56 protein-coding genes (2 of these 56 cut by a window edge) are annotated in these 56,562 nt (G+C 54.6%); 30 read left to right on the top strand and 26 right to left on the bottom strand.

What is annotated here, in order from left to right:
- From ftsN to rraA, 5 genes are all read left to right on the top strand, one after another.
- Nucleotides 1-887: the 3' portion of a cell division protein FtsN gene (gene ftsN / locus M8Q36_RS06495; protein ID WP_249880382.1), read on the top strand. 130 nt of this gene lie to the left of the window's left edge; the window shows 887 of its 1,017 coding nt (coding positions 131-1,017); the start codon falls outside the window, past its left edge; it ends in the stop codon at nt 885-887.
- Between the two features lie 92 nt (nt 888-979).
- Nucleotides 980-1,510: an ATP-dependent protease subunit HslV gene (hslV, locus tag M8Q36_RS06490; RefSeq protein ID WP_020455959.1), complete on the top strand. Its 531-nt coding sequence runs from the start codon at nt 980-982 to the stop codon at nt 1,508-1,510.
- A 9-nt stretch (nt 1,511-1,519) separates the two neighbouring features.
- The gene (hslU, locus tag M8Q36_RS06485; RefSeq protein ID WP_020455958.1) at nt 1,520-2,851 is read left to right on the top strand and encodes an ATP-dependent protease ATPase subunit HslU; all 1,332 of its coding nucleotides are present in this window, start codon (nt 1,520-1,522) and stop codon (nt 2,849-2,851) included.
- A gap of 66 nt (nt 2,852-2,917) precedes the next feature.
- Entirely contained in the window at nt 2,918-3,847 is a 930-nt protein-coding gene (menA, locus tag M8Q36_RS06480) for a 1,4-dihydroxy-2-naphthoate polyprenyltransferase (RefSeq protein WP_020455957.1), read from the top strand.
- 92 nt (nt 3,848-3,939) lie between these two features.
- Nucleotides 3,940-4,425, top strand: a complete 486-nt coding sequence (gene rraA, locus M8Q36_RS06475; RefSeq protein ID WP_020455956.1) for a ribonuclease E activity regulator RraA — start codon at nt 3,940-3,942, stop codon at nt 4,423-4,425.
- 172 nt (nt 4,426-4,597) lie between these two features.
- Here rraA and zapB read toward each other — a convergent pair whose 3' ends face one another.
- A complete protein-coding gene (gene zapB / locus M8Q36_RS06470; protein ID WP_086873298.1) occupies nt 4,598-4,843 on the bottom strand; it encodes a septal ring assembly protein ZapB in 246 nt (81 codons plus the stop codon).
- Nucleotides 4,844-5,338: 495 nt separating this feature from the next.
- Between zapB and M8Q36_RS06465 the strand changes: the two genes are divergently transcribed.
- From M8Q36_RS06465 to fpr, 4 genes are all read left to right on the top strand, one after another.
- Nucleotides 5,339-6,187 (top strand): MIP/aquaporin family protein, encoded by an 849-nt coding sequence (locus tag M8Q36_RS06465; RefSeq protein WP_097407363.1) that lies wholly within the window; start codon nt 5,339-5,341, stop codon nt 6,185-6,187.
- Between the two features lie 21 nt (nt 6,188-6,208).
- Complete coding sequence (glpK, locus tag M8Q36_RS06460; RefSeq protein ID WP_020455954.1) at nt 6,209-7,717, top strand: glycerol kinase GlpK; 1,509 nt, start codon at nt 6,209-6,211, stop codon at nt 7,715-7,717.
- Nucleotides 7,718-7,823: 106 nt separating this feature from the next.
- Nucleotides 7,824-8,834 carry a class II fructose-bisphosphatase gene (gene glpX, locus M8Q36_RS06455; RefSeq protein WP_249880381.1) on the top strand — a complete coding sequence of 337 codons (1,011 nt, stop codon included), beginning with the start codon at nt 7,824-7,826 and terminating at the stop codon, nt 8,832-8,834.
- 96 nt (nt 8,835-8,930) lie between these two features.
- Nucleotides 8,931-9,677 carry a ferredoxin--NADP(+) reductase gene (fpr, locus tag M8Q36_RS06450; RefSeq protein WP_249880380.1) on the top strand — a complete coding sequence of 249 codons (747 nt, stop codon included), beginning with the start codon at nt 8,931-8,933 and terminating at the stop codon, nt 9,675-9,677.
- Here fpr and M8Q36_RS06445 read toward each other — a convergent pair whose 3' ends face one another.
- The gene (locus M8Q36_RS06445; protein WP_249880379.1) at nt 9,678-10,097 is read right to left on the bottom strand and encodes a DUF805 domain-containing protein; all 420 of its coding nucleotides are present in this window, start codon (nt 10,095-10,097) and stop codon (nt 9,678-9,680) included.
- Between the two features lie 113 nt (nt 10,098-10,210).
- Here M8Q36_RS06445 and M8Q36_RS06440 point away from each other — a divergent pair, with 113 nt between their 5' ends.
- Together M8Q36_RS06440 and tpiA are read left to right on the top strand one after the other, a co-directional pair.
- Nucleotides 10,211-10,810: a YiiQ family protein gene (locus M8Q36_RS06440; protein ID WP_020455951.1), complete on the top strand. Its 600-nt coding sequence runs from the start codon at nt 10,211-10,213 to the stop codon at nt 10,808-10,810.
- Nucleotides 10,811-10,917: 107 nt separating this feature from the next.
- A complete protein-coding gene (gene tpiA / locus M8Q36_RS06435) occupies nt 10,918-11,685 on the top strand; it encodes a triose-phosphate isomerase (protein WP_017459647.1) in 768 nt (255 codons plus the stop codon).
- 39 nt (nt 11,686-11,724) lie between these two features.
- On the opposite strand, the gene M8Q36_RS06430 is transcribed toward tpiA, so the two are convergent.
- From M8Q36_RS06430 to cpxP, 6 genes are all read right to left on the bottom strand, one after another.
- Complete coding sequence (locus tag M8Q36_RS06430) at nt 11,725-13,029, bottom strand: SLC13 family permease (protein ID WP_249880378.1); 1,305 nt, start codon at nt 13,027-13,029, stop codon at nt 11,725-11,727.
- A 73-nt stretch (nt 13,030-13,102) separates the two neighbouring features.
- Complete coding sequence (locus M8Q36_RS06425) at nt 13,103-13,861, bottom strand: CDP-diacylglycerol diphosphatase (protein WP_249880377.1); 759 nt, start codon at nt 13,859-13,861, stop codon at nt 13,103-13,105.
- Nucleotides 13,862-13,982: 121 nt separating this feature from the next.
- On the bottom strand, nt 13,983-14,972 hold the full coding sequence (locus tag M8Q36_RS06420) for a sulfate ABC transporter substrate-binding protein (protein ID WP_020455947.1): 990 nt from the start codon (nt 14,970-14,972) through the stop codon (nt 13,983-13,985).
- 147 nt (nt 14,973-15,119) lie between these two features.
- The gene (pfkA, locus tag M8Q36_RS06415; RefSeq protein ID WP_017459651.1) at nt 15,120-16,082 is read right to left on the bottom strand and encodes a 6-phosphofructokinase; all 963 of its coding nucleotides are present in this window, start codon (nt 16,080-16,082) and stop codon (nt 15,120-15,122) included.
- A gap of 202 nt (nt 16,083-16,284) precedes the next feature.
- Nucleotides 16,285-17,169, bottom strand: coding sequence for a CDF family cation-efflux transporter FieF (fieF, locus tag M8Q36_RS06410; protein ID WP_249880376.1), 885 nt, complete (start codon nt 17,167-17,169; stop codon nt 16,285-16,287).
- A gap of 150 nt (nt 17,170-17,319) precedes the next feature.
- Nucleotides 17,320-17,823: a cell-envelope stress modulator CpxP gene (cpxP, locus tag M8Q36_RS06405; RefSeq protein ID WP_017459653.1), complete on the bottom strand. Its 504-nt coding sequence runs from the start codon at nt 17,821-17,823 to the stop codon at nt 17,320-17,322.
- Between the two features lie 151 nt (nt 17,824-17,974).
- Here cpxP and cpxR point away from each other — a divergent pair, with 151 nt between their 5' ends.
- Together cpxR and cpxA are read left to right on the top strand one after the other, a co-directional pair.
- Nucleotides 17,975-18,673, top strand: a complete 699-nt coding sequence (gene cpxR, locus M8Q36_RS06400) for an envelope stress response regulator transcription factor CpxR (protein WP_044489537.1) — start codon at nt 17,975-17,977, stop codon at nt 18,671-18,673.
- The gene (gene cpxA, locus M8Q36_RS06395; protein ID WP_249880375.1) at nt 18,670-20,043 is read left to right on the top strand and encodes an envelope stress sensor histidine kinase CpxA; all 1,374 of its coding nucleotides are present in this window, start codon (nt 18,670-18,672) and stop codon (nt 20,041-20,043) included. Before cpxR ends, cpxA begins: the two co-directional genes overlap by 4 nt.
- 34 nt (nt 20,044-20,077) lie before the next feature.
- Here cpxA and yiiM read toward each other — a convergent pair whose 3' ends face one another.
- Nucleotides 20,078-20,752, bottom strand: coding sequence for a 6-hydroxyaminopurine reductase (yiiM, locus tag M8Q36_RS06390; protein WP_249880374.1), 675 nt, complete (start codon nt 20,750-20,752; stop codon nt 20,078-20,080).
- Between the two features lie 161 nt (nt 20,753-20,913).
- Between yiiM and M8Q36_RS06385 the strand changes: the two genes are divergently transcribed.
- Nucleotides 20,914-21,807 (top strand): dihydrodipicolinate synthase family protein, encoded by an 894-nt coding sequence (locus M8Q36_RS06385; RefSeq protein ID WP_349654600.1) that lies wholly within the window; start codon nt 20,914-20,916, stop codon nt 21,805-21,807.
- Between the two features lie 36 nt (nt 21,808-21,843).
- Here M8Q36_RS06385 and kdgT read toward each other — a convergent pair whose 3' ends face one another.
- Nucleotides 21,844-22,827: a 2-keto-3-deoxygluconate transporter gene (kdgT, locus tag M8Q36_RS06380; protein WP_020455924.1), complete on the bottom strand. Its 984-nt coding sequence runs from the start codon at nt 22,825-22,827 to the stop codon at nt 21,844-21,846.
- Between the two features lie 256 nt (nt 22,828-23,083).
- On the bottom strand, nt 23,084-23,704 hold the full coding sequence (gene sodA / locus M8Q36_RS06375; RefSeq protein ID WP_249880373.1) for a superoxide dismutase [Mn]: 621 nt from the start codon (nt 23,702-23,704) through the stop codon (nt 23,084-23,086).
- Nucleotides 23,705-23,993: 289 nt separating this feature from the next.
- Here sodA and rhaT point away from each other — a divergent pair, with 289 nt between their 5' ends.
- Nucleotides 23,994-25,028 (top strand): L-rhamnose/proton symporter RhaT, encoded by a 1,035-nt coding sequence (gene rhaT, locus M8Q36_RS06370; RefSeq protein WP_200553179.1) that lies wholly within the window; start codon nt 23,994-23,996, stop codon nt 25,026-25,028.
- Here rhaT and rhaR read toward each other — a convergent pair whose 3' ends face one another.
- Both rhaR and rhaS (M8Q36_RS06360) read right to left on the bottom strand, forming a co-directional pair.
- Nucleotides 25,029-25,877: an HTH-type transcriptional activator RhaR gene (gene rhaR / locus M8Q36_RS06365; protein ID WP_249880372.1), complete on the bottom strand. Its 849-nt coding sequence runs from the start codon at nt 25,875-25,877 to the stop codon at nt 25,029-25,031.
- Between the two features lie 73 nt (nt 25,878-25,950).
- Nucleotides 25,951-26,787 (bottom strand): HTH-type transcriptional activator RhaS, encoded by an 837-nt coding sequence (rhaS, locus tag M8Q36_RS06360; RefSeq protein ID WP_020455920.1) that lies wholly within the window; start codon nt 26,785-26,787, stop codon nt 25,951-25,953.
- A gap of 299 nt (nt 26,788-27,086) precedes the next feature.
- On the opposite strand from rhaS (M8Q36_RS06360), the gene rhaB reads away from it, so the two are divergent.
- From rhaB to rhaM, 9 genes are all read left to right on the top strand, one after another.
- Nucleotides 27,087-28,556 carry a rhamnulokinase gene (gene rhaB / locus M8Q36_RS06355; RefSeq protein WP_249880371.1) on the top strand — a complete coding sequence of 490 codons (1,470 nt, stop codon included), beginning with the start codon at nt 27,087-27,089 and terminating at the stop codon, nt 28,554-28,556.
- Nucleotides 28,553-29,812, top strand: a complete 1,260-nt coding sequence (gene rhaA / locus M8Q36_RS06350; RefSeq protein WP_249880370.1) for an L-rhamnose isomerase — start codon at nt 28,553-28,555, stop codon at nt 29,810-29,812. Before rhaB ends, rhaA begins: the two co-directional genes overlap by 4 nt.
- Before the next feature lie 65 nt (nt 29,813-29,877).
- Nucleotides 29,878-30,708: a rhamnulose-1-phosphate aldolase gene (gene rhaD / locus M8Q36_RS06345; protein ID WP_249880369.1), complete on the top strand. Its 831-nt coding sequence runs from the start codon at nt 29,878-29,880 to the stop codon at nt 30,706-30,708.
- 82 nt (nt 30,709-30,790) lie between these two features.
- The gene (rhaS, locus tag M8Q36_RS06340) at nt 30,791-31,777 is read left to right on the top strand and encodes a rhamnose ABC transporter substrate-binding protein (RefSeq protein WP_249880368.1); all 987 of its coding nucleotides are present in this window, start codon (nt 30,791-30,793) and stop codon (nt 31,775-31,777) included.
- Between the two features lie 49 nt (nt 31,778-31,826).
- A complete protein-coding gene (locus M8Q36_RS06335; RefSeq protein WP_045512373.1) occupies nt 31,827-33,338 on the top strand; it encodes a sugar ABC transporter ATP-binding protein in 1,512 nt (503 codons plus the stop codon).
- Nucleotides 33,338-34,342, top strand: coding sequence for an ABC transporter permease (locus tag M8Q36_RS06330; RefSeq protein WP_249880367.1), 1,005 nt, complete (start codon nt 33,338-33,340; stop codon nt 34,340-34,342). Before M8Q36_RS06335 ends, M8Q36_RS06330 begins: the two co-directional genes overlap by 1 nt.
- Nucleotides 34,339-35,343 (top strand): ABC transporter permease, encoded by a 1,005-nt coding sequence (locus tag M8Q36_RS06325; RefSeq protein WP_249880366.1) that lies wholly within the window; start codon nt 34,339-34,341, stop codon nt 35,341-35,343. The genes M8Q36_RS06330 and M8Q36_RS06325 overlap by 4 nt, the downstream gene beginning before the upstream one ends.
- 62 nt (nt 35,344-35,405) lie before the next feature.
- Nucleotides 35,406-36,554, top strand: a complete 1,149-nt coding sequence (gene fucO / locus M8Q36_RS06320; RefSeq protein ID WP_249880365.1) for a lactaldehyde reductase — start codon at nt 35,406-35,408, stop codon at nt 36,552-36,554.
- The gene (gene rhaM, locus M8Q36_RS06315; protein WP_020455911.1) at nt 36,551-36,865 is read left to right on the top strand and encodes an L-rhamnose mutarotase; all 315 of its coding nucleotides are present in this window, start codon (nt 36,551-36,553) and stop codon (nt 36,863-36,865) included. The genes fucO and rhaM overlap by 4 nt, the downstream gene beginning before the upstream one ends.
- Before the next feature lie 31 nt (nt 36,866-36,896).
- Here rhaM and M8Q36_RS06310 read toward each other — a convergent pair whose 3' ends face one another.
- The 6 genes from M8Q36_RS06310 to M8Q36_RS06285 form a co-directional block, all read right to left on the bottom strand.
- Nucleotides 36,897-37,640, bottom strand: a complete 744-nt coding sequence (locus M8Q36_RS06310; protein ID WP_249880364.1) for a fimbrial biogenesis chaperone — start codon at nt 37,638-37,640, stop codon at nt 36,897-36,899.
- Nucleotides 37,637-38,956, bottom strand: a complete 1,320-nt coding sequence (locus M8Q36_RS06305) for a fimbrial protein (RefSeq protein WP_249880363.1) — start codon at nt 38,954-38,956, stop codon at nt 37,637-37,639. The genes M8Q36_RS06310 and M8Q36_RS06305 overlap by 4 nt, the downstream gene beginning before the upstream one ends.
- A gap of 14 nt (nt 38,957-38,970) precedes the next feature.
- Nucleotides 38,971-41,508 carry a fimbria/pilus outer membrane usher protein gene (locus M8Q36_RS06300; RefSeq protein WP_249880362.1) on the bottom strand — a complete coding sequence of 846 codons (2,538 nt, stop codon included), beginning with the start codon at nt 41,506-41,508 and terminating at the stop codon, nt 38,971-38,973.
- Between the two features lie 47 nt (nt 41,509-41,555).
- Nucleotides 41,556-42,260 carry a fimbrial biogenesis chaperone gene (locus M8Q36_RS06295; protein ID WP_249880361.1) on the bottom strand — a complete coding sequence of 235 codons (705 nt, stop codon included), beginning with the start codon at nt 42,258-42,260 and terminating at the stop codon, nt 41,556-41,558.
- Between the two features lie 51 nt (nt 42,261-42,311).
- Nucleotides 42,312-42,848 carry a fimbrial protein gene (locus tag M8Q36_RS06290; RefSeq protein WP_249880360.1) on the bottom strand — a complete coding sequence of 179 codons (537 nt, stop codon included), beginning with the start codon at nt 42,846-42,848 and terminating at the stop codon, nt 42,312-42,314.
- A 415-nt stretch (nt 42,849-43,263) separates the two neighbouring features.
- Nucleotides 43,264-43,812, bottom strand: a complete 549-nt coding sequence (locus tag M8Q36_RS06285; protein WP_200553194.1) for a helix-turn-helix domain-containing protein — start codon at nt 43,810-43,812, stop codon at nt 43,264-43,266.
- A gap of 101 nt (nt 43,813-43,913) precedes the next feature.
- On the opposite strand from M8Q36_RS06285, the gene M8Q36_RS06280 reads away from it, so the two are divergent.
- Nucleotides 43,914-44,576: an AzlC family ABC transporter permease gene (locus M8Q36_RS06280; protein ID WP_020455904.1), complete on the top strand. Its 663-nt coding sequence runs from the start codon at nt 43,914-43,916 to the stop codon at nt 44,574-44,576.
- Complete coding sequence (locus tag M8Q36_RS06275) at nt 44,576-44,899, top strand: AzlD domain-containing protein (protein ID WP_249880359.1); 324 nt, start codon at nt 44,576-44,578, stop codon at nt 44,897-44,899. The genes M8Q36_RS06280 and M8Q36_RS06275 overlap by 1 nt, the downstream gene beginning before the upstream one ends.
- A gap of 12 nt (nt 44,900-44,911) precedes the next feature.
- Here the strand turns inward: M8Q36_RS06275 and M8Q36_RS06270 are convergent, their stop codons facing one another.
- From M8Q36_RS06270 to M8Q36_RS06255, 4 genes are read right to left on the bottom strand one after another with little or no spacing between them, the layout of a single operon-like run.
- Nucleotides 44,912-46,213: an efflux RND transporter periplasmic adaptor subunit gene (locus M8Q36_RS06270; RefSeq protein WP_249880358.1), complete on the bottom strand. Its 1,302-nt coding sequence runs from the start codon at nt 46,211-46,213 to the stop codon at nt 44,912-44,914.
- The gene (locus tag M8Q36_RS06265; RefSeq protein ID WP_249880357.1) at nt 46,206-47,672 is read right to left on the bottom strand and encodes a TolC family protein; all 1,467 of its coding nucleotides are present in this window, start codon (nt 47,670-47,672) and stop codon (nt 46,206-46,208) included. The genes M8Q36_RS06270 and M8Q36_RS06265 overlap by 8 nt, the downstream gene beginning before the upstream one ends.
- Nucleotides 47,665-48,915: an ABC transporter permease gene (locus M8Q36_RS06260; protein ID WP_249880356.1), complete on the bottom strand. Its 1,251-nt coding sequence runs from the start codon at nt 48,913-48,915 to the stop codon at nt 47,665-47,667. The genes M8Q36_RS06265 and M8Q36_RS06260 overlap by 8 nt, the downstream gene beginning before the upstream one ends.
- A complete protein-coding gene (locus M8Q36_RS06255; RefSeq protein WP_249882722.1) occupies nt 48,908-49,645 on the bottom strand; it encodes an ABC transporter ATP-binding protein in 738 nt (245 codons plus the stop codon). The genes M8Q36_RS06260 and M8Q36_RS06255 overlap by 8 nt, the downstream gene beginning before the upstream one ends.
- A 403-nt stretch (nt 49,646-50,048) precedes the next feature.
- Between M8Q36_RS06255 and M8Q36_RS06250 the strand changes: the two genes are divergently transcribed.
- Nucleotides 50,049-50,474, top strand: coding sequence for a flagellar protein FlhE (locus tag M8Q36_RS06250; protein WP_249880355.1), 426 nt, complete (start codon nt 50,049-50,051; stop codon nt 50,472-50,474).
- Between the two features lie 250 nt (nt 50,475-50,724).
- On the opposite strand, the gene M8Q36_RS06245 is transcribed toward M8Q36_RS06250, so the two are convergent.
- Nucleotides 50,725-50,937 (bottom strand): YdgH/BhsA/McbA-like domain containing protein, encoded by a 213-nt coding sequence (locus tag M8Q36_RS06245; protein WP_249880354.1) that lies wholly within the window; start codon nt 50,935-50,937, stop codon nt 50,725-50,727.
- Between the two features lie 136 nt (nt 50,938-51,073).
- Here M8Q36_RS06245 and M8Q36_RS06240 point away from each other — a divergent pair, with 136 nt between their 5' ends.
- Together M8Q36_RS06240 and M8Q36_RS06235 are read left to right on the top strand one after the other, a co-directional pair.
- Nucleotides 51,074-51,595, top strand: a complete 522-nt coding sequence (locus M8Q36_RS06240; RefSeq protein ID WP_249880353.1) for a Crp/Fnr family transcriptional regulator — start codon at nt 51,074-51,076, stop codon at nt 51,593-51,595.
- A 54-nt stretch (nt 51,596-51,649) separates the two neighbouring features.
- On the top strand, nt 51,650-52,147 hold the full coding sequence (locus M8Q36_RS06235) for a YgjV family protein (protein ID WP_249880352.1): 498 nt from the start codon (nt 51,650-51,652) through the stop codon (nt 52,145-52,147).
- 49 nt (nt 52,148-52,196) lie between these two features.
- On the opposite strand, the gene M8Q36_RS06230 is transcribed toward M8Q36_RS06235, so the two are convergent.
- Together M8Q36_RS06230 and fdhD are read right to left on the bottom strand one after the other, a co-directional pair.
- Nucleotides 52,197-52,409, bottom strand: coding sequence for a YdgH/BhsA/McbA-like domain containing protein (locus M8Q36_RS06230; protein ID WP_249880351.1), 213 nt, complete (start codon nt 52,407-52,409; stop codon nt 52,197-52,199).
- 126 nt (nt 52,410-52,535) lie between these two features.
- Nucleotides 52,536-53,372: a formate dehydrogenase accessory sulfurtransferase FdhD gene (gene fdhD / locus M8Q36_RS06225; protein ID WP_249880350.1), complete on the bottom strand. Its 837-nt coding sequence runs from the start codon at nt 53,370-53,372 to the stop codon at nt 52,536-52,538.
- 242 nt (nt 53,373-53,614) lie between these two features.
- Between fdhD and fdnG the strand changes: the two genes are divergently transcribed.
- Nucleotides 53,615-56,562, top strand: partial view of a formate dehydrogenase-N subunit alpha gene (gene fdnG / locus M8Q36_RS06220; RefSeq protein ID WP_249880349.1) — the 5' portion only. 103 nt of this gene lie beyond the right edge of the window; only the first 2,948 of its 3,051 coding nucleotides appear in the window; its start codon is at nt 53,615-53,617; its stop codon lies beyond the right edge, outside the window.

The following is a 56,562-nucleotide window of genomic DNA, read 5'->3' as shown; positions in this document are numbered from 1 at the left end:
TGGTCGCCTTTATCGGTGGTTTGTACTTTATTACGCACCACAAAAAAGAAGAATCCGAGTCACTGCAAAACCAGAAAATGACCGGCAACGGCCTGCCGCCGAAACCGGAAGAGCGCTGGCGCTATATTAAAGAGCTGGAAAGCCGCCAGCCTGGCGTACGCGCGCCAACCGAGCCGACGGCCGGTGGTGAAGTGCAAAAACCGGAGCAATTGACCGACGAACAGCGTCAGCTTTTAGCGCAGATGCAGGCCGACATGCGCCAGCAGCCGACGCAGCTCAACGAAGTGCCGTGGAACGAGCAGACGCCGGAACAGCGCCAGCAAACACTGCAACGCCAGCGCCAGGCACAACAACAAGTGCAGATGCAACAACAGCAGCAGCAGTGGACGCAGACACAGCCGGTACAAGCACAGCAGCCGCGCACGCAACCGCGCGTAACGGAGCAGCAGCAGACGCGGACTACGCAAACCACGCCACCGCCGCGCCAGACTCAAAGCACAACGCAGCAAAAACCGGCAGCCACCTCGCAACCGTATCAGGATCTGCTGCAAACGCCGCCGCATACCGCTGCGTCACAGCCGAAAACGCAACCAGCCGCGCCGGTAACGCGTGAAGTGGAAACGCCGAAGGCGCAACCGCAAACGGCTGAGAAGAAAGACGATCGCCGCTGGCTTATCCAATGCGGTTCGTTTAAAGGCCAGGATCAGGCAGAAACGGTACGTGCACAGCTGGCATTTGAAGGTTTCGACTCGCGTATTACCAGCAACAACGGCTGGAATCGCGTGGTGATGGGTCCGGTAAAAGGTAAAGAAAGCGCCGATGCTACCATCAGCCGCCTGAAAATGGCCGGCCACGCAAACTGCATCCGTCTCGCCGCCGGGGGTTGAAACCCCTAAAACACCCCCCATTTATAATTGCATTCTGCCCCGTACACCGTGCGGGGCGCTGTATTGTGCATTTGTAACCAAGGGGTCTGCTCGTGACAACAATCGTAAGCGTACGCCGTAACGGCCATGTCGTTATCGCCGGTGATGGCCAGGCCACACTGGGCAACACCGTAATGAAAGGCAACGTGAAAAAAGTTCGCCGCCTGTATAACGACAAAGTCATTGCGGGCTTTGCTGGCGGCACGGCCGATGCCTTCACTCTGTTTGAATTATTCGAACGCAAACTGGAAATGCACCAGGGTCATCTGGTGAAAGCGGCTGTCGAGCTGGCAAAGGACTGGCGCACCGATCGCATGCTGCGCAAGCTGGAAGCACTGTTGGCGGTTGCCGACGAAACCGCGTCGCTGATCATCACCGGTAACGGCGATGTGATCCAGCCGGAAAATGACCTGATCGCCATCGGTTCCGGCGGGCCATACGCCCAGGCCGCTGCCCGCGCGTTGCTGGAAAACACCGAGCTTGGCGCACGCGAAATTGCTGAGAAGGCGTTGGGGATTGCAGGCGATATCTGCATCTACACCAACCACTTCCACACCATCGAAGAATTAGCCTATAAAGCGTAAGGATCTCCCATGTCTGAAATGACCCCACGCGAAATTGTCAGCGAACTGGACAAACACATTATCGGCCAGGACGCGGCGAAGCGTTCTGTGGCAATTGCCCTGCGTAACCGCTGGCGCCGCATGCAGCTTGATGAAGAGCTGCGCCATGAAGTCACGCCGAAAAACATTCTGATGATCGGCCCAACCGGCGTCGGTAAAACCGAAATCGCCCGCCGCCTGGCAAAACTGGCCAACGCGCCGTTTATCAAAGTTGAAGCGACCAAGTTCACCGAAGTCGGCTACGTTGGGAAAGAAGTGGATTCTATCATCCGCGATCTGACCGATGCTGCAGTGAAAATGGTGCGTAGTCAGTCGATCGAGAAAAACCGCTATCGCGCGGAAGAGATGGCCGAAGAGCGCATTCTCGACGTGCTGATCCCACCAGCGAAAAACAACTGGGGCCAGCCGGAACAAGCCGCTGAACCATCCGCTGCGCGCCAGTCTTTCCGCAAAAAACTGCGCGAAGGCCAGCTCGACGACAAAGAGATTGAAATCGATCTCGCTGCCGCGCCGATGGGCGTAGAAATTATGGCGCCTCCGGGCATGGAGGAGATGACCAATCAGCTCCAGTCCATGTTCCAGAACCTGGGCGGCCAGAAGCAGAAACCGCGTAAGCTGAAAATCAAAGACGCGATGAAGCTGCTGATTGAAGAAGAAGCGGCGAAGCTGGTGAACCCTGAAGAGCTGAAACAGGACGCTATCGAAGCCGTTGAGCAGCACGGGATCGTGTTTATCGATGAGATCGACAAAATCTGTAAACGCGGTAACACGTCGGGCCCGGATGTTTCCCGCGAAGGTGTGCAGCGCGATCTGCTGCCGCTGGTGGAAGGCTGCACCGTATCGACCAAACACGGGATGGTGAAAACCGACCATATTCTGTTTATTGCCTCTGGCGCGTTCCAGATTGCCAGCCCGTCGGATCTGATCCCGGAACTGCAAGGCCGTTTGCCAATCCGCGTTGAGCTGAAAGCGTTAACCACGGAAGATTTCGAACGCATCCTGACCGAGCCAAACGCGTCTGTCACCGTACAGTACAAAGCGCTGATGGCGACCGAAGGCGTAAACATTGATTTCACCGAAGACGGCATCAAACGTATTGCTCAGGCCGCATGGCAGGTGAACGAAACCACCGAAAACATCGGTGCGCGTCGTTTGCATACGGTGCTGGAACGTCTGATGGAAGATATCTCCTATGACGCCAGCGATCTGGGCGGCGAGACGATCACCATTGATGCAGACTATGTGAGTAAGCACCTTGATGCTTTAGTGGCAGATGAAGATCTGAGCCGTTTTATCTTATAATCCCGGCCACAACGTTTTCATCACACTCGATGGGGGCTTTTGCCCCCATTTTTGTTGGCTGACCTTATGAACGAAACGCAATCTCTTAGCCTCACCCAGGCCTGGCTGGAAAGCCTGCGACCGAAAACATTACCGCTGGCTTTCGCCGCGATTGTCGTTGGCACAGTGCTGGCCTGGTGGCAGGGCTATTTTGATCCGCTGGTGGCGGTGCTCGCACTTATCACCGCCGGATTGCTGCAAATCCTCTCCAACCTCGCCAATGATTACGGCGATGCGGTCAAAGGCAGCGATAAACCGGATCGCATTGGTCCGTTGCGCGGCATGCAAAAAGGCGCCATTTCCCTTGCGCAGATGAAGCGCGCGCTGATGATTGTCATCGTGCTGAGTTGTATCTCGGGGCTGCTGCTGGTAACCGCGGCGACACAAACGATGGCGGATTTCATCGGTTTCCTTGCGCTCGGTGTGCTGTCGATTATTGCCGCCATTACCTACACCGTCGGTAAGCGTCCATACGGTTATCTTGGCCTTGGCGATATCTCCGTGCTGCTTTTCTTCGGCTGGATAAGCGTAATGGGTAGCTGGTATTTGCAGACGCATATGCTGATCCCGGCCGTTATTCTGCCCGCAACCGCCTGTGGTCTGCTGGCGACGGCGGTATTGAATATCAACAATCTGCGCGATATCGAAAGCGATCGCGAAAACGGCAAAAATACGCTGGTCGTGCGATTAGGGCCGATTAATGCACGCCGTTACCACGCCGGTCTGCTGGTTGGCGCGCTGTTATGCCTTGCGCTGTTTAACCTGTTTTCGCTGCAAAGCCTGTGGGGCTGGCTGTTTGTGCTGGCTGCGCCGCTGCTTATCAAACAGGCGCGCTTTGTACTGCGCGAGCTTGACCCGCGCGCCATGCCGCCGATGCTGGAACGCACGGTAAAAGGTGCATTGTTAACTAATCTCTTGTTTGTATTAGGAATAATCCTCAGTCAAACGCATCTTTAACTGATAAATGTCAACGAACAATTGATGATTTTGCCAACAGCGCGTGATGCGCGATATACTGACGGTTCTCGCAGCAACTGAACGCTAATCCTATGAAATACGATACTTCTGAGCTTTGTGATATTTACCAGGAAGAGATCAACGTCGTGGAACCGCTGTTCTCCAATTTTGGCGGACGGTCGTCGTTTGGCGGACAAATCATCACGGTGAAATGTTTCGAGGATAACGGGTTGCTGTACGATCTGCTCGAACAAAACGGCCGTGGTCGCGTCCTGCTGGTCGACGGCGGTGGTTCAATGCGTCGTGCGTTAATCGACGCGGATCTCGCCCGCACTGCGGTGCAAAACGAGTGGGAAGGAATTGTAGTCTATGGCTCAGTACGCCAGGTAGACGATCTTGAAGAGCTGGATATTGGGATTCAGGCAATTGCCGCCATTCCGGTTGGTGCAGCGGGTGAAGGTATCGGCGAAAGCGACGTACGTGTCAATTTCGGCGGCGTGACCTTCTTCTCCGGCGACCATCTTTATGCCGATAGCACTGGCATTATCCTTTCCGAAGATCCCCTCGATATCGAGTAAAAAAAGGGCACCTGACGGTGCCCTTTTTCTTTTTGCCGGATGGCGCTTCACTTATCCGACATCGCCGTACTTTCCCTGCCAATTTCGCGCTGTAGCTAAGCCCGTTTCTCCGGCAACGCCGTTACCGGGGTAAATACGCGCAGCCAGTGCCGCGACAGCACGAAAAGCGTAATCAGACTTCTTCCATACGCCCCAGCAGCGCCTGCAAGCGCTCCTGCCAGCCGTGCTGCTGCTCTCTCAGCTGGTGGTTTTCACGCTCCAGCTCTTCACGGCTCTGCTGAGCAGACTGTACGTCCTGCGCCAGGCTATTGTTTTTCTCTTTCAGCTCTTCGATTTCCATCTGCAGCAGCGTGATGGTATCAATCGCCTGCTGCACCTTCGCTTCCAGTTTTTCAAACACTTCTAATGACATTGTCATACCTCTCCTGAGTTGCAAGGCGCTGATGGATATACACTTAATATCTTCGCGTTGCAGGTGCGTCGCCGCTTTCCTGCAACCCGAATGATGCGTGTCTTTAAAAATCCCCGTCCCGAAAATCGGCGACGCCTTATGATATTGAGCGGATCTCGCTTGTCCCCGATTGTATGAAGCCCACCAGCCCCTGTCCAGCGCAGAGCCGCGCTGTTTGCGCTTTGCAACACTTTTCGTCCTCATCCTGGTGCAACGCGCACGCCTACCACTAAATTGTTAAGGCCTGGGTTACAAAAATGATTCAGCTCACATTTCGCTATGGTGCAAAAACGCGCTTCAGCGCTCGAAAACGCTCATTTTATTGACGCAGTACACACATTTTAATTTCGATATTTCTCGTTTTTGCTCGTTAACGATAAATTAACACTATGTCTACACGACATCATGGGGGAGCGATCGCCCGTGCTAACAATAACCATTACTCTTTTGCAGGATCCGATTATGAGTCAGACATCAACCTTAAAAGGCCAGTGCATCGCCGAGTTTCTCGGTACCGGGTTGTTGATTTTCTTCGGTGTCGGCTGTGTCGCGGCGTTGAAAGTGGCTGGCGCCACCTTCGGCCAATGGGAAATCAGTATCATCTGGGGTTTGGGTGTGGCGATGGCCATCTACCTGACCGCAGGGGTTTCCGGCGCACATCTGAACCCGGCTGTGACTATTGCATTATGGCTCTTCGCTAGTTTTGATGGGCGCAAAGTTGTTCCCTTCATCATTTCTCAGTTTGCCGGCGCGTTTTGCGCGGCTGCACTTGTTTACGGGCTTTACTACAATCTTTTCCTCGATTTCGAACACACGCACAATATGGTGCGCGGCAGTGTTGAAAGTCTTGATCTGGCTGGTATTTTCTCTACCTACCCGAACCCGCACATCAACTTTGCACAGGCCTTCGCCGTTGAAATGGTGATTACCGCTGTGCTGATGGGCGTCATCATGGCGTTGGGTGATGACGGTAATGGTATTCCGCGCGGCCCGCTGGCACCCTTGCTCATCGGCCTGCTGATTGCCGTCATTGGCGCCTCAATGGGCCCACTGACCGGATTCGCCATGAACCCGGCGCGTGACCTTGGACCGAAAACGTTCGCCTGGCTTGCTGGCTGGGGCAATGTTGCCTTTACCGGCGGCAAAGATATTCCCTACTTCCTCGTCCCGCTGTTCGGGCCGATCGTAGGCGCGGCGCTCGGCGCATTCGGTTATCGTAAACTGATTGGTCGCCATCTGCCGTCTGGAACCAGTGAGGCGGCAGAAGAAAAAGGCACCGCCTCCACGACTCAACAAAAAGCTTCGCTGTAATGTGACTACGGGAACATAACCATGACTGACAAAAAATATATCGTTGCGCTCGACCAGGGCACTACCAGCTCCCGCGCCGTCGTGATGGATCATGACGCCAACATCATCAGCGTCTCACAGCGCGAGTTTGAACAAATTTATCCGAAGCCAGGCTGGGTCGAGCACGACCCGATGGAGATCTGGGCATCGCAGAGCTCAACGCTGGTCGAAGTGTTAGCGAAAGCGGATATCAATTCCGACGAGATCGCCGCTATCGGTATCACTAACCAGCGTGAAACCGCGATCGTCTGGGAACGTGAAACCGGCAAGCCGATTTACAACGCGATTGTCTGGCAGTGCCGCCGCACCGCCGATATTTGCGAAAAACTGAAGCGCGACGGCATGGAAGAGTATGTGCGCAACGCCACGGGTCTGGTGGTTGACCCGTATTTTTCTGGCACCAAAGTGAAATGGATCCTCGACCACGTTGAAGGCTCTCGCGAACGTGCGAAACGCGGCGAATTGCTGTTCGGTACTGTTGATACCTGGCTTATCTGGAAAATGACCCAGGGCCGCGTTCACGTGACGGATTACACCAACGCCTCACGTACCATGCTGTTCAACATCCACGAGCTGGACTGGGATGACAAAATGCTGGAGGCGCTGGATATTCCACGCGCCATGCTGCCGGAAGTACGTAAATCGTCTGAAGTTTACGGCCAGACCAACATTGGTGGTAAAGGCGGTACACGTATTCCTATCGCCGGGATCGCGGGCGACCAGCAGGCGGCGCTGTTTGGCCAGCTGTGCGTGAAAGAAGGGATGGCGAAAAACACCTATGGTACCGGCTGCTTTATGCTGATGAACACCGGCGAAAAAGCGGTGAAATCTGAGCATGGACTGCTGACCACCATCGGCTGCGGCCCGAAAGGTGAAGTGAACTACGCGCTGGAAGGTGCGGTGTTTATGGCGGGCGCATCCATTCAGTGGCTGCGCGACGAGATGAAACTTATCAGCGATGCCTTCGACTCTGAATACTTCGCTACCAAAGTGAAAGACACCAATGGTGTGTACGTGGTGCCGGCCTTTACCGGTCTGGGCGCACCGTACTGGGACCCGTATGCGCGCGGTGCTATTTTCGGTCTGACCCGTGGCGTCAACGCGAACCACATCATCCGCGCTACGCTTGAGTCTATCGCCTTCCAGACACGCGATGTACTGGAAGCGATGCAGGCGGATTCCGGCATTCGTTTACACGCGCTGCGCGTGGATGGTGGCGCAGTTGCCAACAACTTCCTGATGCAGTTCCAGTCTGACATTCTCGGCACACGCGTAGAACGTCCGGAAGTACGTGAAGTTACGGCGCTGGGTGCGGCGTACCTTGCGGGTCTTGCGGTTGGTTTCTGGCAGAATCTGGATGAGCTGCAGGAAAAAGCGGTTATCGAACGTGAATTCCGTCCGGGTATCGAAACCACCGAGCGTAACTTCCGCTACGACGGCTGGAAAAAAGCCGTCAAACGCGCGATGGCGTGGGAAGAGCGTGACGAGTAATTAACCTCAACCTTGCCCTCTCTCCCCGGAGAGAGGGCTGCTCTACCAACCCTCCTCTTCTCGCTGTGATAAACTTCGCTCAATTTCTTTCACTATAGAGTTTGTTATGAGACGAGAACTTGCCATCGAATTCTCCCGCGTGACCGAAGCCGCAGCGCTGGCTGGCTACAAATGGCTGGGGCGTGGCGATAAAAACATCGCAGATGGCGCGGCGGTTAACGCTATGCGCATCATGCTCAACAATGTCGACATTGACGGCACCATCGTGATTGGCGAAGGCGAGATCGACGAAGCGCCGATGCTGTTTATTGGTGAAAAAGTCGGCACTGGTAAAGGCGATGCGGTCGATATTGCCGTTGACCCGATCGAAGGGACGCGCATGACGGCGATGGGCCAGGCCAACGCGCTGGCGGTGCTGGCGGTCGGCGATAAAGGCTGTTTCCTGAATGCGCCGGACATGTACATGGAGAAACTGATTGTTGGTCCTGGTGCGAAAGGCGCTATCGATCTCAATCTGCCATTGGCTGATAACCTGCGCAATGTCGCTGCTGCGCTCGGCAAACCGCTGAGTGAACTGACGGTCACTATTCTGGCTAAACCGCGCCACGACGCGACTATTGCCGAGATGCAGGCGCTGGGCGTACGTGTTTTCGCGATTCCCGATGGCGACGTTGCCGCGTCGATCCTCACTTGCATGCCGGATAGCGAAGTGGATGTTCTGTATGGCATTGGCGGCGCGCCGGAAGGCGTGGTTTCCGCAGCGGTCATCCGCGCGCTTGATGGCGATATGCAGGGCCGTCTACTGGCGCGTCATCAGGTGAAAGGCGACAACGAAGAGAATCGTCACATTGGCGAATACGAATTAAAACGCTGCCGCGGCATGGGCATTGAAGCGGGCAATGTGCTGCGTCTGGATGAAATGGCGCGCAGCGACAATGTTATTTTCGCCGCTACCGGCATTACCAAAGGCGACCTGCTGGACGGCATCACCCGTAAAGGCAATATTGCCACCACCGAAACGCTGCTGATCCGCGGCAAGTCGCGCACCATTCGCCGTATTAAGTCTATTCACTACCTGGATCGCAAAGACCCGGAAGTGCAACGTCATATACTGTAAGGGTATTTGTTCAATTGAGCTTTCCGGCCTTCGCGGGCTGGAAATCTCACCCGACAGACATGAAGATAAGGCAACGCTACAGAACAGGAGAAAACCATGGCGGACTGGGTAACAGGAAAAGTCACAAAGGTGCAGTTCTGGACCGATGCGCTATTCAGCCTCACCGTTCATGCCCCCGTTCACCCCTTCACTGCCGGACAATTCGCCAAGCTCGGGCTGGAAATTGACGGCGAGCGCGTCCAGCGCGCCTACTCCTACGTGAACGCCCCGAGTAACCCCGATCTGGAGTTCTATCTCGTTACCGTGCCGGAAGGGAAACTTAGCCCGCGCCTGGCCGCACTCCAGCCGGGAGACGAGGTGTTACTGGTGAGCGAAGCGGCGGGCTTCTTCGTGCTGGAAGAAGTGCCGGACTGCGACACCTTGTGGATGCTGGCAACCGGCACCGCGATTGGGCCGTACTTGTCGATGTTGCAGGAAGGCAAAGATCTGGAGCGTTTCAAAAACCTGGTGCTGGTACATGCGGTGCGTTACGCGGCGGATTTAAGTTATTTGCCGCTGATGCTGGAGCTGCAAAAGCGCTACGAAGGGAAGCTTAAGATCCAGACGGTGGTTAGCCGGGAGACACTTTCCGGTTCGCTGACCGGGCGCGTTCCGGCGCTGATTGAAAGCGGTGCGCTGGAAGAGGCAGTCGGGCTGCCGATGACAGCGGAGACCAGCCATGTGATGCTGTGCGGCAACCCGCAGATGGTGCGCGATACCACACAGTTACTGAAAGATACCCGACAGATGGCGAAACATCTGCGCCGCCGCCCCGGGCATATCACCGCCGAACACTACTGGTGATCAGCGGTACTTCACATCCAGCGTCTCTTTGCCGTACTTATTTTCCCCCTGGGTGCCCACAAATGCGCCCAGGTCGATAACCATCATGACGATAATCACCACCGGGATCAGACGTCCCACCGTCCACTCCAGCGTACCGCCCAGCACTTGCCAGTTACCCGAAAGCAGCATCCACGCCAGCACCATCAGCAAGCCCCACGCCCCGTGACGCCCCCGGTCATGCAGACGTTTTACCATCACGCAGGTTGTCGGCCAGATCAGACACACAAGGATAAATGCCGCCATCTGAAAATCGAGCATGCCGCCGTTGGCGAGCGTGAACAGCACCGTCATACTCAACACCCACAGGATCACCCAGACCCAAAAATCGCGACGCCCAATGCGCCCTTTAAAAGAGAACAACCACTGCTGTATACCCATGTAAGGTTCCTTATTATCGTAGTGCCGCGTAGTTTACCCTGGCGGCGGGAGTTTTTGACAAGCCAGCCCGATATCGTTTTAATCGTGAGCAAACTCAACAGAGGGCGATGTGAATGAAAGCATGGCGTTATCCCATTTGGCTGCTCTTTTCCGCGCTGGTTTTCAGCATACCGGCTCATGCAGAAGAGCCGTCGACCGCCACCACTGCGCCCTATTTATTGCCGGGCGCGCCGACATTTGATCAGTCGATTAGTCAGTTTCGTGAGAAATTCAACACCGATAACCCGACGCTGGCGCTCAGTGAATTTCGCGCGGTAGATAGCCGGGGCGATCAGGCGAACCTGACGCGCGCAGCCACGAAAATCAATGATTACCTCTACGCCTCGACGGCGCTGGAGCGCGGTACGCTGAAAATCAAATCGATGCAGATAACCTGGTTGCCGGTGCAAGGTCCGGAGCAAAAAGCGGCGAAAGCAAAAGCTCAGGAGTATATGGCGGCGTTTATCCGCGCCTTTTCACCTACGTTAACTGCCGCACAAAGTACGCAAAAGCTGCAAAAGTTGCTGACTAACGGCAAAAACAAACCTTACTACGCCGAAACGGAAGGCGCGATTCGCTATGTGGTAGCTGACAACGGTGAAAAAGGGCTGACCTTCGCTGTTGAACCGATTAAGCTGACGCTATCTGATTCGCTGGAAGAGAACAATAAATGACAAAAAGCAAAGCCTTTCAGGGGATGAATCTCTATACTGTTTCACAGACCATGCTGCCCTGAGGGGCGGCCATATTCCTTAATTCGCCAAGCGCGTGGAGAGTAAAAATGCGACATCCTTTAGTGATGGGTAACTGGAAACTGAACGGCAGCCGCCACATGGTAAACGAACTGGTTGCAAACCTGCGTACCGAGCTGGCTGGCGTAACGGGTTGTGCTGTCTCAATCGCTCCGCCGGAAATGTACCTCGATCTGGCCAAACACGCCGCTGACGGCAGCCACATTGTACTGGGCGCGCAAAACGTTGACGTTAACCTGTCTGGCGCATTCACCGGCGAAACCTCTGCCGAAATGCTGAAAGATATTGGCGCGAAATACATCATCATCGGCCACTCTGAGCGCCGTACTTACCACAAAGAATCCGACGAGTTGATCGCGAAGAAATTCGCAGTGCTGAAAGCGCAGGGTCTGACGCCGGTTCTGTGCATCGGTGAAACCGAAGCAGAAAACGAAGCCGGTAAAACCGAAGAAGTATGCGCACGTCAGATCGACGCCGTGCTGAAAACGCAGGGTGCTGCGGCATTCGAAGGCGCGGTAATTGCCTACGAACCAGTTTGGGCTATCGGTACCGGCAAATCCGCGACCCCGGCACAGGCGCAGGCTGTTCACAAATTTATCCGTGACCACATTGCTAAAGCCGACGCGAAAGTGGCTGAACAAGTGATCATTCAGTACGGCGGTTCCGTTAACGCAGGCAACGCAGCTGAACTGTTCACCCAGCCGGATATCGACGGCGCACTGGTTGGCGGCGCATCCCTGAAAGCTGACGCTTTTGCGGTGATCGTTAAAGCGGCAGAAGCTGCAAAACAGGCGTAATTCTGTTTACCCTCTCCCGGCCAGGGAGAGGGTTTTACCTCACAATTTCCCCAGCACGCTAAACCACGCGTAATCCAGCGGTAACAACACCAGATATGTCACCACCGCCAGCGCCAGACAGAGCAGCATCCCCGATCTCGCCGGGACTTTGCCGAGCGCCATCGCCACCACAATTGGCGACGCCTGATACGGCAACAGCGGCGTGGAATATCCCAGCACCTGAATCATGATCACTGACAGCAACGGGAAACCGGTGGCGTCGGCAAAACTTTGTGCAAGCGTAGTAAACAGCGCCGGTACGCCGTTAGCGGTCATAATAAAATTCAGGGCGGTGGTAATGCAGGTCAGCGCCAGGAAACTGGTGAACGGCCGCGCCGGATCGAGCGGCATCACATGCAGCAGCGCATCACCGACGGCGCTACCGATCCCGGTTTGCGTCACCGTAATCGCCAGGCCAAGAATTCCCGCCACATAGATACAGGTGCGAATATTCACGCCGCTGGAAAATTCATCACCCGTGATAAACCCCACGCGCGGAAGCAGCGTCACGCAGGCGGCAGCTAGCCCCGTCCACGCAGGCCCGATGCCGTGCCAGCTTTCGGTAACCCACAACGTCAGCACTACTGCCAACATCCACGCCAGCCGTTTTTCATCCCGGCTCATCGGTTCAGAAGGGGCTTGCTCGCGGGGCGCACGTGGCTGACCGGGAAAAAGCCAGCAAATCAGGCCAATCAAGATCAGCCCTTTTAAAATGCCAAGCACCGGCGTATGCAGCAGCAGATAAGGCACATAGTTAAGATGAATGCCGTAAGAACCTTCTGCCGCGCCGCTCATCACCAGGTTTGGTACGTTAGCGGGCAAAATGGTTGCCGATAACTGGAAAGTGCCAAAACCGACCGCCAGCGCCAGCCCGTACCACGAACGAGTGCCTTCGTGAATACCCGCGCGCGCCGCCATTGCCGCGACGATCGGCATCAACAGCGCAATGCGCCCCATGTTCGAAGGCATCACCAACGCCAGTGCGTAACTGAGCAGTACGACGCTTGCGACCATTTGCAGCCATGAGTCGGTCAGCTTTGCCGATAACGCTCTCGCCGCCCGATCCGCCAGCCCGGTTTTGCGTATTGCCACACCGAGCACAAAACCGCTGAACACCAGCCAGAAGGCCGATGAAGCGAAACCGCCAAAAATGACCTCCGGCGGAGCAATTTTCGCCACCATCGCCGCCGTAAAAAACAGCAGCGCGGTGATAAATTCCGGCAATAACGAGGTGGCCCACAGCACGATAGTGATACCGACAATGACAGAGGGAAGGAACAGAGGGTGAGAAAGCCAGAGCGACATGCCTGTCTCCTGTAGTTTTTTTCAGCAAGTCTACGGTGACAGGCAGGCGGAGTAAACGTGAATTATGGTGGGGTTATTTCAGGATATCGCATTGATGATCCTGAATTTCCTCTGCCGATGCACGGTTAAGCGCTAACAAGTTACGCTCGGTTGCCAGCAAGACAAACGAGCCATCAGCCTGCTGCGCCAATGCCAGCGCGAAGCGGCCCATATGCGCTTTTGCTTCCGGCACTTCTTCAGCCAGCATCAAAAACGGGCTGCGTTGCACCAACTCCGTTTCCGTCACGCGGCGCGCTAAATATTGATGACCGAGCAGGCCGCCCGGAAATGCCAGCCACTGGCTGCTGATACGTGCGGCATTGTCATTCAGTTGCGTGCGCACATCAGGGCGCAGGCAGGAGATATGAATATGAAAATGATTCTGTGTGCGCCCGGAGCGTGAATTAATGGTTAAGGATATGGCGTTGTCCGGCACCGTGCTGCCACGCAGTTTGCTCATCACATCGCGGGATTGCCACGCCTGCCAGAAGAAGTTGGGCGTTGTCGGTTGCAGCAGCAACGGGCTTTCCGTGCCGTTGATGCGGTACGTTGGCATCAGCAAAAACTGCAGCGGCCCATTGCGATCTTTCATCAGCACATAGCCGCCTTTCAGGTTCACCTGGGCGCAGGGTTTTGGCGAGTTATGCTCACGCAGGTTCGGTAAACATTGTTCGGTGACAATATGGCGCAGCGCATCCGGGTTACCGCTGTTTTTAAACCACAACCACGCTCCCGCCGCTGCCAGTAAGGCCAGCACCAACAGAACAATGACGACGCGACGCACTGTTTTCATTTTTTCCGCTTCCTTTGCTGAAAGAACCGGAATGATAGCGCAAATTGCCCGGCAAGTTGAAAATCCTGGATTTTACGCAGACAGAAAAGAAGACGCCCTCTTATGAGGGCGTTTGGGAAGATTAACGTTTACTGATTTGGTCGAACGTACCGCCGTTGGAGAAGTGCTCTTTTTGCGCCTTAGTCCAGCCACCGAACACATCATCAATGGTGAAGAGTTTCAGTTTCGGGAACGCGCTGGCGTATTTCGCCGCCACCTGCGCATCACGCGGGCGATAGAAGTTCTTCGCGGCGATTTCCTGACCTTCCGGCGAGTAGAGATATTTCAGGTAGGCTTCCGCTACTTTCTCAGTGCCTTTCTTCTCTGCCACTTTGTCGACAACGGAGACGGTCGGCTCTGCGAGAATAGATTCGCTCGGGGTGACAATTTCAAATTTGTCTTTGCCCAGTTCGTTGGTTGCCAGCAGCGCTTCGTTTTCCCACGCAATCAGTACATCACCGATACCGCGCTCAACGAAAGTATTGGTCGCACCGCGCGCACCGGAATCCAGCACTTCTACATTTTTAAACAGCGCTTTGACGAACTCCTGCGCTTTTGCCTGATCGCCGCCGTTCTGATGCAGTGCATAACCCCAGGCCGCGAGATAGTTCCAGCGCGCACCACCGGAGCTTTTCGGGTTCGGCGTGATCACCGAAACGCCCGGTTTAATCAGGTCGTTCCAGTCATGAATCTGTTTCGGATTGCCTTTACGCACCAGGAAAACGATGGTCGAGGTGTACGGAGCGGAGTTGTCCGGCAGGCGTTTGATCCAGTTTTTATCGATACGGCCACGTTCTGCAATAGCGTCAACATCGTAGGCCAGCGCCAGGGTTACCACATCGGCGTCGATACCGTTGATAACCGATGTTGCCTGTTTGCCAGAACCGCCATGGGACTGACGAATCACAACGTTGTCGCCAGTCTCTTGTTTCCAGTGCGCGCTAAAAGCTTTGTTGTATTGCTCATACAGCTCGCGCGTTGGATCGTAAGAGACGTTTAATAACTGGATATCCTTTGCCAGAACGCTGGTGGAAGCCAGCAGTAATGTAATCCCCAAGCCCCATTTATTCATCGCCCGCTCTCTTAAAGTTATCGATTTTGATGTCGTCAGACTGCCAGAAAGGCATCCAATGATTAAAGAATAAAAAAAGATTGGCTATAACTTTGGGGAATAAATAGAGATAAAAAAACGCCCTCGCTATTGAGGGCGTTTTTGCACTTAGTAGAGTTTTTTCGCGCAGTCGAGCCAGTCGCCTTTGAACGGGCGTTTCATGTTCTCGATAGCGTCGATGATGTCGTGATGCACCATTTTTTCGTTCTGAATACCGACACAGCGACCGCCGTAGCCCTGCAACAGCAGCTCGATCGCATAAGAACCCATACGGGAAGCCAGAATGCGGTCGTAAGGTACCGGAGAGCCGCCGCGCTGAATATGGCCAAGAACGGTAGCGCGAGTTTCACGCTGGGTTTCGCTTTCGATGTACTTCGCCAGCTCGTCGATATCGCAGATATGCTCGGTAATCGCCACGATGGCGTGTTTTTTACCTTTGGCGATACCCGCTTTGATCTCTGCTACCAGGTCTTCACGGTTGAATTCCACTTCCGGCAGTACGATAAACTCGCAACCGCCCGCAATCGCCGCTGCCAGCGTCAGGTCGCCGCAGTAGCGCCCCATCACTTCAACGATGGAGATACGCTGGTGGGAAGAAGAGGTGTCACGCAGGCGGTCGATGGCTTCAACCACGGTTTGCAGCGCGGTGAAGTAACCGATGGTGTAGTCAGTACCGGCAACGTCGTTATCGATGGTGCCCGGCAGGCCGATGCACGGGAAACCCATTTCAGTCAGGCGTTTAGCACCCATGTAGGAACCGTCGCCGCCGATAACAACCAGCGCGTCGATACCGCGTTTTTTCATGTTCTCAATAGCCACGGCGCGGATATGCTCTTCGCGGAATTCCGGGAAGCGGGCGGAGCCGAGGAATGTACCGCCGCGGTTGATCATGTCGGACACGCTGTAGCGGTCAAGTTGGATCATGCGGTCTTCGTACAGGCCGAGGTAACCGTCATAGATACCTGCTACTTCCAGACCTTCTGTCAATGCTGCGCGGACGACACCGCGGATCGCGGCATTCATGCCTGGCGCATCACCGCCACTTGTCAACACACCGATTTTTTTAATCATGACTACCTCTGAACTTAGGAATGCAAAATAAAATTCTGTGGCCCGAAGCGACTCCCCTGTGGGAGCGAACAACTATGCTGCAAATAGTATATCAATCCCAGCTTGCTGAATTGATTCAGGTCAGACCAAATGGCGGTAATTTATACACAAAAAGTTGGTCTGGCTCACTTTTTTACAACGAAATACGAAAGCCTCTACGTGCTTATCGTCCTTGAGGTACTACCGAACAAGGATCCTGATGGATTATCACATCAGAACCCGGGAAACGTTGCAGAATCGCCTGTTCTACCTGCTCAGCAATAAGATGCGCCTGAACGAGCGGCAGGTTATCTTCCATTTCCAGATGTATTTGAATAAAGCGGGTCGGCCCTGACTGCCGCGTGCGAAGATCGTGAGCGCCGCTGACACCCGGCCAGGAGGTGACAATGGTGAAAATTTCCTGTCGCTCTTCGTCGGGTAAGGCTCTGTCCAGCAATGCCTGTACTGCGTCATACCCCATGTGTAACGCGCTATACAAAATATAGCTGCCAATACCCAACGCAAACAATGCATCTGCACGATGCCATCCATACCAGGAGAGCCCCAGCGCGATCAGAATTGCGCCGTTCATCATAACATCAGACTGATAATGAAGCATATCCGCCCGCACCGCCTGGCTGTGGTTTTTCCGCACTACCCAGCGCTGAAAAGTGACAAGGATCACAGTGCTAAACAGCGCGATCAACGTGACCGTAATACCAATGCCAGCATCACGCAGCGGTTCAGGCTTAGCAAGGTGCTGAATACCGGTCAAAAACAGGAACAACGCCGAACCAGAAATAAACATACTTTGTGCCAGCGCCGCCAGCGATTCCGCCTTTCCGTGACCGAATGTGTGCTCTTCGTCAGCAGGTTGCAGCGAATAGCGTACAACCAGCAAGTTGGTTAGCGACGCGGCGATATCCACCAGCGAATCAACCAGCGCAGCCAAAATACTGACCGAACCGGTGAACCACCACGCGAAGATTTTAATTATCAGCAGTGACGATGCCATGACGGTCGCCGCAACCGCTGCCCGGGTGACCAGACGCCCATAGGATTGATTCATAAACGCTCCTGCTTGGATCCTGCAGGGATTATAACGAAAGCCAGGCAACAGCAATGGGGAAATTAAGCAGTGGAATTGCGGGCAAAAAAAACCCCTCCATCATGGAGGGGAAGACAGGGATGGTGTCTATGGCAAGGAAAACAGGGTTTGTTACTGGTAATGCCGGGTACTACTGCTACTTAAAACTGTCGACGGAGAACTTTGTTGCATCTGTGCGACTTCGCGCAGTTGCGTCATCCGTTGCTGGTGTTTCTGGTTTAAAACCGCTTGCTGCTCCGGCGTAAGCAGGTTGTACATCTGGTTGCGGACTTTCGCCATTTCAACCTGACGAGCGACTTGCTCCTGCGCCATTTTTTCTGCCTGAGCGCGCACAGCGTTTTCATCAAAATTTTCTGCGGTGACAAGGCGATGCATTGTCTCCATTTCGCTAACATTAACAGGAGGCTGGTCGTGCCGCGCCTGTCTCATTAAATCCCGCATCTGCTGACGCTGATGTTCGGTTAAATTAATACCGTCGAACATATGGCTCTGAACACTGCGCTGTGCAAACCCATCAATCGGGTGCCAGTTATCGCCTGTTACGACGCCAGCAGCCTGGCTAACGGTGCTAAACGCCAGCGTTGAGGCCATGACGGCAGCGGTAACGATGCGCATCACTTACTCCAGTAACCTTTTCGTCTCACGATTCAACGATAATCAGTCTACGATTCAGGCTGCAAACATGCGTCAGGGGGTGTAAAACAACGTAAAGTCATGGATTAGCAAGTCTCGATGACGTAATTTCTGCCTCGGAGGTATTTAAACAATGAATAAAATCCTTTTAGTAGATGATGACCGAGAGCTTACTTCCTTGTTAAAGGAGCTACTCGACATGGAAGGTTTCAATGTGCTCGTTGCCCATGACGGGGAGCAGGCGCTCGACCTCCTCGACGACAGCATCGACCTGCTTTTGCTTGATGTCATGATGCCGAAGAAAAACGGTATCGACACACTTAAAGAGCTACGCCAGACACACCAGACACCGGTCATTATGCTGACCGCACGCGGCAGCGAACTCGATCGCGTTCTCGGCCTTGAGCTGGGCGCGGATGACTATCTGCCAAAACCGTTTAACGATCGTGAATTAGTCGCGCGTATTCGCGCAATCTTGCGCCGCTCGCACTGGAGCGAACAGCAGCAAAGCACCGATAACGGCTCGCCTACCCTTGAAGTGGACGCGCTGAGTCTTAATCCGGGTCGTCAGGAAGCCAGCTTTGAAGGCCAGGCGCTGGAACTGACCGGCACCGAATTCACTCTGCTGTACTTGCTGGCTCAACATTTAGGTCAGGTAGTATCGCGTGAACATCTGAGCCAGGAAGTGCTGGGTAAACGTTTAACGCCGTTCGACCGCGCTATCGATATGCACATTTCCAATCTGCGCCGCAAACTGCCGGAGCGTAAAGATGGGCATCCGTGGTTTAAAACCCTGCGCGGCCGCGGTTATCTGATGGTATCCGCTTCATGATAGGAAGTTTGACCGCCCGCATCTTTGCCATTTTCTGGTTAACGCTGGCGCTGGTATTGATGCTGGTTTTGATGGTGCCAAAGCTGGACTCCCGTCAGATGACGGAGTTGCTGGACAGCGAGCAGCGTCAGGGCGTGATGATTGAACAGCATGTTGAAGCGGAACTGTCGAACGACCCGCCGAACGATCTGATGTGGTGGCGCAGGCTTTTCCGCGCCATCGACAAATGGGCGCCGCCGGGTCAACGTCTGCTGCTGGTGACCAGCGAAGGGCGCGTCATTGGCGCCGAACGCAACGAGATGCAGATCATTCGTAACTTCATCGGCCAAGCGGACAACTCCGACCATCCGCAGAAGAAGAAATATGGCCGGGTCGAAATGGTAGGGCCCTTCTCCGTGCGTGACGGGGAAGACAACTACCAGCTCTATCTGATTCGTCCCGCCAGCAGTTCGCAATCTGACTTTATAAACCTGTTGTTTGACCGCCCGTTATTGCTGCTGATTGTCACCATGCTGATCAGCTCGCCGCTGCTGTTGTGGCTGGCGTGGAGCCTGGCGAAACCGGCTAGGAAACTGAAAAATGCGGCGGATGAAGTGGCGCAAGGCAACTTGCGGCAGCATCCGGAACTGGAATCCGGGCCGCAGGAGTTTCTGGCCGCCGGAGCGAGTTTCAACCAGATGGTGACGGCGCTCGAACGCATGATGACCGCGCAGCAGCGCCTGCTTTCCGACATCTCGCACGAACTGCGTACACCGCTCACGCGCTTACAGCTCGGCACAGCCCTGCTGCGTCGCCGCAGCGGCGATAGCAAAGAGCTGGAGCGCATTGAAACCGAAGCGCAGCGGCTGGACAGCATGATCAACGATCTGCTGGTTATGTCGCGCAATCAGCAGAAAAACGCACTGGTCAGCGAAACGGTGAAAGCCAATCAGATGTGGAATGAGGTGCTGGATAACGCGGCGTTTGAAGCGGAGCAGATGGGCAAATCCCTGACCGTCAATTTCCCGCCGGGCCCGTGGCCGCTGTACGGTAACCCGAGCGCGCTGGAAAGTGCGGTCGAAAACATCGTGCGCAATGCGCTGCGCTACTCACACAGCAAAATCGAAGTCAGTTTCGCGGTGGATAAAGACGGCATCACCATTAACGTGGACGATGACGGCCCCGGCGTCAGCGCGGAAGACAGGGAACAGATTTTCCGCCCGTTCTACCGTACCGACGAAGCGCGCGATCGCGAATCCGGCGGCACAGGCCTTGGCCTGGCGATTGTCGAAACCGCTATCCAGCAGCATCGCGGTTGGGTAAAAGCAGACGACAGCCCGCTCGGCGGGTTACGCCTGACGATATGGCTGCCGTTATATAAACGCGCTTGATAACTCGCCCTTTCCGCTCACCGGAGGGGGCGTTTTATTTTCCCAACAACCTGCGCGAATTATCTTCAATCTTGCCGCTCAAACGCCGCTTTTGCATCGTACGTGTCCAGCTCGCCGACAACCCGGCGGCCGATAGCAAGCGATGGTATTGCTCATCATCAAACGGCTGAAACCAGGCAATCGCCGCCGCGTCATAGACGCTGACATCGCTCACGCGTGAAACCAGCTCCAGTGGCGCTTCTGCCGATACCTTGCCGCCCGCAATCACCCGATAAAGCCAACCAGTGCGGCCGCTGGACTGCATCTGCGTTGACATGTCGCTGATGCCAAAGTGGAAATTGAGTTTGAAACAGGGCGAACGCGGTTGCGTCACCTGGATCAGCGCGTCGCCCCAGCGAAAGATATCGCCGATAAACACATTTTTCTCTGTCAGACCGCTGGTGGAAAGATTTTCGCCAAATGCGGGCGCGCAAAATAAGGCCGCCTGCTGCGGAAATATCTGCGCCCAGTGCGCATAGTGTTCTCGCGGGTAGTGGCACAACGCGCGATCTGTCCCGCCGTGGTAACTTTTCTCCGCCTGCTCGTCCCCGGCGATACCGGTTTCGGTTAGCGTGAGTTCGCCTTCAACCTGCAATTTTGCGATGGCGCTCGGTCGGCTGCCCTGATAATCCCTTATTTTTCCTACAAATACTTCAACCGGATGTTGCATATTCCCTCCAACAGGCTTCGTTCATCACGGTATTACACCACAATTAAGCTCAGACCAAACCTGCAAAAATGAGACATTCATGCACATGCGCGCCGCTGTGCCGTGCTATCACTTACCTTGCGCTTTTGAAACATGATTTCATTAATCGAGGAGGCAGTGACGTGACGCAACCAATCCCCTTTTCCGGCGTCTGGTGTCCTTCCATCACGCCGATGGACAGTGAAGGCAACATCGATCTCAATGCATTAAAACAGCATCTTACCCGCCTGACGGCGGCGAAAATCGACGTGGTATTGCTGATGGGCAGTATCGGCGAGTTCGCCTCTTTCACACTGGATGAACGAATAATGTTGATCCGTGAAGCGCGCGGAATGTCGCCCATTTCGATGGTGGCTAACGTCTCTTCCACCTGTTTTAACGACATCCTGTGGATGGCTGATGAAGCTTACCGCACTGGCTATGAAGCCGTGATGGTGCTGCCGCCTTATTACTATGGGCAAACCAGCAACCAGCTTTTAAGCTACTTTCGCGCGCTGGGCAAAGCGATCAGTGGTAAATGGTTTGCCTATAACTTCCCGGCGCGCACCGGCTGTGATTTAACACCCGAGCTGGTCGCGGCGCTGGCCGCCGAATTCCCCGATTTTGCCGGCATTAAAGACACCGTTGATTGCCAGTCGCACACCCGCAATATGATTCTGGCAACGAAGAACGTGCGTGATGATTTCGCAGTGCTGTGCGGTTACGACGAATACTTCATTCCCACTCTGCTGGCGGGCGGCGCTGGCGTGATTTCAGGCTTAAACAACGTGATGCCGGAGCTGTTCGTTAACGCGCGGGAAGCGTGGCGGCAAGGTGATTTGGCAACGCTGCATCAGGTGCAGCAAGAGATCGGCAAATTTATGGCCATCTACAGCATCGGCGACGATTTTGTTACCACCATCAAAACCGTGGTAGCGCGCAAGTTTGGTTACTGCACCCCCGTCGCCCGTAACTTCGGCGGCACCCTCACTGAAGATCAGTGCAATATTATCGACACCGTTTTTGCTATCCGCTAATGCAAAAGCCGACCTGTAAAGGTCGGCTTCATTTCGTTATTTCACGGTGTTGCGTAGCGACATGTCCGCTTCCGCCCCTTTCACTTTTCGTGACCAGACAGACGTTAAAATCGGCACCAGGATCGAGGTAACGATCACCGAAGTCGCCACCAGCGCGGTCGCCGCTGGCGCCATTGCTTTGAAGTCCGGCACCATTTCAGCAATCAGCACCGGCGTTGCCACCGCAGCGCCAGCCGAACTGGAAGCCGCCAGACCCGCAGTTCCGTCACCGCCGCCAATCAGTTTGTCGGCAATAATCAGCGGGATCCCGGTGATCACAATCACCGCGACGCCCAGCAAAATCCCCAGCAGCCCGGTTTGCGCAATCACGCTTAAATCGATGGTGTTGCCCAGCGCGAAGGCGAAGAACGGAATCAGCGTTTGCACCGCCTTACTAAAGAATTCGCGCAGTTCCGGGTCGAGATTACCCAGCGCAAACCCCACGAGGAATGGCAGCACCGCACCGACAAACACATGCGGTTCAAAAGAGGCGATGCCGGCCGTGCCGAGAATAATCATCGTCATCAACGGGCCGGATTCCAGCGACATCAGCACAAATGCCCCGGCCTCCTCTTTGGTGCCATACTGCTGCATGATGGAGGCGTACAACCCGCCGTTGGTCATATCCATCGATGCCACCAACGCCAGCGTCGATAAACCGGCAAAAAAACCCGCTTCCACGCCATGTTCGGGAATCAACCGCGACGCGATAGCCGCCACCACCCAGGCGATCACGATTTTCGTCACCACCAGCGTGCCGGATTTACGCAGCACCGTACCGGTCGCGCTCAGTTTGATCGACGCGCCCATGCAAAAAAACCACACTGCCAGAATAGGCACCGTGCCGGTAATCATGCCGTTAGTGAACGAACCGAAGTATTTCCCTGCGCCGGGCGCAAAAGTGTGGCACAGAGCACCGATGAACAATGGAACCAGCATCATCCCGCCAGGGATTTTCTCTATTGCACGCTTGATTTGCATATCTTCACCTGTAAAAACCGTTCGATTTTTATGGCGCAGGCACTCCTGTTGAAGGGAACAACAGCCGCGCGGATGAAGAGAGGGTAGACCCGGATTTGGGCGAGAAAAGTGATCAAACATCCATAACAAAACATTATTTCATTATTTTAGGATCATTGTTCCTTTTGATTTTTGGCAGCCAAAAAGGAATAAAAAAGCCCCGCCGGCAATGCCTGGCGGGGCTTCGAATCACGCTCTACTGCGTGACGAAAGCGGCTTATTTTTTCGCAGCGAAACGCGCAGCAGCTTCGTCCCAGTTCACCACGTTCCAGAACTCTTTAATGTAGTCCGGGCGGCGGTTCTGGAATTTCAGGTAGTAAGCGTGTTCCCACACATCCAGGCCCAGAATCGGGAAACCGGACGCGCCAGAGATCGCTTCACCCATCAGCGGGGAATCCTGGTTAGCGGTAGAAACCACAGCCAGTTTGTCGCCTTTCAGCACCAGCCATGCCCAGCCGGAACCAAAGCGCGTTGCCGCTGCTTTTTCGAATTCAGCTTTGAAATTGTCCACGGAACCGAAATCACGCTCGATAGCGGCTTTCAGATCGCCCTGCAGGGTGGTGCCTTTTTTCAGGCCTTTCCAGAACAGGCTGTGGTTAGCGTGGCCGCCTGCGTTGTTACGCAGTACGGTTTTTTTGTCGGCTGGCAGCTGGTCCAGTTTGGTGATCAGCTCTTCAACCGGCAGGCTCGCGAAATCCGGCAGGCTTTCCAGCGCGGCGTTTGCGTTGTTCACGTAAGTCTGGTGATGTTTAGTGTGATGGATTTCCATCGTCTGCTTGTCGAAATGCGGTTCGAGGGCATCGTATGCATACGGCAGAGCGGGCAGTGTATAGCTCATATTCATCTCCATTAAGGGTAAGCGGCTATTGTGTTAACGCCGCGTAAGCAGTTGGTTCATTATAGTTAATTAAATGATATTGAAAATGTTTATCAATGCCGTAGTTTTAATAAGGTTATAACTTTTGGTTATGTTATTGAAATTGTGAAGCCGCTCACCCTCATCACGTGCTCATTGCCAGCCTGCAACGCAACGCGGCAAACGCCTCAAGGTTAATCTTCTGACCGATTTTTACACTCATCAGGTCGGCTGCTCGTATCCCGGCGATAAAAACAAAGAGGATTGTGAAATGAGTAACGCGATTACGATGGGTATTTTTTGGCATTTGATAGGTGCAGCCAGTGCAGCCTGTTTCTATGCCCCGTTTAAAAAGGTAAAAAATTGGTCCTGGGAAACCATGTGGTCAATCGGCGGTATCGTCTCCTGGTTGATCCTTCCCTGGACTATCAGTGCGCTGTTATTGCCTGATTTTTGGGCTTATTTCAGTTCGTTTAGCGCCTCCACGCTGCTGCCGGTGTTTCTTTTCGGCGCAATGTGGGGCATCGGTAACATCAACTATGGCCTGACCATGCGCTACTTAGGCATGTCGATGGGTATTGGCATCGCCATTGGTATTACGCTGATTGTCGGAACATTGATGACGCCGATCCTCAACGGTCACTTCGACGTGCTGATCAACACCGAAGGCGGGCGGATGACGCTGCTGGGCGTGCTGGTAGCGTTGATTGGCGTTGGCATTGTCACCCGCGCCGGTCAGTTGAAAGAGCGCAAAATGGGCATCAAAGCCGAAGAGTTCAACCTGAGAAAAGGGTTAGCGCTGGCGGTGATGTGCGGCGTGTTCTCTGCCGGGATGTCCTTTGCGATGAACGCCGCCAAACCAATGCACGAAGCCGCTGCCGCACTGGGTATCGACCCGCTCTACACTGCGCTGCCAAGTTATGTGGTGATCATGGGCGGCGGTGCGCTGGTCAACCTGAGCTTCTGCTTTATCCGCCTGGCAAAAGTGAAAGATTTGTCGGTAAAAGCCGACTTCTCGCTGGCAAAAGGGCTGATCATCAGCAATATCCTGCTTTCCGCACTGGGCGGCCTGATGTGGTATCTGCAATTCTTCTTCTACGCCTGGGGCCATGCGCGTATTCCGGGGCAGTATGACTACATCAGTTGGATGCTGCATATGAGCTTCTATGTGCTGTGCGGGGGGCTGGTTGGGCTGGTGCTCAAAGAGTGGAAGAACGCCGGACGACAACCGGTAAGTGTGCTGAGTCTCGGCTGTGTGGTAATCATTGTGGCGGCGAATATCGTCGGCCTCGGTATGGCGAGCTAATCAGGCAGCAACCCGGCTACGATGACGCCACTGACCTGGCGTCATCCCTACCTCGCGGCTAAACACCACCGAAAAGTAGTTACTGTCCTCAAAGCCACACTGCATGGCGATTTCACTGATCATCTGCTCGGAATGCTGCAACAAAAATTGCGCATGGCAGATGCGCAGCTGGCGCAAATAGTGGTTGATGGTCATCCCGGTTTGAGTGCGAAACTGCTGGCGCAGCGCCCGCTCGCTGCACTGTTCCTGTTCACAAAAATGCTCCAGCACAAAGCTGCGATTCAGGCTGCCGGAAAGCGCGGTGATGAGCTTATCCAGCAGCGTTTCGCTGTGGGTCGCGGCAAGGTTATCGGTGGCGAAACGGTGGCGTTTTAGGGTCATTACCAGTTGAGCAAACAGGGTTTCCGCCATCAGATTGGCCAGCGGATCGTCCTTCGCGCTCTCATGTTCCAGTTGCGTAATCACCTGCCGCGCCTGCGCCATTCCGCTGCTGCCAATACGCCAGTGCGGATTGGACGGCGCGCCGTTAAGCCCCGGAATATGCGCGGCCCAGTCGAGATTCAGCGTCAGCCGGTCCGGGCAGTAGATAATGTTCTGCAATACCAGGTCATTAACCGAGGCGTAAGAGTGGCAATCTTCGGCGCGGATATAAAACAGATCGCCGCGCGTAATGCGGTAAGGACGGTCATTAAGCACGTGCAAGCCATTACCGCGCCACACCATCACCAGTTCGCAGAACTCATGGGTATGTTCGGCAAAAACATTTTGCGGGTAGCGATCGGCCACCGCGACCGCCTGTCCGGCGCGCGGGAAAAAGTCTGCTTTACGAAGAATTAACTGACCAGCCACAACGCCACCTCTGCCGTGAACAACCTGACATTATTAACGGAAGCCCGGCAAAAAATCGGTGATAGCCTTCTCGTTACTGAAGCAGCGTGTCGCGCCCCTGGCGGATATCGCGCGGCGACCAGTCAAACTCGCGGCGAAACAGCGTCGAAAAGTGGTTACTGTCTCCGAACCCGCAGCGAAAAGCGATATCCGTCACGCTCTCGTCGCTGTGGCGCAGCATATGGCGCGCTTTAATCAACCGCAGGCGGTTTAAATAGCGCTGCGGCGTCATGCCGGTGGACTGTTTAAGCTGACGATGCAGCGTACGCAACGACAAGCTGAACTGTTCTGCCAGCGACTCCCAGCAAATGTCCTCCGCGAAGTGATCTTCCAGCCACAGCATCAGCTGGTTCAGCCGCGCATCGCTGTTGCCCGCATCTTCCTGCTGGCTGCTTTTACGCAATAACACCAGCAGCTGCATAAACAGGATCTCGCGGTTGGCAATGTCATGCGTTGCCACTTCACTGCCCATCTCTTCCATCTGGCTAATGATGCCGCGCACCTGCCCCAGCGTGTGCTGGCTTACCCGCCAGTGCGACGGGTAATGCCCGTCCTGCTCCTGCGGCAGCAACTGGTTCAACCCGGCAAGGAACTGGAACGCATCCGGCGAGCGGTACAGCACATTGGTCAAACAGAGATTATCGGTATGTTCATACAAATGGCGGTCATGATCGCGCACAAAACAGACCGTCCCGCCGCTGATGGTGTACGGCTGACCATTAAACACATGAATCCCCGTTCCATGTTCAACAATCACAATTTCATGAAAATCATGATGATGTTCCGGAAACGCGGCCTGGGGCAATCGCGGTTCAATGGCAACGGGTGATTTACCTGACGGAAAAAAATCCACGCTATGCAGTACGGTCATGATGGCCCCGGTCTTGAGAAATGTTCTCAAAATAGTAATTAAGGGTTTTCCACCTCACCTTAAATTTTCGACGCCGATTTGCGCATAGCCTGCCGTTTTTTCAAGAAACGGCCGGAAAGATCGGGAAATGTGGTGAGGGTCACAATGACCGAAAAGCCCGCGATTACTGGAAACTGTGAACTCTCTCACGTTCATCTTTGCTTTCTTGCCAGCGCGAAATCGCCGCTGTCAGTAGCAAGAAGGTACGACGGTTCCGCCCTTTTTAGACTGTCCGCAATGACTCTAAGAAGGACCCGATCATGACTTTTCGCCATTGTGTTGCGGTTGATTTAGGCGCCTCCAGCGGACGCGTCATGCTGGCGCGCTATGACCGCCAGAACCGCACGCTTTCGCTTCGCGAAATGCACCGTTTTGTAAACTGTCTGCAAAAAGTGGACGGCTTTGATTGCTGGGATATCGACAGCCTGGAAGCCGAAATACGCCTCGGCCTGAATAAGGTGTGCGCCGAAGGCATACAGCCAGACAGCATCGGCATTGATACCTGGGGCGTCGATTACATCCTGGTTAATCGTGAAGGCCAGCGCGTCGGGTTGCCGATTGCCTACCGCGATAATCGCACCGATGGCGTGATGCTCCGCGCGATGCAAAACCCCGGCAAAGCCGATATCTATCGCCGCAGCGGTATTCAGTTTTTACCCTTCAACACCCTGTACCAGTTGCGCGCACTGGCAGAACAGCAACCGCACCTGCTGGAACAGGCCGACCACGCACTGCTGATCCCGGATTACTTCAGCTACCGCCTGACCGGCAATCTCAACTGGGAATACACCAACGCCACCACCACCCAACTGGTCAATATCAACACCGATAACTGGGATGAATCACTGCTGAACTGGGCAGGCGTTCCGGCTCGCTGGTTTGGCACGCCAACCCATCCTGGCAACGTTATCGGCAACTGGATCTGCCCGCAGGGGAATGCCATTCCGGTCGTCGCTGTCGCTAGCCACGATACCGCCAGCGCGGTTATCGCCGCACCGCTGGAAAATCACGACGCGGCGTATCTCTCTTCCGGCACCTGGTCACTGATGGGCTTTGAGAGCAAAACCCCACACACCAGCGATGAGGCGCTCGCCGCCAATATCACTAACGAAGGCGGTGCCGAAGGCCGTTACCGGGTGCTGAAAAACATCATGGGGTTGTGGCTGCTGCAACGCGTGCTGAAAGAGCAAAACATCACCGATTTGCCAGCATTGATTGCGCTCACCGAGCAGCGCCCAATCTGCCGCTGCGTGATTAACCCGAATGACGATCGCTTTATCAACCCGGACAACATGAGCGCCGAAATCCAGGCCGCTTGCCGGGAAGCGGGTCAACCCGTACCGCAAAACGCCGCCGAACTGGCGCGCTGCATCTTCGATAGCCTCGCGCTGTTGTATGCCGATGTGCTGAGCGAACTGGCTTTCCTGCGTGGTAAGCCGTTTACCCGCCTGCATATTGTCGGCGGCGGCTGCCAGAACCAGTTACTGAACCAGCTCTGCGCCGATGCCTGCGGGCTGCCGGTGGTCGCCGGGCCGGTTGAAGCCTCGACGCTGGGGAATATTGGCGTGCAACTGATGACGCTGGATGAGCTAAGCAACGTCGATGACTTTCGCCAGCTGGTCACAGCTAACCACTCACTGATTACGTTTACCCCTAATCCTGATAATGAAATCGCCCGCTATGTCGCGCGCTTTCAGCAAAAACGACAGACAAAGGAGCTTTGCGCATGACCACTCAACTTGAACAAGCCTGGGACATTGCTAAACAGCGTTTCGCCGCTGTGGGGATTGATGTCGAGGAAGCGCTGCGCCAGCTCGACAGGCTGCCGGTTTCCATGCACTGCTGGCAGGGCGATGACGTTGCCGGTTTCGAAAACCCGGAAGGCAGCCTGACCGGCGGTATTCAGGCTACCGGCAATTATCCAGGCAAAGCGCGCAACGCCACGGAATTACGCGCCGATCTGGAACAAGCGCTGAGCCTGATCCCAGGTCCGAAACGCCTGAACCTGCATGCGATTTATCACGAAGCCGAAACGCCGGTCGCGCGTAATGAAATCAAACCCGAACACTTCAAAAACTGGGTGCAATGGGCAAAAGCCAACAATCTGGGGCTGGACTTCAACCCGTCCTGCTTTTCGCACCCACTGAGCGCGGATGGCTTCACGCTTTCCCACGCTAACGACGAGATCCGTCAGTTCTGGATCGACCACGTGAAAGCCAGCCGCCGCGTTTCCGCTTACTTTGGCGAACAACTGGGTACACCGTCGGTAATGAATATCTGGATCCCGGACGGCATGAAAGATGTCACCGTTGACCGTCTTGCGCCGCGCCAGCGCCTGCTCAATGCGCTGGATGAGGTGATCAGCGAAAAACTGAACCCGGCGCACCACATCGACGCCGTGGAAAGTAAGTTATTCGGCATCGGCGCTGAGAGCTACACCGTCGGCTCCAACGAGTTTTATATGGGTTACGCCACCAGCCGCCAGATCGCGCTGTGTCTCGATGCCGGCCACTTCCATCCAACGGAGGTTATCTCCGACAAAATCTCTGCCGCCATGCTCTATGTGCCGCGTCTGCTGTTGCATGTCAGCCGCCCGGTACGCTGGGACAGCGACCACGTTGTGCTGTTGGATGACGAAACCCAGGCCATCGCCAGCGAAATTATCCGCCACAAACTGTTCGACCGCGTCCATATCGGGCTCGACTTCTTCGACGCCTCCATCAACCGCATCGCCGCGTGGGTGATTGGTACGCGCAATATGAAAAAAGCGCTGCTGCGCGCACTGCTCGAACCGGTTGAGCAACTGCGCAAACTGGAAGCGGACGGCGATTACACCGCGCGCCTGGCACTGCTGGAAGAGCAGAAATCCCTGCCGTGGCAGGCGGTGTGGGAAATGTACTGCCAGCGCCACGATACGCCAGCTGGTAGCCAGTGGCTGGAAAGCGTGCGGGCCTATGAGAAAGACGTATTAAGCAAACGTGGCTAATCGCTGCGCATTCATCAGCCCGGTAAGCGCAGCGCTACCGGGCAATAAACGGGAAACAGAAGACTATGCAGACCATTACCGATTCCTGGTTCGTCCAGGGGATGATCAAAGCCACCTCGGACGCCTGGCTGAAAGGCTGGGATGAACGCAACGGCGGCAACCTGACGCTGCGCCTGGATGAGGCCGATATCACATCGTTCGCCGCTGATTTTCACCAGAAACCACGCTATATCGCCCTCAGCCAGCCGATGCCGCTGCTGGCTAACACGCCGTTTATCGTTACCGGCTCCGGCAAATTTTTCCGTAACGTGCAGCTCGATCCGGCAGCAAATTTAGGCGTGGTGAAAGTCGACAGCGACGGCGCGGGTTACCACATTCTATGGGGACTGGAGCATGAAGCGGTTCCGACGTCAGAGCTACCGGCGCACTTTTTGTCGCACTGCGAACGCATCAAAGCCACCGGCGGGAAAGACCGCGTGATTATGCACTGTCATGCTACCAACCTGATTGCGCTGACCTACGTGCTGGAAAACACATCTGATTTGATTACCCGCAAGCTGTGGGAAGGCAGCACCGAATGTCTGGTGGTGTTCCCGGATGGCGTTGGCATTCTGCCGTGGATGGTGCCAGGTACCGATGAAATCGGTCAGGCGACCGCCAAAGATATGCAGAAACATTCGCTGGTGCTGTGGCCTTTCCACGGCGTGTTCGGCAGCGGGCCGACGCTCGACGAAGCCTTTGGCCTGATCGACACCGCCGAGAAATCTGCCGAGGTGCTGGTAAAAATCTACTCGATGGGCGGTATGAAACAGACCATCACGCAGCAAGAACTGATTGCGCTGGGTAAACGCTTTGGCGTGACGCCGCTGCAATCGGCATTAGATCTGTACCAATAACAACATCGCGCCCCGCTCACTGAGACGGGGCGAATCCTCACCTGCAAGCCCTACAAACACTAACTCTCGTGGAGTAAAAGCAATGAAAACAAAAGCAAGCTTAATCCTCACCGTTGCCATTCTGGCGTTGTCCGGTTCCGCTTTAGCTGAAGTAAAAATCGCCCTCGTGGCGAAATCTTTAGGTAATGGCTTTTTTGAAGCAGCAAACACCGGCGCACAGGAGGCAGCCAAAGAGCTAGGAGATGTCAAAGTGATCTACACCGGCCCGACCACCACCACGGCCGAAGCGCAGATCGAAGTGCTTAACGGGTTGATCGCCCAGGGGGTGGATGCGATCGCCATCTCCGCCAACGATCCCGATGCCGTGGTGCCGGTGCTGAAAAAAGCGATGCAGCGCGGCATTAAAGTGGTGTCGTGGGATTCCGGCGTGGCGAAAGCCGGACGCCAGATCCACCTCAACCCCTCGAATAACGCGCTGATTGGCGAAACCAACGTCAAACTGGCCGCCGATGCGCTAAAAGCACTGAACGTTGAAAAAGGCGATGTGGCGATCCTTAGCGCCACGCCCACCTCCACCAACCAGAACATCTGGATTGCGGAGATGAAAAAGGTGCTGCCGAAGTACCCGTCGATTAACCTGGTGACTGTCGCTTATGGCGACGATCTCTCCGATAAGAGTTACCGCGAAGCGGTCGGCCTGCTGAAATCGTATCCGGACCTGAAAGTGATTGTTTCGCCATCGTCGGTCGGCATTGTCGCGGCGGCGCAAGCGGTAAAAGACCAGGGCAAGATTGGCAAAGTGTATGTCACTGGTTTAGGGCTGCCGTCTGAAATGGCGGGCGCCATTAAGTCCGGCGCGAGCAAAAGTTTCGCCATCTGGAACCCGATCGACCTCGGTTATGCCGCCACCTATTTAGCGGATGACCTGGTGAAAGGCACGGCGACCAAAGACGAAGCCAGCATGGGCAAACTCGGCAAGGTGAAACTCGACGCCGATGGTAACGGCGCGATGGCTGAGCCGTTTGTCTACGATGCCAGCAACATTGATAAGTTCTCGAAGATTTTCTGATCCCTTCCTGCCCTCTTTTGCGGGAGAGGGCAAAAACTGGAGAACTATCATGACGGCATCCACCCCTCTGCTGTCGCTCAAGGGCATCACCAAAGTTTTTCCCGGTGTGCGCGCCCTTGAGAACGTACAGCTCGATCTCTGGCCCGGCAAAGTCACCGCGTTGATCGGTGAAAACGGCGCGGGCAAATCCACGCTGGTCAAAGTGATGACCGGTATTTACCAGCCTGAAGAGGGCGAAATACTCTACAAAGCGATCCCCATTTCGCTCCCCACGCCCGAGTCGGCCCATAAAGTGGGGATCACCGCGATTCACCAGGAAACAGTGCTGTTTGACGAGTTATCGGTCACCGAAAATATCTTTGTTGGGCAGTATCTGTATAAAGGGCTGTTGAAAAAACTCGACTGGCCCGCCATGCACCAACAAGCACAGGCGATCCTCACCCGGCTGGAGGTACAAATTGATCCGCGCGCGACGCTGAAAACATTGAGTATCGCCCAGCGCCACATGGTGGCGATTGCCCGTGCGCTCTCCTTTGAAGCGCAGGTGGTGATTCTGGACGAACCGACCGCCGCGCTCTCGCAGCATGAGATCCTGGAGTTCTACCAAATCGTTGAACGCCTGAAGCAGGAAGGCAAAGCGATCCTGTTTATCTCGCACAAGTTTGATGAAATTTTTGAGCTGGCGGATCACTACACCATTTTGCGCGACGGAGTGTATGTCGATTCCGGCGCCATCAATGACATCACCGAAGAGCGGATGGTGGCGATGATGGTCGGGCGCGCCATTAACCAGAGCTGGCCGAAAGTGGCCTGCACACCCGGCGAAACCGTGCTGGAAGTGCGCGATTTATGCCATCCCACGGAATTTGCCCATATCAACTTTTCGCTGCGCAAAGGCGAGATCCTCGGCTTTTACGGCCTGGTCGGTGCCGGGCGCACGGAACTGATGCAGGCACTTTCCGGCGTGTCGCGCCCCTCTTCTGGCGAGATCATCCTTAACGGGCGAACGGTGCATTTCCGCCAGCCTGCGGACGCTATCAACGCCGGGATTGTTTGCGTACCGGAAGAGCGGCAAAAACAGGGCGCGATCATTGAGCTGTCGATTGCCCAGAACATCAGCCTGCCGCAGCTCAGCAAACTCAATAGCAACGGCGTGCTTAACGAGGCCAAAGAGTGGGCGCTGGCGGATGAGTATGCCCGCCGTTTGCAGGTGAAAGCCTTTAGCTGGAAGCAGGCGGTGGAAACCCTCTCCGGCGGCAATCAGCAAAAAGTGGTGATCGGCAAATGGCTCGCCACCCATCCGGACGTAATCATCCTCGATGAACCAACGAAAGGCATCGATATCGGTTCGAAAGCCGCCGTACACCAGTTTATGTCGGAACTGGTAGCCCACGGGCTGGCGGTGATTATGGTCTCGTCCGAATTGCCGGAAGTGATGGGCATGGCCGATCGGGTGATCGTCATGCACGAAGGGCTGATGGTCGCCGAGTACCAGGCCGGTGAAGCGACGGCGGAAACCATCGTCAGCGCCGCCAGCGGTGCCGGGAAGGAGGCAGCATAATGTGGCAACAACTGCTTAAACATCGCGAAGCGCTGCTCGGGGGCGTGATTGTGCTGCTGGTGCTGGCTATCGGCAGCCGTGTTCCTTCGTTTATCAGTCCCGGTAACCTGGTGGAGATGTTCAACGATACCGCCATTCTGATCATCCTCGCCCTCGGGCAAATGATGGTGCTGCTGACCAAAGGTATCGACCTGTCGATGGCCGCCAACCTGGCGTTGACCGGCATGATTGTCGCGCTGATTAATTTCCATCACCCGGATGTGCCTGTCTGGTCGTTGCTGCTGCTGGCAACGGTGCTCGGGCTGGTGATGGGCATCATCAATGGCCTGCTGGTATGGAAACTCGGTATCCCGGCGATTGTCGTCACGCTTGGCACCATGAGTATTTATCGCGGGATTATCTTTTTGCTCTCCGGCGGCGGCTGGGTGAACTCTAATCAGATGGGCGCAGATTTTCTCGGTCTTCCGCGAACTTCAGTGCTGGGTTTGCCGGTACTGAGCTGGTGCGCCATCGCCATATTGCTGCTGGTGGGCTACTTCCTGCGTTACAGCCGCACCGGACGAGCGCTCTATACCGCGGGCGGTAACGCCACGGCGGCGTATTACACCGGTATCAACACCGGAAAGATGCAGTTTGTCAGCTTCTGCCTTTCTGGCGCCCTGGCGGGCTTTTGCGGCTACTTGTGGATCTCGCGTTTTGCCGTGGCCTATGTCGACGTGGCTAACGGGTTCGAACTGCAAGTGGTTGCCGCCTGTGTGATTGGCGGCATCAGCACCATGGGCGGCACCGGGCGCGTACTCGGCTGTTTGTTCGGCGCGCTGTTCCTCGGCGTTATCAATAACGCGTTGCCGGTAATTGGCATTTCGCCGTTCTGGCAGATGGCGATTTCCGGCACGGTGATCGTGATTGCGGTGCTGCTCAACGAGCGCGGTAACAAACGCAAAGGCCGCTTGATCCTGCGCGACGCGGCGTTGGCACGACAAAAACAGGCGGTGAAACCATGAGCAAAATATTGACTTCTGAGCCCGTGAAAAATACCCCTGCCGCGACACCGTTCTTTAAGCGCTTGTTGTGCTGGGAAGGGTTTTTACTGGCGGTAACGCTGGCGGTGTTTGTGGTAAACGCCCTCGCGTCGCCCTATTTCCTCAACATCTGGAATCTTTCCGACGCGACATTCAACTTCACCGAAAAAGCGATCATCGTGTTGCCGATGGCGATGCTGATCATTGCCCGCGAAATTGACCTCTCTGTCGCCGCCACCATCGCGCTCAGCTCAACGGCGATGGGCTTTTGCGCCCAGGCGGGTATGGATACGCCGCTGCTGGTGTGCGTCGGTTTGGGCACTGGGCTGCTGTGCGGGTTGTTCAACGGCATTCTGGTGACTCGCTTTAACCTCTCTTCAATTGTGATCACCATCGGCACCATGAGCTTGTATCGCGGCATTACCTACATTCTGCTGGGCGATCAGGCGCTTAATACCTGGCCTGCGAGTTTTGCGTGGTTTGGCCAGGGCTACGTGTGGGGCGCGCTGTCGTTTGAGTTTGCCTTGTTCATCGTGCTGGCGCTGCTGTTTGCTTTCCTGTTGCACAAAACCAACTTTGGCCGCCGCACGTACGCCATCGGCAATAACCCGACCGGCGCGTGGTATTCCGGTATCAATGTTAAACGCCACAACCTGATCCTCTTCGCGCTGGTGGGGCTGATGGCGGGACTGGCCTCGGTGCTGCTGACATCGCGTTTGGGCAGCACGCGCCCGACGATTGCGCTGGGCTGGGAGCTTTCAGTGGTGACGATGGCGGTGCTCGGCGGCGTCAACATTCTTGGCGGTTCCGGCAGCATGGTGGGCGTGATTATCGCCGCCTTCCTGATGGGGCTGGTGACCTTTGGCCTGAGCCTGCTCAATGTGCCGGGCATTGTGATGTCGATTATCGTCGGCGCGATGCTGATTGTGGTGATTTCGCTGCCGATCATCACCCGCCGCATGATGCAGCGCAGGCGTTTATGAATCCCTCCGGCGACAGGGCGTTTCGTCGCCGGTAAAAATCAAACAAAATAAAGGAGTTATGTATGAGCTTTATGTTAGCACTACCCAAAATCAGCCTGCATGGCGCGGGCGCTATCGGCGATATGGTCAAGATGGTGGCGAACAAACAGTGGGGAAAAGCGCTGATTGTCACCGACGGGCAACTGGTCAAACTGGGTCTGCTGGACAGCCTGTTTGCCGCGCTGAAAGCGCATAACATGCCGTATCACCTGTTTGATGACGTGTTCCCGAACCCAACGGAAGCGCTGGTACAACAAGGCTATGCGGCGTATCAAAACGCCGCCTGCGATTACATTATCGCCTTCGGCGGCGGCAGCCCGATCGATACCGCCAAAGGGGTGAAAATCCTCACCGCTAACCCTGGCCCGTCGACCGCCTATTCCGGCGTCGGCAAAGTGAAAAACCCCGGTGTGCCGCTAGTCGCCATCAATACCACCGCCGGTACGGCGGCGGAGATGACCAGTAACGCGGTGATCATTGATTCCGCGCGGCAGGTGAAAGAAGTGATTATCGACCCGAACATTATTCCTGATATCGCCGTCGATGATGCCAGCGTGATGCTGGAGATCCCCGCTTCTGTTACCGCCGCAACCGGCATGGATGCGCTGACCCACGCCGTTGAAGCGTTTGTTTCGGTGGGTGCGCACCCGTTGACCGACGCCAACGCGCTGGAAGCGATTCGCTTAATTAACCTGTGGCTGCCAAAGGCGGTTGATGACGGCCACAACCTTGAAGCGCGTGAGCAAATGGCGTACGGCCAGTATCTTGCCGGCATGGCCTTTAACAGCGCCGGGCTTGGTCTGGTTCATGCGTTAGCGCACCAGCCGGGTGCCACACACAATTTGCCGCACGGCGTATGCAATGCCATCTTGTTGCCAGTCATCGAAAACTTTAACCGCCCGAACGCCGTCGCCCGTTTTGCCCGCGTGGCGCAGGCGATGGGTGTCGACACCAAAGGAATGAGCGATGAAACCGCCAGCATGGAAGCCATCAATGCGATCCGCGCCCTGAGTGCGCGCGTCGGTATTCCTTCTGGTTTTAGCAAACTCGGCGTTACCAAAGCGGATATCGAAGGCTGGCTGGATAAAGCGCTCGCCGATCCGTGCGCACCGTGCAACCCGCGAACCGCCAGCCGGGACGAAGTGCGCGAGCTTTATCTGGAGGCATTATGATCCGTAAAGCCTTTGTGATGCAGGTAAATCCCGATGCGCACGAAGAGTATGAACGCCGCCACAACCCGATCTGGCCGGAGCTGGAAGCGGCGCTGAAAGCAGGCGGCGCGCACCATTACGCCATTTTTCTCGATAAACAGCGCAACCTGCTGTTCGCTACCGTTGAGATTGAATCGGAAGCGCGCTGGAACGCCGTCGCTAACACAGAGGTGTGTCAGCGCTGGTGGAAATATATGCGTGATGTCATGCCCGCTAACCCGGACAACAGCCCGGTCAGCGCGGAATTAAAAGAAGTTTTCTACCTGGAGTAAGCGGTTAGCCCCCTTCGCAAAGGAGGGGGGTTTAACGAACGGGAAATGTCTGTTCGGCAACCAGGCCGCTATCATCAATCAATTTGGCCTGGATACGCAGCGGTGAAACCGTGGGCTGCAGGTCTTTTGCAACCACGGTGTATCGCTTCTCGCCGTAGGGCGCCACCATCATGTCCGGCTGCTGCTCCACGTCGTAGGTTTTTTCGCCGTAGTGTAACGATAATCCGGCAAATGAGACATGCCACGGCGAGGCGTTATGGCAGACGATCACCATGTTTTTACCGCTGTTCACCACACTGAAACGGATTTTTTTCGCCATATCCACCGGCGCGCCAAGCCCTTTTGGTCGCCAGAAGATTTTCATTTGCGTATTCATCGTCAGGATCACACTGCGTGCGTCTGGCGCTAAGGTGGATGATTTTGGCGGCATCTCATAAAGGTTGAGCCAAAAAACCGACTCCCGATCCTTTGGCAGCATTTGCTGGTTATACAACAGCCGCAACCCCTGCATCCCTTTGGGTTCGAGTGAAAACAGCGTCGGAACCGCCACAAACGGCGCTTTAAAGCGGGCGGGCGCATCGACATCCGCTTCGCCGTTATCGACCCAGGTTTGCACCATCACCGGCCAGCTGTTGGTGTTGACCAGCATCAGGCTTTGCTGGGTCTGACCTTCGTTATAAATCACCCGCGTCGAGGCGGCGATAAGCCCGGCGCGGGTGGAAAAGGCGGCCATCAACAAAGCGGTGATCAGCGCGGTGGCAAGTCGGGATCTCATTGGACTTTCACCAGCACTTCAGCACTGGCATCAACCTTACCCGCCGTGACCGTTTCGCCCGCGATACGCGTCAGATAAGCATTGAAATTCACCACGTATTCGTTGATCGCGGTTGAGCCGTTATTCGTCACTTGCGTCGCGCCATCACGCACCGCGTACCAGCCACCGTTACCGCCGGGTTGGCAGGTTGCGGCCAGGCAGCGAGACCAGCCAATAAAATTACGCAGCACACCGTCATTGCTGTTGGCTATCTGAATTCCCACTCCGCTGGCGTAACCCGGTTGACCATATTTTTCGGAAAGCAGATGGCTCACCCCACCTGACGCATTCACCAGATTAAGCTGCTGCGCAGTCAGATAACTTTCATAGGGCACTTGCAGTCCCATTGCCGTCATCCCCTGTGTTTCACCGCTTGTCGACTGACCTTCACAGAGAATGTGCACGTTAAAGTTGCTCTGAGCGGTTTGGCCGTTGTTCAGATCGCTCACGGAAATCGTGGGGAAAAACACCACCGGCGTGACGCTTTTCGCCACACAGGTGGGTATCGATACCAGGTTGGCGGGGTAACCTGTAGAAATGCCCATGTTAATAGCCATCCAGTTATCGTAATACCAGCCGGTGTAGATAAACGCCGAATCGCCGGAATCACAATATGCGTCCGGGCTGCCGGGCGAGCAGAAAGAGACATAGCCGTTGGGCTGGTTGCAGCTATAGCTGCCCGATGTAAGCTGTGTCGGTCGGCCACACCAGTCATCTGGCGACTGCCCGCGGGGTGAAGTCGAACTCACCCGAATCAGATCCGCGCGAATAGGGCTAAAGTCTTTGACCCGAATGTAAATTTGGGTGCCATCAGGTGAAACCTGGTAGTTCTTCATCGGGATACGCTGATATTGCCGCGTAAATACCGTACCCGAATTCAGATGCGTCAAACGCAGCGCGACATGCTCAAACAGCGTGCCGTAGTAGTTGGGGTAACCATCGATGCTGCCTAAATCAAAAAAACCACCGTTACGATCATCGCCGTTAGTGGCGATGATTTCGAAGATATTATCTTTATCGGCAATATCGCAGACCCACAGCACGTTGTCCGGGCTGGTGTAACGCGGGTTCTGTGAGAAATTCACAATATTGGATCCCAGCGGGGAACCGACCGGCTGTATCTCAAGGCTGGAGACGTTGATGGTTCCCATGGCCAGGCTAAGGCCATACGAATCCTCCTCTGAGCGCTGGAAATCAGGGCCTTTTTTACACAGCGCGTTCGCGGACAGGCTGGTTAATAAAACAATATTCAGCAAAATGATGCGTATAAATGGCATAAAAACTCCGTTGCTTAACGACATGGCAAGCTCATCAGAAGCAGAGGTTTGCGTGGCGGCGTAATACGCCACGAGATATGGCAGATTTCCTGGGCGTTATTCCCCCACTGAACGCGCAACGTTCCGTTGTCGTCACTGGAGCGCAGGTAAATTTGATTGGCCTGACCGACCATGCCGACGTAATTGCCGTAGCTGTCATAGACGGCGGAACCCATGGGGATCGGCGTATTGTTCTGCGGCTGCGCGGTGATAAGCATGGCCTGGCCGCTGAGCGTGTTAAAACGAACCCGCACCGTCGCGCCCGCATAAGGTGCGACACGCTGGAGTGACGTTTGCAGTTCAACATCTTCGCTCATATTGCGGGGATCCAGACCGATGTTGTTGAACTGATAAGCCCCCATAGACGGCGCAATCGCATAACCAAAGGCATCAATGCGCGCCCCCTGCCCGCCAATCACTTCCGCACCTTTGGCGCCAGGTGCATCAACCAGTACAAAGCTATCGCCCACCCAGTGACCGAGCGTCACGCCACCTTTATGCGCCACCAGTGCGCCCTGAAGCGAGCCTGAAGCCTGCCAGTAATTTTTCGAAGAGGACCATGAGAGACCCGCATTGGCATACGGGAAACTGCGCTGGAGCCCACCGCCCCAAACGGATTGTTCACCTTTGCTATCGGTCGAGTAATTCAGGTTGTAGTTCAGCGGATTCTGCTCGCCATACACTCCGCTCAGCGTCGACTGATAGCCACCATCGCGACTATTGCTACTGTTTGAGCGGTTCGCACTGGCCGACAAAATCGGAGCATAACGCGTCCTGCCAAGCGGCACGGAAACAGAGAGCGACCACATAGTTTGTATACGGTCACGCAGGAAAATCGTATGTTCGTTACCGTTGTTTTGCCATGGAGTGCTGTTCATGCCAGGTACGACGTTATACGTCCTCGCCACCCCCAGATTCAGCGAGATGCCATGGTTGAAGGTTTTACTCCAGTTGAACTGCAGTTGTTTGTCGCGCTTTTTACCGTCACGGTAATCCTGTGATGATGCAGAGAGGGTGATATCCCCCAGTACACCAATGCGCTGACCAGCGGAAATCTCAATGCGGCTGCGTTGTTTCCAGCTTAATGACTGCCATTTTTGCCCATGATTGCGCGCTTCACGCGAACCCAGGGCGTCGTAAAGTTCTGAATAACCTTCCGTTGAATACCGATAACCCGCCAGCGTAAATGAGGTGCCGGTACGCGGAATAAATTTGCTGTAGTTCGCGCGCAGCGTCCAACCGCTCTTGTTACCTTCGCTGCCCATGTTTGCGCGTGAAAACATACTGTTCAGGCCAAACGCTCCGGCTACGCTGCTATAAACCGCCCCCAATGAATAGCTCATATAACCCGCAGCGAGCTGATTACCGAGGTTGAGGGTGAGGGAGTTCGTCAGCCCCTGACGCCAGACCGCTTCGCTGAAGACATTGTTATCGCCAACGTCGCGCGCCCGCCCGACGGTGAAAACGTAGTCGGAAGCGCCTGGACGCATAGATTCAGCCAGCGCCGAGAAAGGCACGCTAAAGGTGTTTTCACTGCCGTCAGCCTCGCTGACAACAACCGTTAAATCCCCCGCAAAATTAGTGGGATAGAGATCATTTATGGTGAACGGGCCGGGGGCAACGGTTGTTTCGTATAGCGTGGTTTTGCCTTGCAAGATGGTCACTTTGGCGTTGGTTTTGGCAATCCCACGCACGACCGGCGCATAGCCTCGTTGGGAATTAGGCAGCATTCGCGTATCCGATGAGATCTGGAAGCCACGAAAACTCATGCCGGAGAAGAATTGCCCATTGGTGTAGCCTTCGCCAATCAATACTTCACTGCGTAAAGGATAAATCGCACGCTGGATATAACGGCGGCTGGTGCTCCAGCGGCTGCCGTTATATTTGCTGTAACTGAAGTTGGATTGCTGGCGATAACGCCATAGCCCCAAATTAATACCACCATTGAAACTCAGCCAGGTGGAATCCATGCCGCCAGCGTTACCCTGCCGCGATTCAACATGGTACTGGTTAGCCATATAATTGAGAAATAGCATGCTTTCCCCGGCGCTCAGGCTTGCTTCGCTTACGCTGCCACGGGGAACAGATTTCAATAACGCCTGCGGCGCGGTGAAATCCATACGCAATTGCGCCATGTCATCTTTACGGGTGATACCGTTCAACGCCTTATCCTCTGGCCAATAACATGATGGCGCAGCGTCGTCAGACAATGCGTTAAAACCCAACGTTGTTAATAAGTCATGGGGTAGACAAGGCTCGACTTTTTTACCCCGGCGGGAAAACTCAATCTCGCGGTGAGTAGTAAATTTCCCATTAAGATAAATATCAAGCGAATGTCGGCCGGGCGTAATTAATTCATCCTTATTTAAGCGCTGGAGATCTTCATTAGATAACCCACTATTTCTTAGCAAGGATGAGTCAAAGTAAAATTCATTATCTTTCGCCGATGCCGTCAACGATACAACAGAAATAAACCCTATGAGAATACGAAAGCATGAGGAGCGCAGATGCATCAGTACCATCCGAGTTGAATAATGTTTTATATTTCCGAGCGGAAGATTTATTTAACTAAAGAATACGACTTGCTAAATACTCCGCCATAATCATTTATTGCATTAATGGTTAAGTTATCTCCACCGCCGGAAGGAAGGGTCCATTTAGTGACGGAATGCGGCACGATAATTCCTTTGTATTTTATTGGGTATTTCCTTGCCTGTTCTTGCGTAAATGCGCTAATGACCGAAATGTGATAAGCACCGGTATTATTAATTTCAAGCGTTTTACCTTTTAAGCTTACCTTCACATCATCGAGAGAATGGTTAGCATCTCCCGTCAGACTGGCGGGACGATAAAAAAGCTTTAACCGGCTTTTTACCAGCACCGTTAAACTATTCTGTCCGTGATCGGACGTCTTCCTGGCCGGATATTGTAAGAAATTGAGCCAAAAAAGGGATTCCCTATCCTCAGGTAGCCCTGCACCTGTAAACTTCAGCCGCAGCGTATGTTCTGAAGCAGGGTTAATGCGAAAAATAGAAGGCATCAAAAGAAACGGCGCATCAGCCGTTTCTGGTGTCGACTGGGGGTTATCTTTATCTGCCCAGACCTGCACCAGAACAGGCTCATTGCCTGTATTAGTAAATGCTAATGCCTTTTCTTTTATGTCAGCAGGATAAATAACGCGCGTCCCCACCATCATTACACTGGCGCAGGCATCGCCGAACATAAAAAATAAAAAAAACGCAGTCAGTTTCTTATATTTCGACATACTGATTTAGGCCGCTTAGAAGCGCTGCGCACGGCAGCGCTTTTAGAAAATTTATTGATAAGTCACAGCGAATTGCGCCTGTGCTTCCACCGCACCTGATGTTGCCTGCCCTGTTGCATAATAACGAGCAGCCAAATCGTAAGTCGCTGTTGGATTGGTACTATCTACAGCTTTCGTACCCGTCTGCGCTTTATTGCCAACAAAATCCAGCGCATTTGAACCTTCCATCAACTGAATTGCGACATTCGTTGCCGGAGATGTTGTGGCGGTATTTTTCAAATTCGTCCCGTCGACATCATTGGCGACAAAAACAATCGCCGCATTTGCTGTTTGCGCACCACCACAGCCAGAAAGCGTCACGGTGAACGGTGTATCGCCTGTCGTTGTACCCGACGTATCTAATTGACTGCTACTTACGGTTGGTAAAAGAATGACAGGGGAAGAAGAACTGCCATTGAAATTAATGTCACAAGTCTGCTCGCTAACTTCACCCATAAAACGCACGGTATTACTTGATGTCGCTGCAAAAGCAGAACTACTTAACGATAAAATTGCTGTCGCTGCAAAAACATTTATCAACTTATGCATAAATTCGCCTCACTATTAATATTAACAACCCCAAAACAATTGATTGAAATATATTCAATCAATTTAATATCGCGAGTAAATTACCCTGGGTTAATATTGATGTAAAGATATTAAAGGAGAGCGTTTAATGGAACTAATCTATAACATAGAAATAATAAATAAAACTCTAAAAAATATTCGCAAAAACTATACACACAAAAATAAAAACCCAATAAAAACAATCATATGCATTAATATTGATTTAAGTAAGTCGATGATTTAATTCATTAAAAATGGCACTTAATCAGAATATTCACAAAGGAAAACCGAATGAAGAATCTTAAAAATATTAAAACATGTAAAGGGAACAATTAAATTGTTCCACTCTCTGTTATCTTTATCCGTTTTTATTATTGTCAGGTAGAATTAAAGCGGATTAATTTTGTTCAGCCACCAGAATGGCCTGCGTATCTGCTTCCAGCGCTTTAAAGATATGTTCCCTGTCTGCCGGATAACAAATGTAATCCCCTTCGCCTAACTCTTCTGGCGCTTCCGTCAGCCCTACCAGCGCGCGCCCTTGTGTCACAATAATGTGCTCCACTGAACCTGTCGGGTGTGGATGCGAGATCCGATCGGCGCCAGGCTGGGTGAGCAATAAATAGATATCGCGTCGCGAGCCGGGCGGGCAGGCTGCGAGTAATATCGCCTGGTAATTTGCCTCTTCGGCGGTCACTTTTGTGCCTTCGCCACGTCGAATAACCTGCGTGGTTGGTTTCTGCGGTTCCAGCAGGCGAGCAAAGGGAATGTCGAGCGCGACGCACAGCGCCCAAAGCGTTTCCAGACTAGGATTACCGTTACCCGCTTCCAGTTGTGAAAGCGTGGATTTGGCGATGCCCGCCCGGCGGGCAATTTCCGCCAGCGAAAGCCCGGTTCGCAGTCGCTCACGCACCAGACTTTTGGCAATGATGCTAATTGGCTGTGTCATAAACACCCCATTGTTCATTTAATCGAACGAATCGTTCTTGTTGAAAAACGATTCTGGTGTGTTCATTATAATGGATAAACGTTCGATATGGGTAAAGAGAGATGTTCACCAGACACTTCGCGTCGCTGAAGGGCGACACCGTAAAAGCTATTTTTCTGGTCTGCCTGGCCGTGGGCGTTGTCGGCGTCTCGTATGGATCGCTGGCCATGGCTTACGGCTTTCCTTTATGGGTGCCGCTGGCGCTCTCCACCCTGGTGCTGGCTGGCGCATCCGAGTTTATGTTTATCGGTATCGTCGCCAGCGGCGGCAATCCGCTGGCTGCGGCTCTGGCGGGTCTGTTAGTTAACGCTCGCCATATCCCATTTGGCGTCACGGTGCGTGAGCTGGTAGGTCAACGTGCGGCCAGTTTTCTCGGCTGCCACATCATGAATGATGAAAGCGTCGTGTTCGGCTTATCACAATCCACCGCCGAGCAGCGTAAAGCCGCTTACTGGCTGTGCGGTTTAGGTGTCGCGCTATTGTGGCCCGCTGGCGTACTGGTAGGGGCGGCGGTGGGTAAATTGCTGCCCGCACCGGAAACCATCGGTCTGGATGCGGTTTTCCCGGCAATTTTGTTGGCGCTGGTACTGCCGGCGCTGAAAAAGCGCACCACACTGATTCGCGCCTCGAGCGGCGCGGTATTGTCGCTCGCCGCCGTTCCTTTTGCGCCAGTGGGATTACCGGTGCTGCTCTCTTTACTTGGCTTACTGACGAGGAAGAAATAATGGCCAACGTTGCGCTCATTATCGGCGGTATCACCATCCTTTCTATCGGCACCTATTTGATGCGCCTTGGCGGCGCAAAACTCGGTAGCCGGCTGGCGCTTTCCGAGCATTCGCAGGCGCTGCTGTCAGATGCGGCGACCACCCTGCTTTTCGCGGTCGCGCTGGCATCAATGCTCTATGAAGGTGGGCATTTCGCTGGCATGGCGCGCGTACTGGGCGTGCTTTTCGCGCTGTTTCTCGCCTGGCGAAAAATGCCGCTGATTGTGGTGATCCTCTCCGCAGCGGTCGTCACCGCGCTGCTGCGCCTTGCCGGAATCGCATAAGGAACGGGTGCGTTAATGAATACTCACGGAAACCGGGTTAGCCAAACCGCCCTGCGTGTCCATTTCAACGCGCACTTCCCCCGCGTCAATCCCGTGGATTTCCACCCCCTGCGCCACCGTCTGCCCGATGGTGATCACCACTTTACGCGGTGTCGCACCGGACGAGGCTCGCCAGAGCACCCAACGCGCCCCGGATTGCGGATCGACATGTAACGCCTGAGCGGGCACCGCAAAACCGTGTTCGTTCTGCCAGGTGATCACCGCCAGCCGGGCGCTCATTCCCAGCCGGATATCTTGCTGTAAATCCGCCAGCGGCGTATCTACCGACACAGTGACATCGTAATAAGCGCCCTGCGTCTCTGCCGCGCTGCTCTGAACGCCAATTTCACGGATCTGCCCGCTGAGCGTTTTTCCGGCAAACCCTTCTCCGGTGATGTTGACCGGCATCCCCTCTTTTAACTGATGCAGATCCGCTTCCTCGACGCGGGTCACCACCTGTATCGTGTCCAGCCCCGTCACCGTCAATAACGCCGCGCCCTGGCTCACCGACAAACCCGGCTGGAGGGTAACCGGTTTACCGCTATCCGTTGCGACCGGGCGCATGATAAAACCGGCATAGGGCGCACGTAACGTTTGCCGTTCCACCTGCGCCTTCAGCGCAGCGTAGCGGGCCTGCGCATTTGTCAGTTCCATATCGGCAATTTTGCTGTCCTCGCCTTTACCCCGCGCTTCCATCGTTTGTAACTCTTCCTGCGCGGCAGCCAGATCCTGCTGCTGCGCTTGTGCCTGTTGCGCCAGCGCATCGACTTCCATACGAGCGACAATCCCGCGCTTAAAAAGCGCAGTAGTATCGCGAAGATTGGCCTGCGTATTGGAAAGCGTCGCGCGCGCAGTCTGCACCACGCGTCTGGCGCGCGAAACATCCGGGCTGCTGCTCCAGTTGCGAAACAGCGCCACCTCTTTTTGCGCTTTCAAAAGCTCCGCCTGCGCCTGGCGAAGTTGGATTTCAATCTGTCCGGGATCGAGCACTATCAGCACTTGCCCCTTTTCAACGCGCTGCCCTTCGTGAACCGCGATTTCACGGATCACCCCGTCAAACGGCGCGGCAAGGGTTTGCTGGCGGGCAGCCTGAATACGCCCCACCAGCCCCAGCTGGTTTTCAAGCCGCTGCGGCTGAACCGGCAGCCAGATCGCCTGTGCAGCGCCACTCTCCGGTTCGCGTGCGGCTGCCCACCATACGAGAACGCCGCCAACCATCACCGAAAGTGTCAGCAGTAAAAGCAGGCGTTGCTTTTGCATAAGAAATTTAATCATTGAGCGAAATATCCCAACTTTGCAGCGTGGTTCCCAGCGTTTGATCGAGCCCGGCCTGCGCATTCAAATAGCTGATAAGCGCATTTAGCCTGGCGTTTTCTGCGTTGCGAAGATCGTTTTCAAAGCTCAGCACCTGGAAGTTGCTGGAGCGGCCAGCGGTCAGTTTTTCCCGTTCAATTTCCAGTTTGCGGCGTGACAAATCCCGCGCGCGTTGGGCTATCTCAAACTGCCGCCAGCGGGTACCCATATCGCGCACGGCGTTGGTGACGTCGCGGTCAAGCTGCTGGTGCGCTTCCGCCAGCTGGATTTGTTGGTTCTTCACATTAACCTGCGCTTGCACTTCCGCCTGCCGGGCGGTCATGTCGCCGATAGGGATCTCCACCTGAACCCCAACATAGTTATCCCAGTTGCGCGAGCCATCGCCTCGCGCCGCACGGTTACGCTGCTGCGTTGCGCCGCCGACCAGCGAAACATCCCACAGCCGGTCATTACGGGCGACGGCGAGGTTAATCGCCGCCTGTTCCCCAACAAGCAGCTGCGCCAGGTACGCGGGCTGCGACGCCTCCGCCTGTTTCAGTGCGCGATCGGCCTGCACCTCGACAGGCTTTGCCTGTAGCGCTTCGGTCGCGACGATTGGCGCATGCAGATCCAACGCCAGCAGTTGCAACAGCGCCAGCCGCGCCATATCCACCCGGTTTCGCGCCTCTTCATGCGACAGCTCTTGTGAGGCCACTTCGGCTTCGGTTTGCACAATTTCAAACTCCGCCATGCGCCCGGCGCTGATCATCGCCTGGTTCACTTCCACCAACTGGCGCGCCCGCGCCAGCGAATCCTGAGCAATCTTTAACTGCTCCTGCGCCAGCAACAGATCGCGGTAAGCGGTGATAATTTGGGTGATCGTCTGCGAAACGGTGGACTTCAAATTCAGACGGTTGATTTGCTCGGTCATCTGCGCAAGGCGAACCGGCGCGGTGGCAATATCTTTACCTGCGCCGCGCAGCAACGGCTGAATAACAGAAAAGTTCGCCCCGTCGTTGTGGGATAACCCCGCCACGTTGGCGTCGGTGTGTTGATATGTCCAGCCGAGGCTAACGCGCGTGCCGTACGGGGTGAGCAGCGTGGAGGTCGGCGTCAGGTTTCCCTGCCGGTAGCGGTCGTCCTGGTTACGCGTGGAGAGATAATTGCCGGAGAGCACCAGTTTTGGCGTGAAGCGATCTTCGGCCACGCGCAGGTCAAATTTCTGCGCAACCCTGTCGAGATACGCGCTACGAATAGCGCGGTTATCACGCAGCCCGAGATAGATGGCATCGCTCAGGGTAAGATCGATACTGTCGCCTTTCAGCGCAATACGCGCCGTCTCGCCGTCTCGCGTGGCATGGGAAGGGTTCACCGACATGTCAGCACGCGCCGGGCAAACCATCAAGCTTGCCAGTAACCACAGCCAGCCATGTCTACGCATCGCGCAACGCCTCTACCGGCTCCAGCCGGGACGCTGCCAGTGCGGGAGATAAGCCAAAAAACAGCCCGATAACAATGGCGCTGCCAACGCCCAACGGCAGCGCAGCAGCGGATAAGGCAAAATCAGACCAGCCGGAAAACCAGACAAACAGCCACGCCGCCGCCAACCCCGCCGCCGCGCCAAGCAGCGCGCCAACGGTGGCCAAGACAATCGCTTCCAGCAAAAAGAGCATCGCGATATCGCGCGGACGCGCGCCCAGCGCCATGCGCACACCAATTTCCCGGCGGCGCTCCGACACATTCATCACCATCACATTCATCACGCCCACCCCGCCGACCAACAGCGAGATGCCGCCAAGCCCGGCGAGCAACCAGGAAAACAGGCGCGACTGCTGCTCGATGCCTTCCAGCAACTGCTGAGGAACCTGCACATTGACCTCGAAGCCGGGCATCTTTTCGCTGAGCCACGCTTGTAGCCGGGGCGCGATGCGATCAAGTTCTTCACCACTGCGGCTGCGCACCGCTACGCCCGTTATTTGCGGAAAACTGATTACCCGGCGCATACCGGTAATCGGCAGCAAAATGGCATCATCCACGGAGACCGGAATGATCGGGTTTGGCCCTTGCGGGCGCAGAATACCGACTATCTCAAAGAGATAACCGCCAATCTGGATGCGGTCGCCGAGTAGTACAGGGCGGTCGGGCTGAGCCCATTGTGCGGCGACATTAGCCCCGAGAACGGCGTAGGTGCTCTGCGCATCAAAGCGGCTCAAAAAGCGGCCCTGTTCCAGTTGCAACCGCAGAACAGAAGGCAGTTCAGCGCCGCTTCCGACCAGCGTTGCCGCCGCCGTTCGGCCATTAAAACGTGCTTGCGTGTTACTGGGGACGAGCGCAGAGGCGGCGTCAATTTCCGGGATGCGTTGATGCAAGGTATCGATATCCAGATCGGCCGGCGCAACCAGTGGTTTTCGGCCGGAACCGACAGGCTGCTGAATGTTGGCCACCAGCAGCTCACTGCCCATACCACGAAAGATGCTCATCGCCTCACGTTCGGCGTTGTAGCCAATGTTGAGCAACGCCACCACCGCCGCGCAGCCCACCGCGATACCTAATAGCGCCAGTACCGCTCGGCGACCCAGCAGCCGCAGGTTATCCAGCGACTCCAGCAAAAGTTGCAGCCACGGCATTCCGTAGCGTGAAGGCTTAGAAACACGGATTGCGGCGGGCAGACGAAGATCAGACATGCGTTGCCTCGCTGATCCGCCCGTCAGCCACCTGAATGCAGCGCGACATGCGGCGGGCAATGGAATTGTCATGCGTTACCAGCACCAGCGTGGTGCCGCTGTCGCGATTCAATGCCAGCAACAAGTCAATAATGTCAGCAGCGTTTTGGCTATCAAGATTACCGGTGGGTTCGTCGGCGAGCAGTAAAGCCGGTTCACCAACCAGCGCGCGGGCAATGGCCACACGCTGGCGCTGCCCGCCAGACAAATCCGCAGGACGGTGATGCGCGCGATCGCTTAAACCGACGCGCTGAAGCTGTTTGCGGGCAGCGTCCTGTGCTTCATGACGCAGCACTCCACGGTAGAGCAGCGGCAAAGCAACATTGTCCAGCGCGGTAAGCCGGGGCAGTAAATTGAAACTCTGAAAGACAAAACCAATGATGTGATTACGTGCCGTCGCGCGAGCGTCTGCGCCGCAGCGGGACATATCTTCGCCATGAAACATCACACGCCCGGAAGTGGGCGTATCAAGCAATCCCAGCAGATTAAGCAGTGTGCTTTTTCCCGAGCCAGACGCGCCAACAATGGCACAACTTTGCCCGGCGGGGATAGATAACGAAATGTTGTGCAGGATGGTCTGCCGCGCTGTACCGGCGGCGCAGGAATAGGTCACCGAATCCAGGCGTATCAAGTCAGCGCCAGATGTCGTGTGGTGAGTTTCGCTTATCCCTGAGTCGTGCAACCGTTCCATGTTTGCCAATCATTCATCCTGAAGAACACGGATATGGTGTGAACTACATATCAATATTAACGACCAGAAAAACGAAACCTTTAGCTTTTTTGCCATGGATTCATTTCAACCAAACCTACCAAAATTGACACCTAAAGAATTAACCACATCCGCCGATAGGTATTCCGCATATTTTATTCCAGATATTTAAACATTAAATAGCAATTAAGCCTCGCTTAATTGAAATAATAAACATTGACAAAAATAAATATATTATCTAGTTTTCCACGGGCAAAAGGAAATTATAGCTGGCAAATAAGAATTATTGAGTTACCTTGTATTCACGCAGGGCAACTCAATAATTCCCATGATTTAAGTTAAATATCATGGATATTAGTTAGCTTACTCTTTAATGAGGCTTTAAATGAAACGGAAATCGATCCTGCTGGCTTTATCAGGTTTAATGTTTATTTCTTCAAGTGCATTTGCAACGGGCGGCACGTCCATCGGCTCAATGCTTGCACCATCAATCTCAGTAAAAAACCAATGGTATAACAAGACGTTCCCGATTACAGCCGGAACACCTTCAACCGGTAAAGTTGGCATGGTTTATTACACCTGGGCTTACAGTTCCTACCCGGCTGGAATGCAGGTTTATTTATGCTATAACAACGGTAACGCCTGTAGGGATGTTTCTGATGCACGTTCAGGTAATATTGACTTCACACCTTATAATCTCGCACCGAACCAACCGTTCAGTTTATATGCCCGCGTAAATGGCACCGGTAGAATGGTGACAGTCAATGGCCAGTCAAGCCAGATTATTGTTAACTACACATATAATCAATAATTCGCTTATCGCGTAGTAGTATTATTACTGATAACACACTGTAATAATAAGAATGTGAATTTAACTCACCCATAATAATAATGCCCGACGACATTTCTTATATGTCATCGGGCATTTCAATAATATAGGGATATTTTTAAAACACTTTGGGTAATTACTGAACACAACTACATCCCCGATAATACGCTATTATCCCATCGCAGAAATAAAAAAAGCGCCCGCGGGCGCTCTTTCGACAGGAAAGCGTGACTTATTTATTCAGTTCGGCGGTCATGTGAACCTGGTTGCCGGTATACGCTTCAGTAATCTGGTAAGAAGATGCGCCAGCCTGTTGCGCCTGAGCGGCGATTTTCGCTTCTGCACCGCTCAGAGTGGTATCCGTTGCGGTAACAGACTGGGCAGCGAAAGACCCAAAAGAAGTAGCCAGGGCGATAACTGCGACAAAAGTTTTGATGCTTTTCATGATATAAACCCTTACGTTAATTTGTTGGAATGAGGCACCGTGCCTCGATGGAATAAATAGTAATTCTGTTTGCTCACAACAAAAAGCGGAATGATTTGCCATTCTTTGTCAAAATTAATGAACAATAGAGATCTGCATGATAGCTGATTGGTTAGCCCCCCTCCTTGTCGGTCAGAAAACAGTGCAAATCCGCCCGACGACAACCCTGCTCAGACAGGGTGATCTCCAGCAAAAAATGTTTGTGCTGCACGAAGGTATTGCGCGTGCGGTCTGGCATTCGCCGGAAGGGAGCGAGCGCGTGAAGGAGTTTTATTTTCCCGGTGAGTGCTGTTTTCTCTATCTCAGTTGGCTAACCGGTAGCGTGGCGGATTACAGCCTGCAAATGCTGACGCCAGGCGTGCTCAGCGAAGTACCGCTGCGTTTACTGGAAAAAGAAGAACATCAGGTGGCAAAAATAGCGCTCCTGCGCCAGCAACTGATCTTTAAAGAGAAGAAGGAGCAGATGTTTTTGCTCAATAATCCGGAGCAACGCTATCGCTATGTGCAAACCCATTTTCCCGCATGGGAAGCACAATTAACGCAAAAAGATCTCGCCAGTTATATCGGCATCTCGCCGGTGAGCTTGTCGCGCATCCGCGCACGCCTTAACAAAGGTTAACGAAAGCCCGCCGCCAGGCCGCTACCATCGCCTCATCACACCGTAGAGGAAACGATGATGAGCGCTTTTTGGCTGTCGCAAATGCTGGCTGGCTTTTCTTTCATTTTTGATTTGCTGGCGTTTCAGTTTGCCCGCCGGCGGATAACCCTGGCGATACTTGCCGCCTCCACCAGCCTGCTGGCAGTACATTTCTGCTTGCTGAACGCGCCCGTAGCCGCAAGTTTGATGGCGCTGGCCGCATGCCGTTATCTCACCGCCATCATGACGACCGCGCGGAAAATGAAAAATGGGTTTATTGTCGCAACCTGCCTGTGCAGCGCGCTAAGCTGGCAGCACTCCACCGATGTCTTACCGCTACTGGGTAGCCTGCTGATGACCAGCGCCGCTTTTCACCCGGCGGCAAAAAGTATGCGGCGGCTCACCCTCTGCGGTAGCGGCTGCTGGCTGGTGAATAATATGGTGATCGGATCGCCCGTGGCGGTTGCCATGGAGAGTGCCTTCATTCTCAGTACGCTGGTATCGTACTGGCGGCTCACCCGGCAGGCTGAATAACAAGCAAAAAAAAGCGCCCGCAGGCGCTCTTTCAACAGTACAGCGGGACTTATTTGTTCAGTTCGGCGGTCATGTGAACCTGGTTGCCGGTATACGCTTCAGTGATCTGGTAAGAAGATGCACCAGCCTGTTGCGCCTGCGCAGCGATTTTCGCTTCTGCACCGCTCAGAGTTGAATCAATTGCGGTCACAGACTGTGCAGCGAAAGAACCGAAAGAAGTAGCCAGAGCGATAACTGCGACAAAAGTTTTGATGCTTTTCATGATATAAACCCTTACGTTAATTTGTTGGAGTGAGGCGCCGTGCCTCGATGAAATAAATAGTAGACCTGTTTACTCACAACAAAAAGCGGAAGGATTTGCTGTCATCTTTCAAAATTTTTGACTATTTTATAAACCAATTAATCGCTGCGGATGGGTATAGATTGTCGCTCTGCCCGGCTTGCAAAAACCCACCAACGTCAGGTTACAGCGCTGCGCCACTTCTACCGCCAGCGTTGTGGCGGCGGAGACGGCAAACAGGATCTCAACGCCGCACATGGCCGACTTTTGCACCATCTCATAGCTGGCGCGGCTGGAAACCAGCACCGCACCGCGCGCCCAGGCTTGCGCTTCACGGGCGCGATGACCAAGCAGCTTATCCAGCGCAACATGACGCCCGACATCTTCATGCCCCCCCGCTAATTCACCGGATGGCAGCATCCAGGCGGCGGCGTGCGTGCAACCGGTGAGCTGACCAACAGGCTGAAAATCGGTTAAATGCGCCAGCCCGGTATCCAGCGCCTGCAAATCAAAGGTCTGGGTAAAAGGCAGCGGCGCGATGGGCTTGCCAATATCATTGAGTTGTTCGACACCGCATACGCCGCAACCGGTGCGCCCGGCCAACGCGCGTCGCCGCTCTTTTAACCCCATAAAACGGCGGCTGGAGAGATCAATTTGCACCTCAAGGCCGTTACAGGATGGCACCACGTCCATTGCGTAAATGTCTGATGCGTTTTCGATAATCCCTTCGGATAAGGAAAAGCCGATTGCGAAGAGTTCAAGATCTTTTGGCGACGCCATCATCACCACATGCGAAATACCGTTGTACACCAGCGCGACAGGCACTTCCTCCGCCAGCATGTCCGGCACGGCGTGCTGCAAATCAGCGCGTTTCCACAAGCTAACCTCGCGGGCTCCTGTGACTGATGTTGCATTTTTGTGCTTTTTTGTCTGTAAATCGTTCACTTTGTCTTAACCGTTATCGAACAAGCGTATCAACATTATGGTATTCTCCGCGCATATCCCTTGGGGAAAAGAGGGAATAGCAGCAGTTCTGAACCTTCCACGGCAGAATGAGCATACCTACATTGTGGTATTCTTCGTTGCTAATCCCCCAGGATATGAGGGATTAACAGCAATTCTGAACCTTTGCGAAAAGCACCGCAAAGAAAAAAACGATAAGAGTAATGTCGAACCAGGAGCAAACCATGCAGGTCAGCAGAAGGCAGTTCTTTAAGATCTGCGCTGGCGGTATGGCAGGAACCACGGCAGCGGCGCTGGGCTTTGCCCCGAGTGTTGCGCTCGCGGAAACACGGCAGTATAAGCTGCTGCGCACCCGCGAAACCCGGAATACCTGCACATATTGTTCCGTCGGTTGTGGGCTGTTGATGTACAGCCTCGGCGATGGAGCAAAAAACGCCAAAGCGTCAATCTTCCATATCGAGGGTGACCCCGATCATCCGGTAAACCGTGGAGCGCTGTGCCCGAAAGGCGCAGGTCTGGTGGATTTCATCCACTCTGAAAGCCGCCTGAAATACCCGGAATACCGCGCGCCAGGCTCGGATAAGTGGCAACAAATTTCGTGGGATGAAGCCTTTACCCGCATCGCCAAATTAATGAAAGCGGATCGTGACGCCAACTATATTGCGCAAAACGCAGAAGGGACGACCGTCAACCGCTGGCTGAGCACCGGGATGCTGTGCGCATCCGCATCCAGTAATGAAACCGGCTATTTAACGCAAAAATTCACTCGCGCACTCGGCATGTTAGCCGTCGACAACCAGGCGCGTGTCTGACACGGACCAACGGTAGCAAGTCTTGCTCCATCTTTTGGTCGCGGTGCGATGACCAACCACTGGGTCGACATGAAAAACGCCAACCTTATCGTTGTGATGGGGGGGAACGCGGCAGAAGCGCATCCGGTGGGTTTCCGCTGGGCGATGGAAGCCAAGATCCACAATGGCGCGAAGCTGATTGTTATCGATCCGCGCTTTACGCGTACCGCCTCTGTTGCGGATTTCTATGCGCCGATTCGTTCCGGTACTGACATCGCCTTCCTGTCAGGCGTGTTGCTGTACCTGATGACCAACGAAAAATATCAGCGCGAATACACCGAAGCCTATACCAACGCCACGCTTATCGTGCGTGAAGATTTTGGCTTCGAAGATGGCCTGTTCACCGGCTATGACGCGGAAAAACGTAAATACGACAAAACCAGCTGGAACTACGAACTGGATGAGAAAGGGTTCGCCAAACGCGATACCACGCTCACCCATCCGCGTTGCGTGTGGAACCTGCTGAAAGCGCACGTCTCCCGCTATACGCCGGACGTGGTGGAAGACATCTGCGGGACGCCAAAAGCGGATTTCCTGAAGGTGTGTGAATACATCGCCGAAACCAGTGCCCGTGATAAAACCGCGTCGTTCCTGTATGCACTTGGCTGGACGCAGCACTCCGTTGGCGCGCAGAACATCCGCACCATGGCGATGATTCAGCTGCTGCTCGGCAACATGGGGATGGCAGGCGGCGGCGTGAACGCCCTGCGCGGTCACTCCAACATTCAGGGGCTGACGGATCTTGGCCTGCTGTCACAAAGCCTGCCGGGCTATATGACGCTGCCAAATGAAAAACAGACCGATCTCCAGACCTATCTGACCGCCAATACGCCAAAACCGTTGCTGGAAGGCCAGGTGAACTACTGGGGCAACTACCCGAAATTCTTCGTTTCGATGATGAAATCCTTCTTTGGCGACAAAGCGACAGCGGAAAATAGCTGGGGCTTTGACTGGCTGCCGAAGTGGGACAAGGGTTACGACGTCCTGCAGTACTTCGAGATGATGAACCAGGGCAAGGTCAACGGCTATATCTGCCAGGGCTTTAACCCGGTAGCGTCGTTCCCGAACAAAAATAAAGTTGTCGCCTCACTGTCGAAACTGAAGTTCCTGGTGACGATTGATCCGCTCAATACCGAAACCTCGAACTTCTGGCAGAACCACGGCGAATTTAACGACGTCGATCCGTCGAAAATTCAGACCGAGGTATTCCGTCTGCCATCGACCTGCTTCGCAGAAGAGAACGGTTCTATCGTTAACTCAGGTCGCTGGTTGCAGTGGCACTGGAAAGGCGCGGACGCCCCGGGCGATGCGCTGAACGACGGCGAGATCCTGGCGGGCATCTTCCTGCGCATGCGTAAAATGTACGCGGCAGAAGGCGGCGCCAACCCGGAACAGGTGCTGAACATGACCTGGAACTACTCGACGCCGGAAAATCCGTCGCCGGAAGAAGTGGCCATGGAAAGCAACGGTAAAGCGCTGGCGGATATTATCGATCCGGCAACCGGCACCGTGCTGGCGAAGAAAGGCGAGCAACTGAGCACCTTCGCCCACCTGCGTGATGACGGTACCACCTCAAGCGGTTGCTGGATTTTCGCCGGGAGCTGGACGCCGAAAGGCAACCAGATGGCGAACCGCGATAACGCTGATCCGTCGGGCCTCGGCAATACGCTGGGCTGGGCATGGGCATGGCCGCTTAACCGCCGCATTCTCTACAACCGCGCCTCCGCTGATCCGCAGGGCAATCCGTGGGATCCGAAGCGTCAGTTGCTGAAATGGGACGGCGCGAAGTGGGGCGGGGTGGATATTCCGGACTACAGCGCTGCCGCACCTGGCAGCAATGTTGGGCCGTTTATCATGCAGCAGGAAGGCATGGGCCGCCTGTTCGCGCTCGATAAGATGGCAGAAGGGCCGTTCCCGGAACATTACGAGCCGTTTGAAACGCCGCTGGGCACCAACCCGCTGCACCCGAAAGTGGTTTCCAACCCGGCCGCCCGCGTGTTTAAAGGCGATCTGGAAGCGATGGGTAAAGCGGATAAGTTCCCGTATGTCGGTACCACTTACCGTTTAACCGAGCACTTCCACTACTGGACCAAGCACGCGCTGCTTAACGCAATCGCGCAGCCGGAGCAGTTTGTGGAAATTGGCGAGAAACTGGCGAACAAGCTGGGCATCATGCAGGGCGATACGGTGCGCGTCTCCTCCAACCGTGGCTATATCAAAGCCAAGGCGGTGGTGACCAAACGTATTCGCACGCTCAACGTGCACGGTAAGGAAGTCGATACCATCGGTATTCCTATCCACTGGGGTTATGAAGGTGTGGC

Origin of the sequence: Kosakonia sp. R1.Fl, assembly GCF_023516815.1 — a bacterium.
Lineage (GTDB): Bacteria > Pseudomonadota > Gammaproteobacteria > Enterobacterales > Enterobacteriaceae > Kosakonia.
Note: the sequence above shows the minus strand (reverse complement) of the source record. Positions and strands in the feature narration are given on the sequence as shown.

Excerpts from the sequence above, each read along its gene's own strand:
- menA (WP_020455957.1), top strand. The coding sequence starts at position 2,918 with ATGAACGAAACGCAATCTCTTAGCCTCACCCAGGCCTGGCTGGAAAGC.
- M8Q36_RS06230 (WP_249880351.1), bottom strand. The coding sequence starts at position 52,409 with ATGAAAAGCATCAAAACTTTTGTCGCAGTTATCGCTCTGGCTACTTCT.
- M8Q36_RS06420 (WP_020455947.1), bottom strand. The coding sequence starts at position 14,972 with ATGAATAAATGGGGCTTGGGGATTACATTACTGCTGGCTTCCACCAGC.
- sodA (WP_249880373.1), bottom strand. The coding sequence starts at position 23,704 with ATGAGCTATACACTGCCCGCTCTGCCGTATGCATACGATGCCCTCGAA.
- M8Q36_RS06290 (WP_249880360.1), bottom strand. The coding sequence starts at position 42,848 with ATGCATAAGTTGATAAATGTTTTTGCAGCGACAGCAATTTTATCGTTA.
- rhaS (WP_249880368.1), top strand. The coding sequence starts at position 30,791 with ATGAAAACAAAAGCAAGCTTAATCCTCACCGTTGCCATTCTGGCGTTG.
- rraA (WP_020455956.1), top strand. The coding sequence starts at position 3,940 with ATGAAATACGATACTTCTGAGCTTTGTGATATTTACCAGGAAGAGATC.
- M8Q36_RS06275 (WP_249880359.1), top strand. The coding sequence starts at position 44,576 with ATGGCCAACGTTGCGCTCATTATCGGCGGTATCACCATCCTTTCTATC.
- M8Q36_RS06265 (WP_249880357.1), bottom strand. The coding sequence starts at position 47,672 with ATGCGTAGACATGGCTGGCTGTGGTTACTGGCAAGCTTGATGGTTTGC.
- M8Q36_RS06250 (WP_249880355.1), top strand. The coding sequence starts at position 50,049 with ATGAAACGGAAATCGATCCTGCTGGCTTTATCAGGTTTAATGTTTATT.
- fucO (WP_249880365.1), top strand. The coding sequence starts at position 35,406 with ATGAGCTTTATGTTAGCACTACCCAAAATCAGCCTGCATGGCGCGGGC.
- M8Q36_RS06240 (WP_249880353.1), top strand. The coding sequence starts at position 51,074 with ATGATAGCTGATTGGTTAGCCCCCCTCCTTGTCGGTCAGAAAACAGTG.
- M8Q36_RS06270 (WP_249880358.1), bottom strand. The coding sequence starts at position 46,213 with ATGATTAAATTTCTTATGCAAAAGCAACGCCTGCTTTTACTGCTGACA.
- pfkA (WP_017459651.1), bottom strand. The coding sequence starts at position 16,082 with ATGATTAAAAAAATCGGTGTGTTGACAAGTGGCGGTGATGCGCCAGGC.
- rhaB (WP_249880371.1), top strand. The coding sequence starts at position 27,087 with ATGACTTTTCGCCATTGTGTTGCGGTTGATTTAGGCGCCTCCAGCGGA.
- M8Q36_RS06245 (WP_249880354.1), bottom strand. The coding sequence starts at position 50,937 with ATGAAAAGCATCAAAACTTTTGTCGCAGTTATCGCCCTGGCTACTTCT.
- M8Q36_RS06285 (WP_200553194.1), bottom strand. The coding sequence starts at position 43,812 with ATGACACAGCCAATTAGCATCATTGCCAAAAGTCTGGTGCGTGAGCGA.
- M8Q36_RS06465 (WP_097407363.1), top strand. The coding sequence starts at position 5,339 with ATGAGTCAGACATCAACCTTAAAAGGCCAGTGCATCGCCGAGTTTCTC.
- M8Q36_RS06255 (WP_249882722.1), bottom strand. The coding sequence starts at position 49,645 with ATGGAACGGTTGCACGACTCAGGGATAAGCGAAACTCACCACACGACA.
- rhaD (WP_249880369.1), top strand. The coding sequence starts at position 29,878 with ATGCAGACCATTACCGATTCCTGGTTCGTCCAGGGGATGATCAAAGCC.
- M8Q36_RS06305 (WP_249880363.1), bottom strand. The coding sequence starts at position 38,956 with ATGCCATTTATACGCATCATTTTGCTGAATATTGTTTTATTAACCAGC.
- tpiA (WP_017459647.1), top strand. The coding sequence starts at position 10,918 with ATGCGACATCCTTTAGTGATGGGTAACTGGAAACTGAACGGCAGCCGC.
- M8Q36_RS06280 (WP_020455904.1), top strand. The coding sequence starts at position 43,914 with ATGTTCACCAGACACTTCGCGTCGCTGAAGGGCGACACCGTAAAAGCT.
- yiiM (WP_249880374.1), bottom strand. The coding sequence starts at position 20,752 with ATGCAACATCCGGTTGAAGTATTTGTAGGAAAAATAAGGGATTATCAG.
- M8Q36_RS06335 (WP_045512373.1), top strand. The coding sequence starts at position 31,827 with ATGACGGCATCCACCCCTCTGCTGTCGCTCAAGGGCATCACCAAAGTT.
- glpX (WP_249880381.1), top strand. The coding sequence starts at position 7,824 with ATGAGACGAGAACTTGCCATCGAATTCTCCCGCGTGACCGAAGCCGCA.
- cpxR (WP_044489537.1), top strand. The coding sequence starts at position 17,975 with ATGAATAAAATCCTTTTAGTAGATGATGACCGAGAGCTTACTTCCTTG.
- rhaT (WP_200553179.1), top strand. The coding sequence starts at position 23,994 with ATGAGTAACGCGATTACGATGGGTATTTTTTGGCATTTGATAGGTGCA.
- M8Q36_RS06300 (WP_249880362.1), bottom strand. The coding sequence starts at position 41,508 with ATGCATCTGCGCTCCTCATGCTTTCGTATTCTCATAGGGTTTATTTCT.
- M8Q36_RS06440 (WP_020455951.1), top strand. The coding sequence starts at position 10,211 with ATGAAAGCATGGCGTTATCCCATTTGGCTGCTCTTTTCCGCGCTGGTT.
- rhaM (WP_020455911.1), top strand. The coding sequence starts at position 36,551 with ATGATCCGTAAAGCCTTTGTGATGCAGGTAAATCCCGATGCGCACGAA.
- cpxA (WP_249880375.1), top strand. The coding sequence starts at position 18,670 with ATGATAGGAAGTTTGACCGCCCGCATCTTTGCCATTTTCTGGTTAACG.
- M8Q36_RS06325 (WP_249880366.1), top strand. The coding sequence starts at position 34,339 with ATGAGCAAAATATTGACTTCTGAGCCCGTGAAAAATACCCCTGCCGCG.
- cpxP (WP_017459653.1), bottom strand. The coding sequence starts at position 17,823 with ATGCGCATCGTTACCGCTGCCGTCATGGCCTCAACGCTGGCGTTTAGC.
- fpr (WP_249880380.1), top strand. The coding sequence starts at position 8,931 with ATGGCGGACTGGGTAACAGGAAAAGTCACAAAGGTGCAGTTCTGGACC.
- rhaA (WP_249880370.1), top strand. The coding sequence starts at position 28,553 with ATGACCACTCAACTTGAACAAGCCTGGGACATTGCTAAACAGCGTTTC.
- M8Q36_RS06235 (WP_249880352.1), top strand. The coding sequence starts at position 51,650 with ATGATGAGCGCTTTTTGGCTGTCGCAAATGCTGGCTGGCTTTTCTTTC.
- rhaS (WP_020455920.1), bottom strand. The coding sequence starts at position 26,787 with ATGACCGTACTGCATAGCGTGGATTTTTTTCCGTCAGGTAAATCACCC.
- M8Q36_RS06425 (WP_249880377.1), bottom strand. The coding sequence starts at position 13,861 with ATGAAAACAGTGCGTCGCGTCGTCATTGTTCTGTTGGTGCTGGCCTTA.
- hslU (WP_020455958.1), top strand. The coding sequence starts at position 1,520 with ATGTCTGAAATGACCCCACGCGAAATTGTCAGCGAACTGGACAAACAC.
- M8Q36_RS06310 (WP_249880364.1), bottom strand. The coding sequence starts at position 37,640 with ATGAGATCCCGACTTGCCACCGCGCTGATCACCGCTTTGTTGATGGCC.
- kdgT (WP_020455924.1), bottom strand. The coding sequence starts at position 22,827 with ATGCAAATCAAGCGTGCAATAGAGAAAATCCCTGGCGGGATGATGCTG.
- M8Q36_RS06430 (WP_249880378.1), bottom strand. The coding sequence starts at position 13,029 with ATGTCGCTCTGGCTTTCTCACCCTCTGTTCCTTCCCTCTGTCATTGTC.
- M8Q36_RS06330 (WP_249880367.1), top strand. The coding sequence starts at position 33,338 with ATGTGGCAACAACTGCTTAAACATCGCGAAGCGCTGCTCGGGGGCGTG.
- glpK (WP_020455954.1), top strand. The coding sequence starts at position 6,209 with ATGACTGACAAAAAATATATCGTTGCGCTCGACCAGGGCACTACCAGC.
- M8Q36_RS06295 (WP_249880361.1), bottom strand. The coding sequence starts at position 42,260 with ATGTCGAAATATAAGAAACTGACTGCGTTTTTTTTATTTTTTATGTTC.
- zapB (WP_086873298.1), bottom strand. The coding sequence starts at position 4,843 with ATGACAATGTCATTAGAAGTGTTTGAAAAACTGGAAGCGAAGGTGCAG.
- fieF (WP_249880376.1), bottom strand. The coding sequence starts at position 17,169 with ATGAATCAATCCTATGGGCGTCTGGTCACCCGGGCAGCGGTTGCGGCG.
- M8Q36_RS06260 (WP_249880356.1), bottom strand. The coding sequence starts at position 48,915 with ATGTCTGATCTTCGTCTGCCCGCCGCAATCCGTGTTTCTAAGCCTTCA.
- M8Q36_RS06445 (WP_249880379.1), bottom strand. The coding sequence starts at position 10,097 with ATGGGTATACAGCAGTGGTTGTTCTCTTTTAAAGGGCGCATTGGGCGT.